The sequence below is a fragment of the Candidatus Enterococcus ikei genome, from assembly GCF_017316105.1.
Classification (GTDB): Bacteria; Bacillota; Bacilli; order Lactobacillales; family Enterococcaceae; genus Enterococcus_L; species Enterococcus_L ikei.
In genome coordinates this window covers 57672-115342 of the sequence record NZ_JAFLWD010000017.1, presented here as the reverse complement: position 1 = coordinate 115342, position 57671 = coordinate 57672, and the positions used below count along the sequence as shown (strand labels likewise).

Below are 57671 nucleotides of genomic sequence, written 5' to 3'. Positions count from 1 at the left end.
ACGAGAGCGGGTGAGGTAAAACTATTTGTAGTTTCACCTCACACTCACTCTTTTTTTATTAATCTAATACTGTTTATCTAAACATTGTTTGCGCCGCTTTAGCCAACACTTTCGGATCACGATTGTAAGGTGTGACAGGAATAATTTCTTTATCGATATCAAATAACGTATACACAGCAATTCTTGCCGCACGGACTGAATACTCTTCTGTAAAGACCATATCTTTTGGAATTTCCACAAATTGACTGACCATTGCAAAGTTTGTGCTGTTTTCAGGAACAACTTGAGGACGATCCGTCATTTTACGTGGTTGGAACTGGGCATCGATATATGGCATATAGGCCGGGATCACATTCACAACATCTTTGATGATTTCATCCCAATCCGCTTGCCAACCCATTTGACAGATCCATTCGTATAAAATTTCTTCACCCGTACAATCACGCATTGGTTTTTTCACGTAATCGCCGACTTTATCTGTGTAAATGCCGTAGCCCCAGAAAATCGTTGTATTAGGATCTTGGTTTTTAAAATGAGGTTGGGCTGCAACAACCGTACTCATCAACCAGCTTGAGTCTTTCAAGGTCATCAACGCACCAGAGCCTGGAATATTGCCAGAAAATTCTTCAATTCGTTTTAATAATTTATCGCCGCGACATGTTACTGTAAAACTTTCCCAGTTCGTTTGCGCTTCATTGCCAAAGAATGGTTCTGGATTACCTAATCCCACTTTTTTCTTAGCAATATTGCGCCATAAACGAGCAGAGCGTGATTCTTCTGTAACAGCTGGTGCTGGTGTATTCCAATCACCTTCCGTAGAACTATCTGTCATGGTTCCATTAGTCATGATCACAACATCTTCTTCATTTAGCTCGATTGTTTCTCCATTACCTAGTTTCAAAGCAGTGACAGTAATTTCAGATCCAGGTTTAAATTCTAAATCAACTACATCTTCATTTAAAGTAAAGTCAACGCCATGTTTTTCTAAGAATGATTTTAATGGTAAAATCACGCTATCGTATTGATTCAATGCTGTACGGGTTACTCCTTCTAGCGTATCGATACGAGAAAACTCTAAAATCATCCGATTCATATAACGGCGTAATTCAAATGCGCTACTCCATTTTTGGAAAGCAAATGTTGTTTGCCACATATACCAAAAATTAGTTTCAAAGAAATGCGGACCAAACCATTCTTCAATCGTTACACTATCTAAGCTTTCTTCAGAAGCCGCTAATAATTTTGTCATAGCCAAGCGATCTTCATTATCAAAGCCCATAGTGTGAGCGTTAAGAATTTCTTGATCTTTCGTAACTAAACGTGCTTGTGAATGCGTTGGATGTAAGTGATCAAAGTTTAAAATTTCTTCTGTCACACTATGATTCGCCCACTCAAGTGATGGAATGCTATCAAATAATTCCCAGAAATTTTCATACGTTTCTTCATTCAGCATCCGACCACCACGAGCTACAAAGCCTTTTTCGTTGGTCCCGATACCGTCATTACTTCCGCCAAGGATTTTCATGCCTTCGATCACATGGATATTTTTCCCGTTAAAATTTGCATCACGAATCAAGTAAGCTGCTGCTGACATTGTCGCAATTCCACCACCGATTAGGTAAACTTGTTTGTCTCCATAATAGCGGCTGTTGATTTCTTCTTCTACCTCAGCAACTTTTTCTACTTTCTTTTCAGCGGATACTTTTTTTGCAAGGAAAGCCGCGCCTAATGCACCTGCTGCCGCTAATCCAATATGTCTTTTTTTCATGAGAATCCCCCCGATTCAATTTATGAACCTAGCGTACAATGATTCTATAAAAATGTCTTGTGATAGCCTTTCCATTCTGTCTTCTTTTTAGACACAATGGGCAATTTGTCACAACAGTTCATTTTCTTGGGCATACAAGCGATAAGAGAAGAATTCAGTATCTTTAGCCAAACGGAATAATTGTGTAGCGATTTCTAGGGGAGATTCCTTATAGCTGTTTAAAATCCAATCAATCAAGACACCGCTACAACCATATGAGAAGAAACGAGCATAAAATATCTTATCTTCTGGAAGCAGCTGATTTTCTTTATCTACTTGATCGAATAAATTAATAAACAATTTATTTGTGATCGTAGAAAAACATGTTCTTAAAATATCAGAATCTGAGCTGACTGTATTATAATAGAAATCGCTTTTTGACTGGATCGCTTTGAGCATTTTTAACGCTTGCTCTTCCCAATTATCGATGCTGACTTCTGGTGAGTCTAAATAAATCAATGCATCGTGGGTATAAATCCAGCGCAAAAGATCTTGTTTGTCGGTAAAGTGATAATAGAAAGTTTGGCGGTTTAACCCTACTTCTTTGGTAATATCTTGGACACTTATTTTACTGAAAAGCTTTCGATCGCATAATTCGATCAATGCAGATGAGATGGCTTTTTTGGTTATTTGGGATTCACTCATAGTTTTTTCCTCGCTTTTTTTAGATAGGTTTATCATACCAAAAAAATAGGAGGAAATATAAGGTTTTGAGAGATTTTTAGGGATTGTTAATGGTTGATGGGAATTAGGAGTAAAAATAATTGATTCGCATGCATTTTTAGATGCACTTACTAACATTCTTAATAATCAAACTATATCCTTTTGTTACTATATTAAAATGTACAGCCAAACACTTTAAACTAAAAAAAGGTATAGCCGAAGCTACACCTTTTTTATTGTAAACAATAACAGATTCATTCAGTTATGTTCTTTTACAATTTACTTTCAGTCACAGGATCTTTGACTAAATTAGCACCCCATAAACCTGCTAGAGAAGTAATGATCAGACCAAGGATCATTGCCACAAATCCCCAGATAGATGCTTTAGCTACTGTGTTTGAGGCATCTTCTGCTGTTTGTCTAGCTTCTTTGATATCTTTATCTAATTCTTTTTTCGCATCTTCAAGACTTGTTTGTGCATTTTCAATTTGTATTTGTGCTTCTTTAGAAGCCGTTTGTAATTCATTGTAGATATTATCTGTTGCTTGTTTTGCTTCATCTTCAGATAGATCAGTGTTTGCTGCAACAGCGTTAGCGATTGCTGGTCGGTCAACTGAATCACCGATTTTTTTCGCTTTTTCTTTTAAAGAGTCGCCTGTATCTTTGAAGATTTTATCTGAGTTATCTGGGTTTTTAAGGATTTCTTTTCCAGCATCTGTGATTTCATCCGTTGCTTCTTTCATTTGATCCTTCAAGTAATCAGGTTGTAACTCTTTCACGTCAGTATCAGATAAGACTTTTTTGACTTGCCCTTGAAGTTCACTTGTATCAACTGATTGGACACCTTCTGTCACTTTGTCGAAACCTTTACTGATGGCATCAGACGTACCAGATGCTACAGTTTCTACCGTACTGCCTGTTGCTGAAGCGATATTACCAAACAACGAACCAATCGCTGAGAATGCGCCGATCGCTGTATAAGAAAGAATTGCTAATAAGACTAAAACACTGGTTGCCCAAGTTAAAAATCCATGAACTAGGCCAACTCTGCGAGCTGCCACCCCTGCAATAAATCCACTACAAAATAATGAAAGAACAAATGTCACCACTGTCCAAATAATAAGTCCTGTTCCCACACCATCTAACGGATTGTCAGATGTTGGTTTAACCATTCCAAAACCAATGGCTGATCCAATCAAACTTAAAGTAAAGAAAATCGCAAAGAAGGAAACCAATCCTGCAATAATCGCCCCCCAAGAGATATTCACCCCTGCTTCATCTTGCGTTGTTAAGTACGATACAAAACCTTTTTTTCTCGTATTCTTTTCCATAATTTCCATCCTTTCGTTAATTTTTTTATTAATTGGTACACTATCAACTATAAAAGCAGAAAATATTTAGTGCAAATGATACGATTTTATTTCTAATTGAATACTCACTTTTTCGAATAAATCAGATCTAATTAAAAAATACCGCTGCTGATTTATTTGACAAAAAAATACTCAATCCACTAATCAGAAAAGCGATTCCGTGTCTTGAGTATTTTTATTTTATTATTCTTGATAGTAAGACTCGTAACCAAAATGTTCATAAGCTAGAGCTGTAGCAATCCGTCCTCTTGGTGTTCGCTTGATAAAGCCTTTTTGGATCAAGTAAGGTTCGTACATATCCTCAACTGTTTCAGTCTCTTCACTGATATTTACAGCTAAGGTACTTAAACCAACGGGACCACCGCCATACAATTCGATCATTGTTTTTAATAACTTTTGATCGACATAATCCAAGCCTTGGTGATCAACTTGTAATAAAGTTAACGCTTGATCCGCGATCCCACGATCGATCGTACCATTTGACTGAACTTGCGCAAAATCCCGCACTCGTTTTAATAAACGGTTAGCAATTCTAGGTGTTCCACGAGAGCGACGGGCAATTTCAAACGCGCCTTCTTCTACGATTTCTGTTTGAAAAATATCTGCAGAGCGCAATACGATTTCTTTTAGATCTTGCGTTTCATAATATTCCATATGAGAAATGATCCCGAAACGATCTCTTAATGGCGCTGATAACATCCCTGCACGGGTCGTAGCGCCAATCAAGGTAAACGGCGGTAAGGGAAAATGAACTGGGTGCGCTGTTGTCCCTTGTCCTACCATGATATCTACGTAAAAATCTTCCATAGCAGAATACAACATTTCTTCTACCACACGAGGTAAACGATGGATCTCATCAATAAATAAAACATCGCCTGGTTCAAGTTCATTTAAAATGGCGACTAAATCTCCAGCTCGTTCGATCGCAGGTCCACTGGTCGTACGGATATTAACATGCATCTCATTGGCAATCACCATGGCCATTGTTGTTTTTCCTAATCCCGGTGGGCCATATAAAAGTGTATGGTCTAACGCTTCTTCCCGATTTCGGGCAGCTTCGATGTAAATCGTAAGCTCTTGTTTGACTTTATCTTGACCGATATATTGTTCGAGAAATTGAGGTCGTAGTGACTTTTCCAGTGATTCTTCGCCTTCGCTTGTTTGAGCGGAAAGTAGTCTTTCATCTTCTGTCATAGCCATTCCTCCTTAGCGTTTCATCATAAATTTCAATGCATTGCGCAAGTATTCGTCTGTTGCTTGTGTACCTAATTCTTCTAATTTTGGCGTGATTCGTTTGATTTCTTTTTCACTGTAGCCTAATGCACTTAGGGCTTCTAATGCTTCTGTTAGTGATTGATTTGTTGATGATGCATTCGGCGCTTTAGCCATAGCTTCAACGGCCGCATCTGATGTTTCCAACTCGCCTAATTTACCTTTTAGATCTAGAATCATTTGTTGTGCCGTTTTCTTACCTACACCAGGGAATTTTGTTAGATACGCCGCATCTTCACTTTCGATCGCATTGATCAACCCACCGTGATCTTCTGAAGCCATGATTGCTAAACCACTTTTAGGCCCGATTCCTGAAACGCTGATTAGTTTTAAGAAAAGTTGTTTTTCATCTAAATCGCCAAATCCGTATAAAGAATGTGCATCTTCACGAATGACTTGATGAACATAAATTTTGATTTGTTGATCCGTTTTTCCAGAATAACGATAGGGATTGCCTACAGAAATCTGAAACCCGATGCCATTTGTTTCTACTACAATATAATAAGGACTGATAAACGTGACTTTACCAATGATATACTCGTACATAATTTCACCTTTCTAAATGAGGTTGGTTCAAAAGCGTTTAGCTCCCAGAAATAAGAAGGAGCTGCTTTTAGACCACCGCTTCCTGCGTTTAACACGCACATACGTTTCTATTTTAGCACAAATCCGAGAAAATCAGTAGCTTGATAAAAAGAAAGCCAATACGAATTATAATTAAATTCGCATTGGCTTATTTTTTTATTCAGAAATGTATGTCCATTTATAGTCATATCGTGCGCCAGCTCCGTGAGCTACTACACCTTTAACTTTTGAACTACGCATATGTGCTTCTGCTTTTTGATAAACTGGAGCAACACCCATATCGTCCATCAATAGTTTTTCAGCATCCACCATATCCGTCCAACGTTTTTCTGGATCAGAAGCATTTTTACTACCTGAATCTTTTACTAGTTGGTCATATTTTTCATTTGAATAGCGACCTCTGTTGTAAGAGCCACCAGTTAGGAATAAATCAGTGAAACTGCTTGGGTCAGCATAATCTGCGCCCCAACCGCCCATGATCACTTCAAAATCTCCATTTTTACCACGGTCTAAACGAACAGTAAACGGTACATTTGTCACTGTCACATCCACACCATCAAGGGTTTCTTTCACTGCGCCTTGGATATATTCTAGTACTTTTTTGGTAGAATCAGTATCATCACCAACTATATCAAGTTTGAATGAATCGATTCCTAATTCTTTTTTCGCTTTTTCCCAGTACTCTTTTGCTTTCTTTGTGTCATGAGTCAATACATTTTTATTTTCATCAGCAAAGTCTTTGTTGCCTTCTGGTGAAAATGACATGCCCGCTGGCACGAGACCAGTAGAAGCAACTGAACCGTCTCCTAAGATTCGGTCAACTAACGCATCGCGATCGATCGAATAAGAAATTGCTTTACGTAGATTGGCATTGTGATACGGTGATTTTTCATCTCTTTGATTGAATTCAAGATATGACGTTCGAGCATCTTTCTCGATTACAAGTTCTGGATCATCAGCCATTTGTTTTGCTAATTCTCCACTCAAGATCACATCGTCTGCTTGTCCATCTTGGAAAAGGTTCAATGATGTCGGTGCTTCTTTGACTACTTTTACTTCGATTTTATCTAGTTGAACGGCATCTTTATCCCAATATTGTTCATTTTTTGTATAAGACCATTCAGTGTCTGTTCCAGGTCCGTCAAAATCAGTTAATGTAAAGGGTCCGTTATAAACTGATGCATCACTCGTTGTTGCATAATCTTTGCCTTTTTCTTCGACTATTTTTTTATTTTGTGGGAAAAATGATGGGAATGCCAGCAAGTAATCAAAGTATGGTGTTTCTTGTTCTAAGGTTACTTCTAGTTCATGATCACCAATTGCTTTGATCCCTAATTCATCCAGTCCTTTTTTCCCAGCAGAAACGTCTGCACCGTTTTTGACTAATTCAAACATGTACGCATACTCTGCTGCTGTTTTAGGATCTGCTGTGCGCTGCCATCCGTAGACATAATCTGAAGCCAATACGGGATCCCCATTTGACCATTTAGCATCTTCTCTAAGTTTAAATGTGTAAGTCAACCCGTCGTCGCTTTTCTTTGCCAGTTCTACTGCGCCGGCTGGTTGAGGTTTGCTCTTATCATCTAAACGATATAGCCCTTCATAGACATTGTTCAATGCTGAAAAGCTGATCGTATTTGTTGCTACTGATAAATCTGCACTTGGCATTTCTTGTTGAACGACTAGTTTAAAAAGCTGTTCCCCACTCGCTTTTTTACTATCCGTACTGCTATCTGTAGAACCAGTCTTGCCACCACCGCAGGCAGCTAATACTAGAGTAGATAGCATCATAACACTGATTAGTTTCGTTATGTTTTTTTTCTTCATTTTATTCTCCTCAATAAATAATTATTTTCTTTTCTAATTTTAATTTTCTGAATATTTTTATAATACTAGAAATCTTAGCAAATAGCAATCTTTTTTATGACATAAAAAAACAACGTTTGTTATTCATTTTTAACAACTAAAAAAAGCCCACCTTAGTAGACTTTTCATACTTTGGCAGACCTTTTAGCTATTTAAATAAGGTTTTATATTCTCCATATCCTTCTTTTTCCAGCTCATTCACCGGAATGAAACGTAATGCTGCTGCATTAATACAATAACGTAACCCACCTTGATCTCGCGGTCCATCTGTAAAAACATGTCCTAAATGAGAATCAGCATCTTTACTGCGTACTTCAACACGACGCATTCCTAAAGAAAAATCTGAATTTTCTTTGACGCCTTGTTTTTCAATTGGTTTAGTAAAAGCCGGCCAGCCACAGCCTGCATCGTATTTGTCTGTTGAACTAAAGAGCGGTTCACCACTAACGATATCTACATAAATACCTTCTTGGTAAAAATCGTCATATTTTCCAGTAAAAGGTCTTTCAGTCGCATTTTCTTGTGTTACAGCATATTCGATATCAGATAGCTTTTCTTTCAACTCTTCTTTTGTTGGTTTTTCCATGATAAATCACACCCTCGCATTTTAGTTAGTCTTATCATAGCATCATTGCGAAAAAAACACTCATTTTCTGTTTAGAAAATGGGTGTTTACGTCTATTATTAGTTCCAAGGAATATCTAAATTAATATTTTCAGCTAAATCGATGCTCTCTTGTCTCTTAGCCTGTCTAACTTGTTTTCTCGTCTCGTAGCCCTCACAAATAAAGCGTTCTTCTTTCGTTTCTGGCTCAATCGTATCTGGCAATTGCACTCCTTTAGGTACGACAAAGGTCATAAAACAAGTTCCAGCTAGATAACGCTCCCCTGTAAATAAGTCTTCACCGATCACTTTGGCGAATATTTCCATTGAGCGTGTGCCCACTCCTGATACATAGGCATCGATACAAACTGAATGATCTGCTTTTAAAGGCGCTAGGAAATCTAAATGATCGACAGAAGCTGTTACGATCGCCGCTCTTGACACGCGAACAGCTGAAATACCTGCTGTTTCATCTAGCCAAGCCATCAATTGACCGCCAAATAAGGTTTTATGAAAATTTAAGTGAGGATACGTGATCATATGTGTTTGAATGGCTCTTGTTTGTGAACATTTCATTCATTATTTCCTTCTTTCATCGTTCAGTTACTACTCAAAAGATGGCAGCATTCGGTACAGTGTCGCAATAGGCAATCCCATAATCGAATAATAATCACCTTGAATACTTTTTACGAGCAAAGCGCCCTGCCCTTGAATGCCGTATGCTCCAGCTTTATCTTCGTACTCTTTTGTATCTAAGTAGCGATTGATTTCTTCATTTGTTAAATCGTAAAATTCTACTGTAGCCGGAACTGTAGCCGAAGATTCTTGATCATCTTTCATTAAGACTACACTAGTATAGACTTTATGTGTTCTACCGCTCAGTTTTTGCAACATCCGAAAAGCATCATCTCTGGAAGTGGGTTTTCCTAAAATTTCATTATCGATTGTTACGATCGTATCAGAACCGATCACTAAATCATTTGGATATTGTTTTGCAATATGTGCTGCTTTTTGTGCGGCCATCGTCAAGACATAGTCCATCGGGGTAAAATACCCTTTGACTTCTTCATTGATATCAGCTGGCACAACTTTGAAGTCAGCAATGATTCTACTCAACAACTCACGTCTGCGAGGGGATTGAGAGGCTAGGATAACTGCCATTAGGATAAAACCTTCTTCCCTTAAATTTTTTAATGCGGATCTTGGATTCGTTTAAACATTTTTTCCATATCTGCATTTGTAAAATGGATCAAAACAGGTCGACCGTGCGGGCAATTAAAGGGATTCTCACAGGTCTCAAGATCTTTCAATAATACGCGAGCTTGTTGTTCATTTAAATAGTGATTGGCTTTGATCGAACGTTTGCAACTCATCATGATCGCTGTAGCTTCACGGAATTTTTTCACGCTGACAGAACCTGTCGTCAAAAGCATATCGATCATTTCACGAATGATCGTCTCTTCTTCACCTGCTGGATACCAAGTTGGGTGCGCTCGAACAATGAAACTATTTTGACCAAAGTCTTCTAAATGAATGCCAACTTCGGCTAAGGTTTCTTTTTGTTCTTTGATTTTTAGCGCATCACTATTTGGATAATCAATCACGATCGGTACTAATAACTCTTGTAGATCATTGGTTACTTCACCGATTTTTTCTCTAAAATATTCATATTTGATTCGTTCTTGTGCCGCATGTTGATCGATGATATACAATCCGTCTTTACTTTGAGCAAATAGATAAGTACCATGCATCTGACCAAAATACTCTAATTCTGGAAAACGTTCTTTGGGACGTTCGTCAGATAACTTATTCAAGACCTTATTTAGGTCATTTTTAGCTCCAGTCGCTGAAAAATCAAATTCTGGATGATGGCTTAATTCTTCTTCATAGACCTGTTCATCAACTGTCGTCTCTGCTTTAGGCTGAAGAATTTCTTCTGATTCTGCGGGCGCGACTGTTTGATGATTATCAGACGCTTGTTGCTCTTTTGTTTCAGTAGGTGAACTAAATGCATAAGCCATCAACGCTTCTTTTTCAAGTTCCTCTTGAGTCAGTGACTTCGTTTCTTTTGCCTCGTTGTTAACAGGAGCTTGCGTTTGAAAGCTTGTTGTTGTTTCTTTTACAAAGAAATTTCCGCTAGTAGGATCATATCCTAAACTGCTAGGTTTTCGGATTGGTTGAGCCGTTTCTTGTGGTTCTGTTAATGGTATTTCCATTTGTTCGACTTTTGGTTGAAGTTCAACTTTCTTTTTAAACTGAAGATTGTCGGCGGCATTAGGGATCAATTGCTCATGACTCAAGACTTCCCGAATCGCTTCGCTTATCAACACCATCAATTCTTTTTCTTTACTCAAACGAACTTCTTGTTTCGTTGGATGAACATTGACATCAACTAATAATGGGTCCATCTCGATTTCTAATACAGCAAGTGGAAAACGACCGACCATCAGCTTAGAGCCGTAGCCATCAACAACTGCTTTATTCAACGCAAAATTTTTAATGTAGCGCCCATTGATGATCGTAGATAAATAATTTCGGCTGGCTCTTGTCACTTCTGGTAATGAAACATAACCTGATAATTTAAAGTCCAAATCCTCGGCTTCTATCTTCAGCATTTTTTTGGCCGTCCCAATACCATAAATACCAGCAATCGTTTGTTTCAAATCGCCATTTCCAGCAGTGTTCATCATTTTGTTGCCGTCATGAACCAAGCGAAAAGCAATATTGGGATGACTTAACGCCAAACGATTGACGATATCACCGACATTGGCTAATTCCGTTTGAATTGTTTTGACATATTTTAGTCGAGCGGGTGTATTAAAAAACAGATTGGAAACAGTGATTTTGGTTCCTTTTCTTAACGCTGCTGGACGATGTTCTTCAATCGTTCCGCCTTTCATTTGAACCAGACTGCCTTCACCTTCATCAGAAACAGCAGTTTCAACAACTATTTCTGAAACAGATGCAATACTGGGCAAGGCTTCTCCACGAAACCCTAAACTGCGTATCCGAAACAAATCATCTCTTGTATGAATTTTACTTGTTGCGTGACGTTTAAAGGCATTGAGAATATCCTCTTTGGCGATTCCTTCACCATTATCAATCACTTGGATCGTTTTTAAACCAGCTTCTTCAATAAAAATATCGATTTGCGTGCTGCCTGCATCGATCGCATTTTCCACAAGTTCTTTAACAACTGATGCAGGACGTTCTACTACTTCACCAGCAGCGATCTGATTGGCAAGTTGTTCTGATAATTCTTGTATTTTTCCCATCTAGATGATCCTTTCCTTGCTCAGCTTTTTTTATTTAAATTCTTTTTTGCAATTCATGCAATTTATTTAAGGCATCCATTGGCGTCATTTCCATTAAGTTGATTTTTTTCAAGGTATCGATCACACCTAATTCATCGGTGGATACTTCTTTGAATAACGATAATTGTTCTGTATCTTCTTTGATTTCATCTTTGTATTCAACTGTTTTAAGCGGTTGTTCTTCTGATTCTAATGCGGAAAGAATTGTTGCTGCCCGTTCTAATAATGCACTTGGCAATCCAGCAATTTTAGCAACATGGATACCGTAACTTTTATCTGCTGGTCCATCCATCATTTTGTGTAAGAAGACCACTTCACCATTTTTTTCTACAGCACCGACGTGGATATTTTTCAATCCAGTCAAGGTTTCATCTAAAACGGTCAATTCATGGTAATGGGTTGAGAACAATGTTTTCGCTTTGACTTCTCGATGGATATATTCAATGATCGCTTGTGCCAATGCCATTCCATCATAGGTTGCTGTTCCTCGACCAAGTTCATCGAATAAAATCAAGCTGTTTGGTGTTGCATGACGCAAGGCTTGATTGGCTTCCATCATTTCCACCATAAAGGTACTTTGACCCGCGATCAAGTCATCTGATGCACCGATTCTTGTGAAAATCTGGTCAAAAATTGGCAATTCAGCAGATTCAGCTGGAACAAAACAGCCAATTTGAGCCATTACCACAGTTAGTGCTAATTGACGCATGTACGTACTTTTACCCGACATATTTGGTCCTGTGATCAATAGAATAATATCTTCTTTACTCATATGCACACTGTTTGGGATATATTCTTGATGGCCTAAAACCTTTTCCACAACTGGGTGACGGCCTTCAACAATATGCAATTCTTTGCTGTTGCTTTTCAGCGTTGGACGAACGTATTGATATCTTTCACTGACTGTAGCAAAAGCTTGTAAGACATCGACTGCGCTGATTGTTTTCGCTAATTTTTGTAGACGCTCGATGTTTGCTTTAACCTGTTCTCGAACTTCTAGGAATAATTGATATTCTAAATCTACAGACTTTTCTTCTGCTTCTAAAATCAAGGTTTCCATTTCTTTTAGTTCTGGGGTGATAAAACGTTCCGCATTTGCTAGCGTTTGTTTTCGTTCATATTTGCCTTCTGCTAAGTTTGCTAGGTTAGATTTCGTTACTTCAATATAATAACCAAAGACACGATTAAAACCAACTTTCAGCGTTTTGATTCCTGTTTCTTGGCGTTCTTTGGCTTCTAGTTCAGCTAACCATTGCTTGCCATGTCGCATCGCATCGCGGTATTCATCTAATTTTTCGTTGTAATTGTCTTTGATGATATTTCCTTCTGTGATTGCAAGCGGTGCTTCTTCGTTGATGGCCGTATTGATTAGTTCAACAATATCTTCCGCTGGATTTAAATCTAATAATAAGTCATTCCACTCACCTTGATTGATACCAACAATCAATTCACGAACCAATGGTACTTGTTCTAATGAAGTCTTCAGTTGGATCAAGTCACGTCCATTCACATTTCCAAAGGCCACACGACCAGCTAAGCGCTCTAAATCATAGACTTTCGTCAAGGTAGATTGTAAATCCATACGTTCAAAGTACGCATTTAATAAAGATTGGACCATTTCTTGTCTCGTTTGGATTTGTTTTTCCTGAATCAATGGACGATCTAGCCATTGTTTTAGCAAACGACCGCCCATTGCGGTTTTTGTTTCATCTAGCAACCATAATAAGGTGCCTTTTTTCAGTCCAGTTCGAATCGATTGTGTCAGTTCTAAGTTGAATTTAGAATAGTGATCCATTTTTAAGAAATGATCTGGTTGATATTCCACAGCTTTTTGAATATGAGATAAGCCGCGCTTTTGTGTCACACTTAAATAAGTTAAAAGCTTGCCTGTTACTTCAACTTCTAGCGGATGCGTGAGTTCACTTGTTAAAAAGCTAAATTCGGCATTTTCTTCTGCTTGGTTTTGTTCAGAAAAAATAATATTTAAGCGATCTTTCAACGTTTGCTGCAACGTTTCTGATAATTGGCTACCTAATACGATTTCTTTCGTCTGTAAAGCAGATGCTTCATTGATTACACCATCTTCATCACTTAAGACAGCTGTTTTCAGTTCTCCTGTACTCAAATCCACATAAGCTAAACCGAATAGCCCATTTTCTTCAACAATAGCTGTTAAATAATTATTATCTTTCGCATCTAGGCCTTTACTAGTCATAACGGTTCCTGGTGTGATCAGCTGAACAACTTCTCGCTTAACCATACCTTTGGTTGTTTTAGGGTCTTCTACTTGTTCACAAATCGCTACTTTATAGCCTTTTTCAATCAATGTATCGATATAGCCTTGAGCCGCATGGTGCGGAATACCACACATCGGAATTGGATCATCTGCGTTGCGGTTACGGCTCGTCAAGGTTAATTCCAATATCTGTGATGCATTGATCGCATCTTCATAAAACATTTCATAAAAATCACCTAGTCGGTAAAATAAAAATGCGTCTTGGTATTGATCTTTGATTGCTAAGTATTGTTCCATCATTGGTGTGTGTTTTGTTTTTTGAGGCATTGTTACCCTTCCTTCTCTAATTCTTCATTGATTCTATATTGGATCATATCTGTGACATGCTGCAATAGGTCGTTAGCTTCCATCAGCTGTTCCCTGTAAGCTACAACTAAAGGATGTTCATCAAATTCTTTCGTTAATTCGTCTGCACGTTTGATTGCCGCTTTTTCTGCTTCTGGTTTATCGTAATGAGCAAATTGAACGGCATCTTTTTGCGCTGCTTTGATTTGTTCTACCAGCTCATTCAGTTTCTCGTTATTTTGGACTTTCTCTTCTAGCTTTTTGTATCGCTGAATCAACTCATCCTCACCGAGCAAAGTTAATAGCTTCGTTAATTCTTCATTGATTCTTTTATCTGTAATGGATGGCTCCATGATTTCACACCTTTATTCTGGGTAAGATTTTGTAGTAAGACAAGTCTACTTATTTTAACATAATTCCAGCAGAATCAACAGTTTGTGGAAAATAAAACAGTCGATCTATTTTTTATTTATCTCTGAAATGCACTCTCAAAAGCAACCAGCCAAACGAAATAACGACAAGTGTACAATCAACTAAAAAAAGAACCGAGCAACCTTTTATTTAGGCTACTCTGTTCTTACTTTTCTATAACTATCTACAGGTATTTATTTTTTCTTTAGTTCTTCTACTTGTTCTTCCAAATCTTTGATTTTTTTCTGTCTTTTTTTATATAAAACATATAAAAGTATCAATGCTAGAAGAACTAAAAATACAATTATATAAATCCAGAAGTTCTTTTTATCTTGACGAATATAGGCTTGGTTATTCATTTTTTTAGCTTCTTCAGCTTTGATTTCAAACTCTTCTTCAAAATCCCAGGTTCTCCCTTTTGATTCTGCATGCACAGCTACTAAATATTTACCTGGTTTGAATTCTGTTTCTTGCAAACTAACTGGGTAGTTAAAAACTGAATTGGGTGCCATTTGTAGGTCACTTTTTTGCGTTTCGTATAAAATTTTGTTTGTATTTTTCTTCTTGATTTTTGCTGTTAGATTCAAGCGATTAAGATAAGCTGCTTTTGGGTTAGTTAAATGAGCAAAGACCACATTTCTATTATTGACTTGTCCTAAGCTCACTTTTGACAATTCTAAATCTGATGTCACTTCATTTTCGCCATGTAAAACTAGGGCGATCACATATCCAAATTGATTTTTAATCGCCACACCCGCTTTCGATTTGTCGGGTTTATCTTCGTTTTCACTAGTAAAAATGATACCGCCAGATAAAACTCCAGCAAAATCTTTTTTAGGCATTGTTATTTCATATTCAACATTTTTTGATTCATGAGGAGCTAACGTGATTTTTGGTGTTTTCGTTTCGACAAGCTGGCTTAAATCATATGGCAAATCAACTGACTGATATTGATCACTATTATTATACTCAACAACGCCATTTGTATTTGTTGTAGCGGTCTTGACTTGTGTATTGATGGTACGTTGTTGGTCGGACTGATTGGTTACCTTAACCGCTAGAGTATGCGTTTCTTCTGGGTTAAGACGTAAATCAAAGTATGTTTTCGTTGTATCAACTTGTTTCGTTGAAGGAATTGCTTTTACTTCATATTCTGCATCTTGCGCCCAGACATTCAGTGTTCCTACCATACACCCAATTACAAAACCTATCAACGGCAACAAAACTTTAAGCGTTCGTTTCATCATGTAAATCCCTCCATTTTTTATTCTATGTATATTTATGGAGCGATCAAAAACTATATTTAGTTCTATGCCGCTCCATACCCTTATTTATACTAGTTATTTGCTGGTTGGTCCAACAATGTCCATGTTAATGTTGTTTCATATTGTTTGGCTACTTTAACTGTTTCACCAGGTACTTCTAAAATAGCGGCATCTTTGCCAAAGCTTTCAATCGTCACACCGTTACCAAGACCTGCACCAGCTTCTAAAACTGTTGTTCCTGATCCGTCTGTATTTAACACAACTTCTGTTTTAGCAGTGGCTGAACCTGTTGATTTTTCTGAAATAGTTGGTGTTTTTAATGTGATTTGAGCATTTTCCAACTCTTTTTCTCCAGCTTTCAGTTGACCTTTTTCTGCGACTTGAACTGTCCAGCCTGCTTCTGTTCCGCGGATATCTTGAACAGTTGTCGTAGTTTCTGCTTTGTTTTTATAAACTTCATCTTTAGCTGAAATTGGGTTAGATCCGAAATCAAAATCGGCAACATTCAATAATGTCAATGCGCCGTCTTCAGGTGTAGTAAAACCAATATCACTCTTAGAATTTTTATTTTCAGCTTCTTCTGCATGTACAACTACACTTCCGCTAAAGCTCATTAATAATGCTGCTAATACTAATAAAATTTTGTTTGTTTTCATTTAAATTCTCTCCTCATTATTTAAAATTCTATATGCTATCATTCCTGTTATAAATAACAGAATAGATATTCCACTTATCAGTAACTCTTTGTTTCTTTGATCGTCACCCGTTTTGGGTAAGTTCCCGGCTGTATGCTGATCTTTTTTGTCTACTTCATAAAAACCAATTGTTGCTTTACTATTTTCTGCAGCATAGCTTTCTCTCATACCAGATAGATAGAAAAAGTAACATGCTAATACTAGTAAATAAAGCCATTTTCTTTTTTTATTTTTCACATTTGAACACCTTCAATCATTGGACACAACATCGTATAATTCCCAGCTAATCTCACCCGAGTACTGATCAGCCAAGGCTTCTCCTGACTTAACCCCTACCTTCAAACCATTTTCAGATGATTCCCAATGTTGCGTGACATTATACTCATCATGAGTGGTCGTCACCGCGGTCTGAATAATCGCCGATGAATCTGTACGTAATGGAATTGTTTGACCATCCTCGACATAAAATAACGAATCTGACAATATACGATTAGTTTTAGTACCCGTTAGTGGTTTAATCAATGTCGCCCGTAATTGCCAATTAGAACCTAGTGTTCTAGTGTCTTTCACTACAATGTCATTATCTTTTGACTCAATCTTATACTCTTCGTCTTTTTTAGATAATGCATGTGTGCCAAAATTAATTTGCGTTGGTACAGCTGAAAAAGTCAGGTGTCCATGGTAATTATAAACGACTGTTTGTTCTTCGTTTGAGAAAATCCCAGTTTCATTTTCTGGTACTTCAGTCAGTGTATAGCCAGAAATTTCTTTGGCTTTTGCTTGATAAGGCATGCTTATTTTCCCATTCAGAACTTCTGTTGGCGCAATTTCTTGTCCATCTTCATTTAAGTATTTCACAATGATCGCTTGGCCTTGAACAAAGTCAACTTGAAGTTGCGCTTCATTACTAGGCTTAGCTTCTTCATTTACAGTTACAACAGCTGTATTCGGGATTATGATCTGATTGACTTCTGGGTCCGCTAAGTCTTCTTGACTCACATTTAGACTACCGATCAATTCAATTGTATATGTTTTCCCATAAAAGGATTCATCTGCTAAGCTTTCTGGAGTTGCCTCAATCATTAATTCATTTTCTTCATTTTTATTGATTGTAAAATGATTGACTGCATTTGCTCCAGATTCATCCTTGATTGTTATATCTGCTGTAGAAACCTCTAACGAATCAGCTAACGTATCACTAATCTTCAACGTTTGGATCGGAAACCGGCTGGAATATGCTGGTACTTTTTGAGAAATACTGTATAGTCGCCTTTTTTCAAGCCCATTGTAGTTAAAATGTTCTCCAACTTCAACTGGTGCCTCAAGTGCTTCACCATCAACAATCTCTCCAAGTCCAGGGAAATCATCATAATCAAACATCGCTGTACTTTCTTCGGTACTAATCGGCATATTTGTATGGATATCATAACCCGATATCACACTTCCTAACACTCGACCTTGAGTGTCATCTAACACTACTGAAGCTCGCGGCGCCAAAACTGTTCCGATAAATAAGGATGCATTACTTCTAAATTGAATTTCTTGATCTTCATCATTAAAATTATGAACCAGATGTGTTGCTATTTTATATGTTTTATCCTTTAATTCTTCAGAAATCGTATGGCTGTCTGATTTTATTAAAGGTACAGCTTTATCTGCATATTTCCCTTCAAAGAATACCCCATCGTTTCCCTCAAAGTCATATTCTTCATCACCTGGCAAACTAGGATATGCTGTTGCGTGAAAAAATGTACTTCCACTAAAATTAAAACTTGGAAAATGCTTGTAATTGATGATCACATATGGTGGCAACATAGTATCTGGATCATAATTGGTATAATTGATTGAAATATCTTGAGCATTTTTGAAATGATCGATTCGTCCATCTACATCGATGATTGCCACGGCTTGATCAGTCACTCCTTTTTTCAACGCAATATTGATTTGAATCGAAGATTGTCCGCCCCAATCATTTGGGTTCACAACTTTATTCTCTGTATTTACTTCTGCAGATTGAACAGCTGAATTACAGATAATTGCTTGATCTGTATCAATCAACTCTGCATAATAATCACTCACAGATTGAATATTACTTGTCACTTGCGAAAAATTTGAAACACCATTATCTACAAAGGTCGGAAATGATTCGAGCGAATCCTTGTAGATTCTTTTTGTAAAATTTTCCCGCAAATCTGGATAATATTGTAGAGCCTTGTTCATTTCTTCTTCTGTTGGCAAATTTTCTATATAATAATGTAGATTTTCACCATTAATATATTTAAAACTTGTCTCATTTGCATACCAACGGATGATATCACTACCAGTAATTGACTCAGAAACAACAGCTGGATCGATTTGTCCCAATTCCCACTGAAATAATGAATTTTGATAATTTTGAAATCCACCTTTCGACAATCCAGACGAGCCATTCGATGTGATGTTTTTCGCAAGAAATTGACCAACAAGCTGTTTATCTTGAAGCTGATCGGTATTAAAGTATAGTGTTCCCCCAGCTGTTAAATTCGTTTTTGTAGAAACGCCAAGCGGATAGCCGACTGGTGGAGTTACAGCCTCAGCAAAAACCTTATCCGTTGAGCCGAAAGGATGTAAAAGTCCAAAAGACAAAACGACTAAACTAAAAATATACTTTTTCATCAAGTCTCCCCCTCTACCTGCTTATCATGCATATAAATACAATCGTTTCTTCATCTCCATGAAATAATACAATTTTTTTCAGAAAAAAATTGTATAATTCTGAAACAATCTGTTCCAAAATTAAAAAAACAACAGTTCTTTATCCCAAAAACCTTGTCATAACAAGCAAAAAAAGACCAAAACAAAACAACTAAATGTTTCGTCCTAGTCTTTAAAAATATATAAAAACGTTATGATTATGTTATATTTTCAATATATTCTGTACATCCAAGCACTTTAAGTACTAATTTTCACTCGCCTAAAAAAATTGTTTTATAAAAAATTTGATTGATCGTGTCGATCATTTTTTCCCATTGCTCCGGATTCAACTGCTCATCAAAATAAAAGTATTCTGTTTGCGGGTTTATCACCTCATATGAATCTGATATAACTAAATCCGCAGTCATTACATCATTGGTAAAAACGATTCGGTCTTTATTATAAACATCCAAAATAATTTTTTTGATCCCATCCGCTAAAATCAAATTATTATTAAAAATGACACAAATTGACACACTACCTGCTTTTTTACTTAAATAAATTCCAGAATAGATCGTTAATGAAAAAATCGACATTACACCTTCCAAATATTCTTTACTGATTTTAGAATAAAATTCCTGTTGCTCAATAATCTTATTAATTTTTTCAAAAGTCTCCACACTTGCTTCATCATAGTCGATTATTGAATGAAAAGAGAGTCCATTTTTATAGTAGCCAGAGATATCCATATTGATGTGCTTGATATAAATCAGTAAAATAATTAGATAGAAATAAAAATTTATATAGCTTTCCTCTGTATACTCTAACTCAAATTCCTTTTGAACTTCTGCCATCAGCTTAGTAGTATACTCTGCTATTTCTAGTGACGACTGCTGATAATCTTGAACAATTTTCCTTTTTGTTTCTAAAGAATCCAAATTGTAAATCAATCCTCTAGTTGCGTATAACAGTAACGCCCGTTCATTATGATATAACTCATCTGTCAGTCGATGTTTCAGTAGCGGCAATAATTCCGCATCTTTGTTATCAAAATAGGCGACATCTGCTAAAAACTCTTCTGAAACTTTTATATAGTTTTTCTGCCAAAGAACTCTTTTTAAGGTGATCAATTGCATAAAGCGCAACTTTGCTCGTTGAGACTCCGACAAAGAAGTCGCATGATCAAAATAGTCTTCAATTTCTTTTAGTTCCAGCCATTCTTCCGGGTAATTCGTATTAAAAAATGGAATATATTCTGTTGACTTAAAGACAGACCAATAAGCATAAAAGGTAAATAAACGAATCCCTAGCTCATCCCCATTTAAACTGCTAGAATGCTGATCAAATGTGATTTTACCACCAAAGGGAGCTAACATTTTTTTCAACAATCGTAACTGTTTATAGACTGACGAACTGCTCATATGTAAGTCTTGTGCCATCGCTTCAATTGATGTATAACGTTTTTTCAGTAGCGCATCTAATATAAAAAAACTACCACTCTGCTCAACATAAAATAAATGAATATAATCGATCAAATAACCAATACTATATGCCTCAGCAGCTTTGACTTGATAAGTGCCTGTCTGGCTGTCCTGATTTAAATGGGCTTTCTCCTCAAATGCCAGCTCAACATCTTGAGCTAAATCATTGATGTACCTACTTAATGTGCTTTTTGTAAGTTCATGCTTTTGCATCAAATCATTAAAACTCATTCCATATTTTGCAAAAGCAATCGATTTAAATAGCTCAAACTTCATTCGTTCTTTTTTACCCATAAAAGAATTTTGCATAGAGGCCTCCTTGCAATTTGTTATTCTTTCTACTACCTTCAAATTCCCCCCTATTATAAAACACTTTAGTGATCTCTTCTTCATAAATGCTCATTCCACTTTTCCCACTAAAAATAAAAAAGGAAACAAAAGCAACTCCTCTTGTGTCTTGGAGTTTGACGCTGCTGTTTCTCTTTTATTTTATCTAGGTAAACATCTAATTATAAAGTGTTTTTGTCTATATAAATGGGTTTATTCTTCAAATGGACGATCTTCACTAATTTGAATCGCTTCGATTTTTTTTGCTTGTCCAGTCTGATCATCGATATCGATTACACAAGCCGATAATAAATTGCGTCCTTCTTCAACTACTTCAAAACGTCTAGGCAACGCAGTCAAAAACTTCTCAATAACTGGTCCACGCTTCATCCCTAAAATACCATCATAAGGTCCTGTCATACCAACGTCGCTTAAATAAGCTGTCCCTTGAGGTAAGATTCGCGCATCATTTGTCTGCACATGAGTATGTGTACCTACAACTGCACTGACTTTCCCATCTAAAAACCAACCCATTGCTTGTTTTTCACTGGTTGTTTCACCATGAAAATCGACAAAGATCAATGGTGTCCGCTTACGTGCTTCGGCAATCAATTCTTCTACTTTACGAAATGGATCATCAATATCAGCCATAAAAACACGCGCCTGCATATTGATCACTGCCAGTTCAAGCTGATTGACTTTCACAAACACCATACCTTGCCCAGGCGTTCCTTCGGGAAAATTTGCTGGTCGAATCATTTTTTTTGCATCATCAATAAAATCAAAAATATCTTTATTATCCCACGTATGATTGCCCAAAGTCACAACATCTACACCGTCTTGGAGGAATTTTTTATAAATTTTCCCTGTGATTCCTCGACCAGCTGCAGCATTTTCTCCATTGACGATCGTTACTTGGGGACGATACTTTTTCTTTAATTTGGGGACATAAGTGCTGATCGTATCACGACCTAACGACCCAACAACATCTCCTATAAATAATATACGCAAACATTTTCCTCTTCTCTTTTGATTTCTATTGTTATTATAGAGGTTTTTTGGTGGGAAAGAAAGGGTTGAAAATAGATTGAGGCTTCACTTGTACTCAGCGTATGAAAAAACTAGAGTGTTTAAACATGTTTTACATAATAACTGGAGAATAATTTATTGAATACACAGTTCTATTACACATTTGATATCTGTACTAATTGGCTCTACTAAAATACAGTCCCCCGCTTTTTTGATTTAAAGATACGCAAAAAAATATTTAAACCCTAAGATTAAAGAAACGAAACTCAATTTAAAAAGAATAAAGTGCCTTATTCAAAAATAACTACCATTAATCAAACTAATTTACCGTTTGATACGGAGAAACTGATGTCGCTTTCGTGATAGATTTCTCGTTGTGAAAATAAACCAATCACAAACCCTGTTAAATAAATTTTTCCCCTTTTCTTATCCCATTAGATAATCTTTTCCTGTACAAAAAAGCTCCTCCAGCAACATTACTGGAGGAGCTTTTCACTATTTTAATCTTCAATATACGCCCATTTAAAGTCATATTTCGCACCAGTTGAATGGTACACAACATCTTTGACTTTGTCAGAACGAAGATGTGCTTCAGCTTTTTGATACAACGGAATAACGCCCATATCATCCATGATTATTTTTTCAGCATCTAGCATATCTTTCCAACGAGCTTCTGGATTGTTTGCATTTGTTGTTGCAGCACTTTCTACTAATTTATCATATTCAGGATTTGAATAATGTCCTCTATTATATGAATTGCCTGTTGTAAATAAATCTAAGAAACTACTTGGATCAGCATAGTCTGCTCCCCATGCACTAACAGCGATTTGGAAATCACCTTTGTTAGAACGATCCAAACGAACAGAAAATGGTACTGGACTAACAGTTACTTTTAATCCATCTAAGGTTTCAGATAATGAACCTTGAAGATATTCAGCCATTTTCTTCGCATTGTCGGTATCATCAATCAATAAATCGACTGATAATGTAGAAACGCCTAATTCGTCTTTCGCTTTTTTCCATGATTCTTTCGCTTTATCAACATCATAAGCAACTTCGTTCCCTGATTTTTTAGCAAAATCTTCATCTGTTTTCGGATCAGCAGCTAAACCTTCTGGAACTAAACCAGTCGGAACAGCTGAACCATTTGCTAGAATTTGTTCAACTAAAGCTTTGCGATCGATCGCATAAGATATTGCTTTACGTAAGTTTGCATTGCGATAAGGTGAATTTTCTTCTCTTTGATTTGGTTCAAGATAGAAAGTTGATGCACCTTTTAAGACAATGTAGTTTGGTTCATTTTTCATTTGTTGTGCTAATTCACCAGATAACGGTACTTCATCTGCTTGTCCATCTTGGAATAGATTCAATGAAGTTGGTGCTTCTTTTACAACATCGATGGCAACTTTATCTAATTTTACTGTATCTTTGTCCCAGTATTTGTCATTTTTTGTATAAGACCAACTTGTATCTGTTCCTGGTCCATCAAAATCAGTTAAAGTAAATGGTCCATTGTAAACTGCCTTATCACTTGCTGTTGTATAATCTTTTCCATATTTTTCAGCAATATCTTGTCTTTGCGGTAAAAATGACGGAAAGGCTAGTAAGTAATCAAAGTATGGTGTTGCTTTTTCTAACGTGATTTCTAATTCATAATCACTAATGGCTTTGATGCCAAGTTCTTCTTTTTTCATTTCGCCTTTAGAAATCTTTTCAGCATTTTTTACAGAGTTAAACATGTATGCATACTCTGATCCAGTCGCTGGATTCACTGTTCTCTGCCAGCCATACACAAAATCAGCCGCTGTTACTGGTTTGTCATCTGTCCATTTTGCATCTTCTCTTAATTTGATCTTGTACGTTAAGCCATCTTCACTGACTGTAGCCATTTCTGCTGCTCCAGCAGGTTGAGGTTTGCTATCTTTGTCTAGACGATAAATTCCTTCGTATACATTGTTTAATGCAACAAAACTTACTTCATCAGTCGCAAGTGAAGGATCTGCGCTTGGCATTTCTTGTCTTTCAATGAATCTGAATACTTTTTCTTCACTGCCAGTTCCACTATCAGCATTTTTAGAATTTCCGCCACATGCTACTAGGGCAATACTTGATACAGTAATCAATCCTAGTAAGGCAATTTTCTTTAATTTCATCTAAAAAACCCCCATTTTAATAAAATCTATAATGAATATAACAAAGTTATGAGTTGGTCGAAATTAAAATACTACGAACAGTTTAGTAAAAATATTCTGAATTTTTTCTAATTTTGAATAAAAAAAGAAGCAAGCCTTTAACGGGCTCACTTCTTTCAAAGTTATTTGTGTTTATTTCGCATAATCTACTGCGCGTGTTTCCCGAATAACTGTCACTTTGATGTGACCTGGGTAATCTAAGTCGTCTTCGATTTTCTTGCGAATATCTCTAACTAAACGAACAGCTTCTAAATCTGTGATTTCATCTGGCTTGACCATCACACGAACTTCGCGTCCAGCTTGTACAGCGAAACTAGATTCAACTCCTTCGAATCCATTAGAAATATTTTCTAAGTTTTCTAAGCGACGAATGTAATTTTCCATTGACTCGCTCCGAGCACCTGGTCTAGCAGCTGATAAAGCATCTGCTGCGGCAACCAATACTGAGATAACAGAAGTTGCTTCTACATCACCATGATGGGATGCAATGGCATTAATAACTGTTGAATTTTCTTTGTATTTAGCAGCTAGTTCAGCACCGATCTCAACGTGTGAGCCTTCGATTTCATGATCTAGTGCTTTACCAATATCATGTAATAAACCGGCACGTTTTGCTAATTGAATATCTTCGCCAATTTCTGCGGCTAAGACACCAGTTAATTTAGCTACCTCGATTGAGTGGTTTAGTACGTTTTGACCATAACTTGTACGGAAACGTAAACGACCTAGAATCTTGATCAAATCTGGATGTAATGTGTGAGCGCCCACTTCAAATGCAGCTTGCTCGCCGTATTCACGGATACGTTCATCCATTTCTTTGCGAGATTTTTCAACCATTTCTTCAATACGTGCTGGATGGATTCGACCATCTTGAATTAATTTTTCAAGTGTCATTCGAGCAATTTCTCTACGAATTGGATCAAATCCTGAAAGTACCACGGCTTCTGGCGTATCATCAATAATCAAGTCGATTCCTGTTAAGGTTTCTAATGTACGAATGTTACGTCCTTCGCGACCAATGATTCTTCCTTTCATTTCATCGTTTGGTAAGCTAACAACAGAAACCGTTGTTTCAGAAACTGAATCAGCGGCACAGCGTTGAATCGCTAGAGAAAGTAAGTTTTTAGCTTTCCGATCAGATTCTTCTTTGGCACGTTGTTCAGATTCTTTGACCATTACTGTCAACTCATGACTTAATTCTTCTTCTGTTGATTTCATGATGATATCTTTTGCTTCGTCTTTAGATAGTGAAGCAATACGTTCTATTTCTTGATGTTGCTTTTCAACTAGTTCTTCTACATCTTTTTCTCGCTCATCAATTAATTGCTGTCTAGCACCAAGTTTCTCTTCTTTTTCTTCCAGTGAGTTTTCACGTTTTTCAAGAGAATCATCTTTACGATCTAACGTTTGTTCTCTTTGTAATAAACGATTTTCTTGAGATTTAAGTTCTACTTTGCTTTCTTTCAACTCACTTTCAATTTCTGACCGATACTTCTGGTTTTCTTCCATAGCTTTTAATAAAGCTTCTTTTTTCAGAGTCTCTGCTTCTTTATTGGCACTTTCAATTATGCCTTCTGCAGAGGACTTTGCACCATCTATAGCCTTTTCATGACGTGATTTTGCAACGACTAACCCTAAACCAAGACCGACAATTACACCGATGATAGCGAGGAGAATTTCTAAACCCATTGTTTCCACCTCCGTACTATCTTCAAATTTTCAATATTCATGTAGTTTTCTGATAAACTATAATCAATTATCAATATGTCTACTTGCATACAGGTAAAAGTTATATACTAATATTTGTATACAACTTTATTCTAATGTTTGTACACCAGTGTGTCAACTTAAAAAAGCCCTTTCCCGATGAAAGAGCTCTGGTGGTTCCACTATACAAAAAAACAAACCAATAAAAAGCTTTTGAAAGCCCTTATTGGTTTGTCTCTTAATCTGTATTATTCTTCATCAAGAGGAAGTTCTTCTTGTGCTTGTTCTTCTTCAACAACAGTCGTTGTTCCATCACCGATACCAAATGCATCACGGACACGTTTCGAAACTTCTTCGACCATTTCAGGATGTTGCATCATGTAAACTTTGACATTTTCACGACCTTGACCGATTCGTTCTTCTTTGTAGCTGTACCATGCGCCACTCTTATCAACAATATCTTTTTCGACTGCCATATCAAGTAATTCGCCTTCTTGAGAAATCCCTTGACCATACATGATATCAACTTCCGCTACTTTAAATGGCGGTGCTACTTTATTTTTAACAACTTTGATTTTTGTGCGGTTACCGATAATGTCTGTTCCTTGCTTCAATTGTTCAGCACGTCTTACTTCTAAACGAACCGTTGCGTAGAATTTCAACGCACGTCCACCAGGTGTTGTCTCAGGATTACCGAACATAACACCGACTTTTTCACGAATTTGGTTGATAAAGATCGCAATTGTCTTTGTCTTATTGATTGAACCTGAAAGCTTACGTAAAGCTTGTGACATCAAACGTGCTTGCAAACCAACGTGACTTGCTCCCATTTCTCCATCGATCTCTGCACGAGGTACTAGGGCCGCTACAGAGTCAATAACAACGATATCAATAGCACCACTGGAAACTAATGCATCAGCGATTTCTAATCCTTGCTCACCAGTATCTGGTTGTGAAAGCAGTAATTCATCGATATTTACACCTAAGGCTTGTGCATATTGAGGATCTAAAGCATGCTCAGCATCGATAAATGCAGCTGTTCCGCCTTGTTGTTGTACAGATGCGATTGCATGTAATGCAACAGTTGTTTTACCTGAGCTTTCAGGTCCATAAACTTCAATGATCCGTCCACGAGGATAGCCACCAACGCCTAAGGCAACATCCAATGCTAGTGAGCCACTAGGAATAGTTGAGATTTGTTGATCGATCTTTTCCCCTAATTTCATTACTGAACCTTTACCAAAGTTCTTTTCGATTTTTTTTAGTGCGGCATCTAAGGCCACTTTACGATCATCTGCCAATCGATAATCCTCCTTATATATAAACGATTTAAATTCCTTTTCAATAAATATATCATAACTGGTTTATTTAAAAAATGCAAGAGAAAAACGAACAAACATTCGCCTTTTTATTTTTTCTTAGTAACTGCTCTACGAATCAAATCTAACCCTTTCATCACAGCACTTTGACGAATATAGCGTCGATCACGATTAAAATGTTGAAGCGTTGCAAAAGCGGGTTGTCCTTTTTCAGCAATACCAATCCAAACGGTTCCTGCTGGCTGCCCTTCTAACTCATCAGGACCTGCTACACCTGTAAAAGATACTGCAAAGTCTGCGTCCGCTAATTTTCTTGCTTGTTCGGCCATCGCAATCGCACAGGCTTCGCTAACAACGCCTTCTTTTTCAAGTAATTTATGGTCGATACCTAAAAACTGTTCTTTTGTTTCAGCAGAATAAGTTATAAAACCACCTTTAAATACTTCTGAAACACCAGCGATATCTCCTAATGTGCTTTGAAAAAGTCCAGCGGTCAAACTTTCTGCTGCAGAGATTGTTTTTCCATGCGCTTTCAATGCCTCAACTGTTACTTTTACTAAGCTGTTATCATCCCCATATCCATAAAAATATTCTCCAACTTTTGTCATGACCTGTGCTTCCAAACTATCTAGCAACGCCTGACCTTTTGCGGCGTCTGAAATTTTAGCGGTTAACCGCAATGTTACTTCATTTGGTTTAGCATATGGTGCAATCGTCGGATTCGTTTGGGTATCAATCAATTCTTTTAGTTCTGTCACTAATTGTGATTCGCCAATACCATAAAATCTTAACACTCTAGACATCAGCTGCTCTGCTTGTGGAAACAGTTCTTCTAATAAAGGACGGGCATTTTGTAGAAACATTGGTTTTAATTCATTTGGTGGTCCGGGCAACAATAGATAGGTCGTCTCATCGGCAGTAATCAAGGTACCTACAGCGAGACCCGTTGGATTTTGAACAGCAATACCGCCTTCGATCATCAAAGTCTGTTTCAAATTATTCTCGGTCATTTTATTTTTTGAAAAAGTAAAAAATTCATGAAGACGTGCAAGTGCCTGTTCATCTTGAATTAAAGAACGATGGATATGAGCAGCTACCGTATCTTTAGTTAGATCATCATCTGTCGGCCCTAAGCCGCCGCACAAAACGATTAGATCACTACGCTTTTCGGCTTCAGCTAATAATTGTTCCAAACGTCCCGGATTGTCTCCCACAACGGTATGATAATACACCTCGATTCCTAAATCTGCTAATTCTTCTGATAGAAATGTCGCATTTGTATTGACGACTTGTCCTAATAACAACTCTGTACCAACTGCAATGATCTCTGCTTTCATTTTTCTCCTCTTCTCTAATAAGATACGTAAATGATTCTTATTTCATTTTATCACAGGAAATTTTTTTCTTGCTATCAAACGGCTTTGTCTACTTTATAATTTAAAACAGTGATATTAGTATCATTTATATAATAATATGATACAATTTGTATATTGAGGTAAAAGGAGGAAAAGCATAAAAATGACCGCAATTATTGGATTATTAAGTTTTTTAGGAATAGGAGTTGGAGGTTTTCTTTCATTAAAGGCTATTTTCAAAAAACAACCGAAAAAGAAGGCTTTAATTTTTACCGGAGCTAGTTTTGTCGTAATGATCGGTGCACTTGCCTTAACACCCACATCACCACGTATTGACATTGCAGACAAATCAATAGAAACAAACGATCATGGAACCGCAATAATCGAAGGAAAAACGAATGATCAAAGTAACATCACCCTAGATGGGGAAAAAATTGAAACAAAAAACGGCGAATTTTCTTACAAAGTTACGTTAAAAGATGATCAGCCACAAAAATTGACTTTCGTCGCTTCAATCGGTGATAACGACAAAGCTGAAACGATCGAAGTCAAACCATCAAAAGCATTCGTTGCTTTTTTAAATGAAGAAAAACAAGATCAAGAAACACTGAAAAAAGCCGAAACTGCCCTAGTTTTAGCTGAAAACAAACCTACGCAAAAAAATTATGACGAAGCCGCAACTCGTATTACTTCATTAACAAAGGAAAAAGACGACTTCACCAAACGTTTAGCAATCATAAAAGAGAATGTACCGATTTATGAAGCTGTTGAACTGGCGGAAACAAAACAAACAAAAGAACAAGTCGATTCAGCAACCGCTTTAGTAGCCAAAGCAACGCTAAATAAAGACTCTTTACTAAAACGTTTAACGACTGTCCAACAAAAAATCACTGAAAAAGAAAAAGCAGAAAAACAAATCGCAGCCGCTCGTGAAGCGGTTGAAAAAGCGGAACAAGAACCTACAGATGATCATTACAATCAAGCAATTGCTAAAATCAAGGAACTTCCAAACGGCAACACAGAATTAACTAATCGCGCAAATAGTGTAAAACAAACCCTCACTACTCAAAAAGAAGAAGCTAAAAAAGTAGCCGCAGCTCAAAAGAAAGCAGAACAAGAGGCACAAAAAGCGGCCGCTGAACAACAAGCACAAGCGGCAGCGGCAGCTCAAACACCCGAAACTCCTGCACCAGATACACAAGGTACTGGGCAAATGGTCCTAGTTACAGCAACTGGGTCAAAATATCATAATCATAAGTGCGGCAATGGAACGTATACTCCAGCAACACTAGAAGAGGCACAAGCACGAGGTCTAACACCTTGTTCAAAATGCTTTTAGAACTGATTAGAGATAAAAAAATAGGCCTTCCTACAAGTGGAAGTGCCTATTTTTTTTACAATCAATGCATATATATATACGCTGAAATCAAATACAAAATCCAAATATGCAGTGGATAGAAGAAATAAAAGAAGTTCTTCATCCCTTTTCCTTTTTCACCATTAAATAATAAAATCGGAATCACTGCAAAAATCATCATCCATTGTGTCGACCCTTGGAAAAAGAACAGAACTGAGACTAAAGCAATCAGCACACATTGTAGCCAACGTTGGTTTTTAGCTAAATACATCAATGGAATCAATAATACCAAGATGCTATTTTCAGCAAACAATAATGCTGGGATAAAATTCGCTCCCCAGACTGCCACCATGATCGTACTTGGATTTGACATAAGTGAAATCAAAATCGCAGAAGAGATGATTGGAAATAGAATAATCACAATACCTAATAAAAGTTGGCTGAATTTTTTACTTGAACGCCCTTCTGAAATTTTATCGATCCCATACATCATCAATGTTCCCACTAATAGATCACGAAAAATATTATTCATCAACTGAACTTCTTCATACCCTACAATTTTCTGTAAAAAGAAACTTCCTAGCGCCATAAGCACCATACCTAAATACAAACGCATCATATATTTCTCTTTACTTCTTGTATGACTAAAACCAACCACACTAACAAAGAAGAAAAGTGTTGCAACTGGTCTTCCAAACCAATCTAACCAATCAGGCGCCCCCATTGGAACAAACATTTGATGAATATGATCAATGAACATCAAAACGATCCCGATTATTTTTAAATCGAATGTCGTTAATCCTCTAAACTTACTTGTTGTTAAACTCTCCATTATGACACGCTCCTCATTTAATTAACCTAAAATAGTATAAAATAAAGGAACCTTTTTTGCCTTAGAATCATCTTTCAATCATCTATCAATTTTGTCATGTAAATTATTTAAACAAAATACATGAGTTTATATATGCTAACCAGCCTTGATCTTACCATCATACTAAATAGCTAAACATTTTTTAACAAAAGTTTATATCAAAATAAATAAATATTTTATCTATTATTGATAAATTTATTTAAACACATTGTGATAAAATGAACATGTGTTTAATAATAAAGGAGCGATTATATGAGAAAAAGAAAAAAGAAAAAGTTGTTGGTAGCTTTATTAATTGTTGGTGGATTTAGCGTGTTTTATTCAACACACGGAGAAGCACGTCAAACTACCGAAGAAAAATGGGATCAATATAATTCTGTACAAATTAATCCAATATTCTCAACTACCAGCTTCGATAGCGATGAAGGAAACATAGAACCAACCGAAGGAAACAATTTAATTCTAAAAACAGATTTTTTGAAAATCAAACATATTCACGGAGAAGCAGAGACTGGGGTAGCTAGCTTCCAAGGGTTTAGTGCTTTTAAAAATCTAGAGGATATATATGTTGAAGGTGGCGGGGTTTCTGATTTTAGACCAATAAGAAATTTAACGAACATTAAACGATTTTACATGTCTGGAACAAATAATAATACACTTATTGACTTTGAAAAATTGAATAAAATAGAGGAATTTTCGTATGAAAATTCTAGTGACAACGGAGAAAGTATAGCCTTAACCGATATTTCTGCCTTGTCCAATAAAAACAATTTAAAGAGAATCAAGATTAGCGCCGATGGCAACTTACCAAAAATCACATTGAGCAAGAAAAACAACCACTATGAACTACTAAAACCAATTGTTTTATCTGATCAATTTAAGCAGGATGTAAAATATTCTCAAGTTTATTTTGAATATCCTGAAAATTCTGATGATGATTCAGTTGAAACTGATGACTTCACTTCCGATGTTTCTAAAGATGGATTGATCAGTTGGCAAAATATTCCTACTTCTGCAAGCCATCTAACATTTACTGCTAGTGCCGATGAGGATTTAAACTATTATTACGGATCCATCAATATTCCTATACGCTGGGTAGATTAATCAAACTTATAAAAATTGCCGTATTTGCATTTAAGTCTATATGACCTGAGTACAAATACGGCAACTTTTTTTAATGAAAAATAACTTTTACTTCTATATTATTGATGCACACTAAAACGTTGGTTCGGATGAACATTTTTTTCAATTTCATCCACCATTGCAATCGCATAATCTGCATACGAGATATAGCTTTTGCCTTCTTTATCTGTTTCTAACTCTTCTCCAGCTGCAACATATTTACCTGTCGCTGGACCTTCAGCATCAAATTCTGCCGCTGGGCTGATATATGTCCAGTTAATATCTTTAGCACCTTCTAATAACGCTAAGCCTTTACCCATCGCAGTAGCTAACGGTTGAAATGCTTCAGGAAAGTCTGGTGTTTCACTCAAGCGTACAGTGTGTTCTGGATTTACAAATAAACTTCCAGCTCCACCGACAACCAACAAACGTGTTTTTTGATTTGTCAAAATATCGATCAAATGTTGTGTTGAACCAGTAAACTCACTAACATCGCCCCAAAAACCTAGTGCACTGACCAAAACATCAAAATCTTTCACATCATCTGTCGTTAAGCTGTATACATCTTTTTCAATCACAGGTGTGCCGTCTGTGATTTTCGCTGCATCACGAACGATTGCTGTAACCTCTAAACCTCTTTTTTTTGCTTCTTTCAAGATTGCTGAACCTGCTTTACCATTTGCTCCTAAAATTGCTACTTTCATATTTATCTTCCTTTCTATTAATGAAACTTTTTTTGTTACATTTAAATCTAAAAAGAGAAGAGACATGTTCACGTCTCTTGCAGCTTGATTTGATGAATCACATCAGATAAAGCAAGCTCTTTTAATTCTGCTTCCATACTTTGCTGAACTTTTGAATATTGTTCTTCTAAAGCGTTTTGGATATTTGCTCCTACCAGACAATTTGGATTAGGATTTTGATGGATATTGAATACTTCGTGATCTAATTCAACGGCTTCGTATACATCAAACAGAGAAATCTCTTCTGGTTTTTTCAACAAATATGTCTGGGTCGCTCCTCTACTTGTGTGAATGAGCCCAGCTTTTTTTAGCTTACTCATCAATCGTCTAACGACAACGGGATTGGTATTTACACTTGATGCGATCAATTCAGAATTCACACGATCGGGCGGCCCGATCTCAATTAAACTGAGGATATGGATCGCAACACTTAATTTCGTCGACATGGCCATGTCTATCACTCCAACTCTTAGTAACATTCTAAGTTACATTTAAATCTTACTGCGTTTACTTAAAAATGTCAATAGATAAACTTATGTTAAAAGATTTATTTTTACTTTCATGATAAAATCAAAAATAAGCAGTACCTCAACACAAAAAATCGACACTAAAAATACATTCTGTTTCTAAAGGAGCCTAACATGGAAATCAAACTATCTGTCCTTATCTCAGAAGCAAAAACAACGATTGAATTTAACGAGCACCAAGGAATCATCAACATACTTGATCGTAGTAAAGATATCACATTGGATCAGCCCGTAGTCTATATTTTAATTAAAGACAACACTATTATTTCGATAGGAAAAGCCACAGCAGGCACTTTCCAAAATGAATTAGATTTTAATAAAGTAATCACAATTGTTCCATCCTGGGATATCGAACTGAACTATCTAGTCCAACAGTTCATCACAGAAGCCGTTGAAAACAATATCACCCTTGCTCATATACCTGAGTTAGAAACAAAAATTCCAACAAGTCAGAAAAAAACAGTCACAACCTACAAAGACGAAGTCCTTTTAGTGCTTGAAAAGTTCGGCTATCGCCTAAAACAGCACGAAGAAGCTAAAAAAACCAAAGCCAAACCTGCCAAAGCACGACATAAATGGACCAAAGAAGTCAGCCAAATCGAATTCTTCATTGATACAAGAGACAGCAAAGCCACTGCTCTTTGGCATAAACGAAATGAAATGCTTTTAAAAGCTGGGGCAACAATGATGGCCGAACCACCCCTCAATAAAGATGGCTCTCTGGGCTTTTCTGCAAAAATGGGGCAAAGAATCAGAGAAGATCATAAGGATAAAGTAAAAAATTTTGTCACAACTGAAGATATCATTTTAAAAAGCGTCAATGAGGTCGGATTATTTTTATACTTTGGAGGAACAAATAGCTGGTTGGAATTAATCGATGCTAACGGGAAGACACTGAATGAGTGGACAGTCGTTGATTAAGAAAAGAAAACTAGCCTTACAAATAGAATAATAAAAAAGCGTAGTATTCATCCATTTCGGAGAATACCACGCTTTTATCTTTATCTAGCCGTTGAAGCGTATTTCATTATTATTACTAAAATTCAACATCATAATAATAATTTACTACTAAACCTTTACCAGTTTTTTCAACGATAAAATCACTATGATCGATTTTTTCAAGTTGACCTTCGCCGCCTACACTTGAAAAGTCAAAAATATAGTCATTTACTTTGAACTCACTTCCAATTTCCATATCGTGAACAGACTCTTGATAAACTACATACTCTTTTATATTAGTATCATAAATCCAATGTTTAACCGTTACCGGTACAACAAATCTAGTTGGTGTTTCAGAAAAAATCACTTCATGTTTACCATTCGTTTTTAATTGACTCACTTCATTTTTGTTCAAGCACAGTTTACTTTCTTGACGCGAACCGATGATTTTAAGTTCTTTAGGCGTTCCTTTAGAAAGATCTCCTAGTAAACCACCTTGCGCATCTAAAAAGACGTTATCAGGTTCTGAAACCCACGTATAATTTTTCATATCTTTCATATTACGGGCAACACTTGTAAAGTCTGTTACAAATACAGGTACATCATCTGTAATTTCAAATGTTGGTTTTTTATACTCTTCACGAACTACAGCACCTGAGTAAGCACGTAACATTTGTTTATCTGCATGAAGCGCTGAATATGGACTGTTGATATCTGTAGAGATACCAGTAATTGAGCTACCTGTGTCTTCGGCTTGAATATGCGCAATGATTGAACGAGCTCCAGCAACTTTCCCTTTGCCTATAACAGTGGCACCTTTCCATGCATAAATATCGCGATAAGCGTAGATCCCTATCCCTTCACTACTCGTACCTTTTAAAACAGCGTCACGATACGGTTTAATATCATTTTCACTATAAATTCCGTAATTTGCACCAAAACCTTCTACCGTACCGCCATCCATTTGAATCTCATTATGAACGAACAAACCTGTCCCAGCAGCTGTTGCTGTTACATGTCCTTTACCATATTTTGACATCTTGAATGCACGTAAATGCATGCCAACAGAAATACCTGTATCTTCAGTAGTAGTTACGTTCAACTCGCCATTCCCTCTAAATTCAAGGGTACTTTTCACATTAATTGCGCCCATATTTACTGGTTTCGTGTTATTTAAGTTGATTGTGATTGTTCGTGAGCTATATAAAGTTGCCGTCTCGTCTAACAAATATTCACCTTTTTTAGTCGTTAAAACATTCGTTCCGTCTGCTTTTGTTGTAATAGTTGCATCGTAGCCTTTCAAGTCAGTATCCGTCGTCAAAACGGACGTAGCAAAAGCTTTTTGTCCTCCTGTAAATACCAATAAAAATGCGATCATCACAAAAAATAGATACCCAATAGTTTTTTTAGTCATGTTCATTAACTTTAATCTCCTTTTTTATTCTTTAATTCATTTAGTCTTTTTTAGTTTCAAGACAGCACTCAATATAACACGGATTTTCTCAGTTTTTTCTCAATTTTTTTTGAATAGAAGAAGATAAATGATAATGCAAATATATCATAAAAAAAGATAAATATTACATCGTTATATAAATCAAAATAAACGAAATTTACCATATAAGAAAAGCCAAAGAAAAAATATATTTGTCGATCACAAAGAAAAATATCTCCCCTTAAAATGAATTCTTTCTCTAAAAGATACTATTAAATTTTTTTTCAAATGCAAGCTAGCAATACATAGTTCGATTGAACAATTGATCAATCAAACTTGTAAACCATTCCATTTTTTGAACTGGCTCTGCCACTTACATCACCATGTTTTTTATCTAAAATTTTTTTGTTTAAAAAAAGATAATTTTTTTTGGGGCTAACTATCTGAACAGCTTCCTTGCTAAACATTTAAGTATTCCAAAAATAGCTTCTTCCCCCTTTGTAAAGATCTTTATCAACTGCGAATTTATCTCATTAAAATAAAAATCCAGACACTCTCTATTAACTGTCTAAAACCCTACAGCTATCCTTTGTTAGTAAAAATGATCCTTGTTACAATGACGTTGTAACAGATCAACAATCAGGAGGGATATTTATGAAGTACGTAAGTGGAAACTATGAAGCATTTGCAAGAAGCAGAAAGCCAGAAGGCGTTGATGAAAAAAATGCCTATATCGTTGGCGCAGGCTTAGCCGGTTTAGCAGCAGCAGTCTTTTTGATCCGTGACGGACACATGAAAGGTGAACATATCCATATTTTTGAAGAATTATCCTTATCAGGCGGCTCTTTGGATGGAAAATTCATTCCCCATGATGGTTTTGTTACGCGCGGTGGTCGAGAAATGGAGAATCATTTTGAATGTTTATGGGACCTTTTTCGTTCCGTTCCTTCATTAGAAGTAGAAGATGCTTCTGTATTAGATGAATTTTACTGGCTAGACCATGACGACCCTAACTCTTCAAATTGTCGTATCATTTATAATCGCGGCGAGCGTGCAGCTGATGACGGTGAATTTACGTTATCTAAAAAAGCCCAAAAAGAATTAGTCGATTTATTTATGACATCAGAAGATAAACTAATCGGCAAACGAATCGAAGATGTCTTTACTGATGAATTCTTTGAATCCAATTTTTGGTTATACTGGTGTACGATGTTCGCTTTTGAAAAATGGCACTCTGCTATCGAAATGAGACGCTACGTGATGCGTTTTATCCATCATATCAAAGGTTTACCAGATTTCACCGCATTGAAATTTACACGCTACAATCAATTTGAATCTTTAGTCAAACCCTTGTTGAGCTTTTTAAAAGACAATGGCGTAGACTTCCAATATGAAACAAAAATCAATGATATCAAAGTCGATATCACAGAAAATAGTAAAGTTGCCAAAAGCATCTTACTAACAAGAGCTGGAAAAACCGAAGAAATTCATTTAACTGAAAATGATTTAGTTTTTGTCACAAATGGATCGATCACTGAAAGTTCGACAGAAGGAGATCACCATACTCCTGCACCGATTACACATGATTTAGGCGGTAGCTGGAATCTTTGGAAGAACTTAGCAAAACAATCACCAGAATTTGGTAATCCTGATGTTTTTTGTGAGAATTTACCAGAAGAAAGTTGGTTCGTTTCCGCTACTGTAACGTGGGAAAACTTTGATATCGAGCCTTATATTTCTAGATTAACTCATCGTAAAATAAGAACTGGAAAAATCGTGACTGGTGGAATTATCACTATTAAAGACTCCAACTGGTTGATGAGTTTTGCGATGCACCGCCAACCTCATTTTAAAGAACAAAATGAACAACAATCAATCACTTGGGTTTATGGTTTGTTATCCAATACTCCAGGTAATTACATTAAAAAACCAATCGAACAATGTTCAGGTTCAGAGATTGCTCAAGAATTGATGTATCACTTAGGCGTTCCTGAAGAAGACATCGCTAAATTTGCTCAAAATTCTTGTGTAGCGATTCCAGTTTATATGCCGTTTATCACTTCTTATTTCATGTTACGCGAACCTGGTGATCGTCCGTTAGTAATTCCTAATGGTTCGAAGAACTTAGCGTTTATTGGGAACTTTGCTGAAACGGAGCGAGATACAGTGTTCACTACTGAATACTCTGTTAGAACTGCAATGGAAGCTGTGTATCAATTACTGGATGTTGAACGTGGTGTTCCTGAAGTCTTTGCTTCTGCTTACGATTTGCGGACATTGGCGAATTCTGTTTACTATTTGTCAGATAAGAAAAAACTGACTGAGATGGAATTGCCTTTCGTTGAACGTAAGATTGTTGAGAAGTTTGTGGATAAAACGAAAGACACGTATATTGGCGATATTTTGAAAGATGCTGATTTGATTTAAATTAATCACAAACTGGCTACATGTCTCTTTTACAAATAAAGGGACATGTAGCCAGTTTTTATAATCAAAAATTGCCTTTGACTTCTAAAAATCATATTCCGCTTCTTTTTTCTGAATCATTGTTTGGTATGTATCCAACAATAAGAAAAAGTCATCCACAAATCGATCTAAGCGAAATTCAATATCAGGATTTTTGATTTCTTGGCGAATAATATCTTGATCCGTAATAAACACATAATTCGGCACTAAATTAGCTTTCATATAACTTAAAACCGGACGAATTTGTTGTTCAGGAATCAAAAAATGTTTTTCTGATCCAGCTGTGACGATCATACCTGCCACCTTATTTCGAAAAGCATTGACTGGCAACATATCAAACAAATTTTTCAACGTTCCAGGCATCGATGCTTGGAAAATGGGTGTTCCAATAATCAAGCCATCTGCTTCCATGATTTTTTTCAACGCCACCCCAACTTCACCTTCATGTTGAAGATATTCACGACCATCAGCGAATGGAAATTGTATCTCAGAAAAATCAATCACATCTACTTCTGCATCTCCTCGTACTTCTTTTATTTTATTGATTGTATAATTAACAGCTACTCTTGACTTACTACCAAAAGCTGAGCCGATGATTGCTACGATTTTCATAATGGTTCACCCTATTCTTTCGTATATTTTTTAACTTCTGGCATCACTTTCGTCGCAATCAATTCAATGTTTTTCTTCACAAGATCAAGCGGCACTCCACCAAAATCGATTTGCGCCATAAAACGTTGATGTCCATATAATTCATATTGATAAAGCATCTTCTCGATAATTTCATTAACGCCACCAACCATCAATGTATCTCTACTATCAGCTGATTGAGCAAAATGTTGTTTCGGATAAGTTCCACCACGAATCGCTGACCAACCAGCATTTAAAAATGGATACATTTCTTTACGTGCTTGACTGCCCGTTTCTGCAACATAAAACAAACTCGTCGTAGCAAGTGGGAATTCTTTCTCATCATAACCTGCTTCTGTTAAAGATAACCGATATGCATCCACAGCCCGTTTGAAAATAGGAGCCGGTCCTGCTAATGTTGTCAGCATCATTGGAATTCCATCTAATCCAGCCTTGATAGCACTCTCAGCTGGTCCGCCTACTGCTCGCCAGATAGGTAAATGACCACGAACTGGTTGCGGTAGGATTTCTGCGTTTTGTAGCGGCGCACGGAATGCGCCTTCCCAATTCATTCGTTCATTTGGTGCGGCTTCATTCAATAGTTTTAACAAGTGCATTTTTTCTTCGAATAATTCTTCATAATCTTTTAAATCAAACCCCAGCAGTTCATAAACACCGACACGAGAACCTCGACCTGCAACAATTTCAGCACGACCATTTGAAATCAAATCCAAGGTGGCGTACTCTTCATAAACTCGAACTGGATCATTGGTACTTAGAACTGTGACTGAGCTGGAAATTTTGATCTCTTTTGTTTGTGCTGCAATTGCAGATAGAATCACTTGGTTAGCTTGCCCGATAAAATGACTTTGATGACTTTCACCCACACCAAAAACATCAATTCCCGCTTCATCCGCAAATTTTGCTGCTTCGATAATGTCATTGATTCGTTGTTGCTCGCTGATTATGTTTCCTGTCATCGGATTTTTAACGTGATCTCCTAAAGAATATAACCCTATTTCCATCCCTTTTGATGAATCGATACCGAATTTTTCATTCATTTTTTTGTTCATTTTCCTGCACTTCCTTTTCTTTCTCTAAATATAGGATTAGTTCATCAATTTTTTACTAATTTTAGCTAGTTGAAGGACTTCCTGTTTCGTTAAATTGTCAAAAACAGACGCCTGTTGTTTACTTTGTTTAAGGAAGCAAGTATCTAACTGCTCTTGACCAATATCCGTCAACGAGATGTATTTTTCCTTCCATTCTTGTTGACGAGTAATCCAGCCATCTGCTTCAAATTGCTTGATCATCTGCGAAACACCTCCTTTGGAAAGAAGTAATTTCTCCCCAAGTTCCTTTTGTGTGATCGGCTGATTTTCCTGAATCCGATGAAGCATATCAAATTTTGAAACGTTTAAGTCATATTGTTTTAGAAATTCATTGGACTGAATATTACTCTTTTGAACAAACTGCAAAATAGACATCCAACAACTTAATTTTACTTTTTCTGAGAGTGATAACTTTTCCATTGATTGATCCTCCTTCTTAAGTTTAGAACTAAACTGATAAAGCTAGTATAATATACTTACTAAAAATAAGCAAACTATAAATCCTACATCTGCTAGTCAAATCTTCTCTTTGATTCTTTCTACTATTATTAGTATAATGATTATGTTTTTCAGATTGTAACCGAAAGTAATAGAGTGGAGATTATAGAATGACAACAAATTTTTGGGCAGAATTACCAAAGCCTTTTTTTATTTTAGCACCGATGGAAGATGTAACAGATGTGGTTTTTCGCCATGTCGTACAAAAAGCTGGTGCACCTGATGTTTTTTTCACAGAATTTACGAACTCAGATAGTTATTGTCATCCTGACGGGATCGAGAGTGTGCGGGGACGTTTAGTTTTTACTGAAGATGAACAGCCGATGGTCGCGCATATTTGGGGAGACAAACCAGAATTTTTCAGAGAAATGAGTATCGGCCTAGCTGAAATGGGCTTTAAAGGGATTGATTTGAATATGGGATGTCCCGTGCCTAATGTCGCAGGTCGTGGCAAAGGGAGCGGTTTGATTTTACGACCAGAAGTAGCTGCTGAATTGATCGAAGCTGCAAAAGCTGGTGGTTTACCCGTTAGTGTTAAAACACGGATTGGGTATGCAGAAATTGCGGAAATGGAAGACTGGATCACCCATTTATTGAAGCAAGATATTGCCAATTTATCTGTTCATTTACGGACGCGAAATGAAATGAGTAAAGTAGATGCTCATTGGGATCTAATTCCTCAAATCATGGACATTCGTAACCGTATTGCTCCGCAAACATTGATCACCATTAATGGCGATATTCCAGATCGTCAGGTTGGTTTGCAGCTTGCAGAAAAATATGGTGTAGATGGGATTATGATAGGACGAGGCATTTTTAAAAACCCTTATGCATTTGAAAAGGAACCGAAAAAGCACACGCCTCAAGAATTACTTGGATTATTAGAGATGCAACTTGATTTACAGGATGAGTATGCAAAAATGGTTCCACGCTCAATTGTTGGATTGCATCGCTTTTTTAAAATTTATGTTAAGGGATTTCCTGGTGCTAGCGACTTGCGGGTGAAATTGATGGGGACGAAATCTACAGATGAAGTTCGAACGATTTTAGGAGAGTTTTATACAGAAAAATCAACCGATTCTCCTGTTGATAACTTAGAAAACTAGCCTTTGTCACAATCTATAGCTAGAAAAATCGAGAAGGCGGAGACAAAAGCTCTTCGCTCCGGTCACATAACAGCTACCTTCTCACTACCATTTATCCAGATTACACGTGAGTGGGATAGGAATCGAAGAGTTCCATCCCACTCACCTTTTATTTTTAATATGTTTTAACTTCTAACAATAAGCAGAACAAGGGATCTAAGACTGACTCATTTCTTGATCTTTCGCAATAGTTGCATCTATGCCTTTAATTACCGTTGAAATAAACGCATTATTTTCTAATTCTACTAAACCAGCTACTGTTGTCCCTCCAGGTGAACAAACACGATCAATCAATGTCCATGGGTTTTCTTGACTTTCGATAATCATTTTAGCACTTCCTAAAACTGCTTGAGCAGCAATTTCTAACGCTCGATCTTTAGCCATTCCATTTTTTACTCCTGCTCTAGCAATAGAATCGATAAATAGATACGCATACGCTGGAGAACTTCCTGCCAATGCTGTAAAGTTTGAAAAATATTGCTCACTCAATTCCCAAGCTTGTCCCACAGCATTAAACATTTCAATAATCAACGCTACATCTGTTTGATCGGCATACTCATTACCACAAACTGCTGCTGCTCCTTCTCCCACAAGTGCATTGACATTAGGCATTACGCGAACAATACGAATTGCTTGATCCGTGTCAAACACTTCATATAGTACAGACAATGGTGTTCCAGCAGCAATAGATACAATCAATGGATCATTCTTTAAAATCACTTCTTTTGACGCTGCCAATACATCTTTGATCACGTTCGGTTTTACAGCTAAAACAAGTGTATCCACGGTTTCAACTAATGTTTTAGGATCAATAACTGCTTGTGTGCCATTTTTTTTAGCGAATTCTGCTACTTTATCTGTCAAAATATCGTAAAGATAAATATCTTCTGCTTTTACAAATCCTTTTTTGATTATTCCTTCTACGATTGCACACGCCATATTGCCTGCACCTAAAAATCCAATTTTCATTTCCGCTATCTCCTCTTCTTCCTTAACTTTCTAATGGTTTAGCTACCACTTTCTTTTGTTTCATGGGTTTGTTCATTAAAATAATGGATATACAAACTAAAAATAACCCAATAGCCAATGACATTGTAAACGATTCTCCTAATATAACCGCAAGCAAACTTCCTGATAAAGGCATGATAAACTTGTACACAGATAATTCACTCAAGTTAGCATATTGAGCACACCAATACCATAAGCTAAACGGTATAGCAGAGGCCGCTGCTAAAATAATTAACAAGACAACGCCTAGGACAGTCCAATGAATTGCTTCTATACGTCCTCCCATAGCATATCCAATCATAAATAAGAACATCGAACCAATGATCAAATTCCATCCAGTCAAAACAAACGAGTTCAAGGATGAGCCAATCTTTTTGGCTAACATTGTTGCTAAAGCAGCTAATAATCCGTATATTAGCATAAATCCTTCACCGGTCAGTGAAAAAGAGAACATCTCTTGAATACTTGTACCACTTGTTAATTGAGAAATAATTAATCCCGCAAAACCAATTAATAAAGCAATCCCTTTTGTGGATGTCAATTTATCGTTTTTATAAACAAAATGAGCAAGTATTACAGCAAAAAAGATTGTTGATTGTGCCAAGATAGTTGAATTGATTGTCGAAGTAATATTTACATTGGCAATATTAAAGAAAAAATAAGCAGCAGTTGTTGAAACCAATCCCATAATAGCTACTTCAGACCATTGTTTTTTATTGACTTTCAGTATATTTTGACCAATAATTGCAGCGAAAAGCAATGTCATTAAACCAGCAATAAAGAAACGAATACTAATTGTTGCCAGGACTTGACCGAGATACTCTTCTCCAAACGCTTCTTTACTAATACCCATTTCTGTATTCATGATCTTGATCAACTTAAACGGTGTTCCCCAAATAACATTTGTTAAAATTGCGGCAACTGTTATGACTGTTGCACTTGGTGCTATTTTTTTTGACAAATTATCCATGTTTTCCTCCATTTGTACATAAGTGTTTTTTACTAACATTAGAAACACGGCCGTTTGCATTGTTATCTTTTTCACAATGTGATAAAATACAATACTACTTGCAAGTTACCACCCATTATAATCACTTTAGAAAAAAATGAAAATAGGTAAACCAAAGAACAAAGTAGCTTATTCAAAGATTAGGAGAATGGAAATGTATCGCTTCACACACCAACAACATGAACATTTTTATCGTTATTTGGAAACCTTGGACTGCTATATTACATCTGAAACAGGTATGATTGAGGAACTCCAAGCTTTTGAACATGATGATAAACGACAAATCGCATCATTGGTCTGTCAGAACACAAAAGGAACACTAAAATTTTCTGCTCCCTACCTTAGGATTCTCTATATTTTGGAAGGAGAAGTAAAGCTGCTTTTAGATGGCAAAGAATTATATCATTGTGCGGGAACACTCATACTTTCGAATCAATACACTACTATTGATTACGAGGAGCTTTCTTTAGAGACGAAAATCGTAAGCTTTTATTTTAAATCGGACTATTTTTCTGATTCGCTACTTAATCAACTTTCTGAAGAAACATCGTTATATCGTTTCTTCGTTGAATCTTTAAAAAAGCAAGATGAAAAAATTGGTCGCTATTACGTTTTTGCATTTGATACTATAGATGATATTCATTTCTATTGCCTTTTACTCCTAAAACAAATTGTCAAAATGCGCTATTTTAATAATAAAGTAACAAAATCAGCCTTTTTATTATTAATTGTTGAAATCAGCCAGCTAGCAGACAAAGCATTATGCATAAAAGATTCCTTCATATCAAGTGAATTACTAATTTTTGAAGTTTTAGGTTATATGGAAAATCATCTACAAACAGTGACATTGGAAAATGTAGCGAAAAAGTTTCATTTTCATCCAAATTATTTGTCTAGTTTAATCAAACAAAATACACAGCAAACCTTTACCGAATGCTTGATTGCCTTACGTTTAAATTACGCTAAACAATATTTAACTCAAACCGATTTAACGATTCAAGAAATTATTGAAAATCTTGGATATAGCGACAAAGCATTTTTCTTTAAAGTCTTCAAAAAAGAAACGGGCTATACGCCTGGTGCTTACCGTCGTGCAAAAAAATTCTAAGCTTGAATAGCCAAACATCTCAAACTAAAAAAAGTGATTGGGCCAGAACTCTTCGAGTTACAGCACAATCACATGAAATCCGTATGAATCTTAGAAATAGAAGTCACTACTACAAACACTAGGCTCCTTGGTCATTTAAAATACTTTTTAAACACACTACTTCTTCCAGAAATGATCTGTTAAAACCTAAGTATTATTCCTTTTCCATGTTACCAAAATTTACTCAAAGTAAACAAAAAAGTCACTTCATTACCTTCGGATACACATCTGATCTTTCCAGAATGCTTTTCAATTATCTTTTTCACAAGCGCTAATCCTAGACCGCTTCCTTTTACCTGTCTATCCAACTCTTCGACTCTATAAAATGGCTCAAAGATTTTTTTCTTATCTTCTTGTTTTATCCCTATCCCATAATTTTTAACGCTAAACTGGATAAATGTATCCATATCTTTCACATCTATTTCTACAACTGAATTACTTGATCCATATTTTATAGCATTATCAATTAAATTTTTAAAAACAAGCGCCATTAATACTCTATTTCCATTAAAAACGTAGCTATGATTACTTATATTCCTTATAACCATCTGTTTTTCTTGCGCCTTATCGGATAATTCACTACTCACTTCCATGATTAAGGCATTTGAGTCAATGTTTTCCTCTATCTCTATCTCATTTTCATTAGATATCAACAGCAATTGTGTCAAAATCCCTTCCAGTTTACTACAACTAAAAAGTATCGTCTCAATTATTTTTTGATCTTCTTTACTATAATTTGTATGTTGCATTTGAAGCAGCTGAGCATACGTAGTAATAACGGTCAAAGGCGTTCTCAATTCATGAGCAGCATTATCTAGAAATAATTTTTGGCGTACGAAAGAATCCTTGAGCCGGATATTCATTTCATTAAAACTAGTAGCTAGTTTTTGGATCTCTACAGGTTGGGAATCTTCTACTAACAACTCTTTTCCTAAAATCGAACTATCTAGTTTATTCATCGCTTTTTGCAAATTTACTAACGATTTTAAACTTCTTTCTACTAGAAGATACGTAGCTACTATTCCTACCACACCTAGTATAATTAAAAAGATAATCGTCCGCATATAAAACTTTCTTTGTGCCACTGCAACTTGCTTGTTAAGCCCTTCAGGTTTAAGTACGATACGTGCACTATCTTCTGCGTTTGATAAATCAGAGTGACTAGTTGCGGAGCCCGCACCTAATTGTTCTACTGAAAACAATACAACTGCACTATTTAAGGAAAAATAAACCATCAATGCCAACATGCTCATCAATACTATACTTACCAATAATGTAATTCGCTTTTGTAAACTCATGCTGTCTCCTTTGTTATTTATTCGATAACTTATAACCCACTCCATGAATCGTTTGAATCAGCTTCGCTGTCTCATTATCTTTCTCAGCTATTTTTTTTCTTAACGAGTAGATGTGATACTTAAAAGTAGTAGAGAATAAATCGACATCTCGATTCCAAACATGTTCAATTATTTTTTCTGCAGAAAATACTTCTTCTGGACTTTTCATGAGATATTCCAGAATGCCAAACTCTTTTCTAGTTAAGTTGATTGGCATCTTATTAACTTCAGCGGTTCTTTTTAAAGTATCTAAACTCAAAGATTCATACACGAGTTCACTTTTCTCTAATGAGATTTTTTGTCTTAGCAAGTTTCGAATTCTGGCTTCTAGTTCTGAAAAATCAAAAGGCTTTGTTAAATAATCATTTGCCCCCATATCCAGACCTTTAATCTTGTCATCAACAAAACTTTTTGCTGACAGTATCAACACTCGTAACTCTAAATTATATTTCCGAATATTTTCTAGTACCTCCCAACCATTTAGGTAAGGTAAAGATAAATCTAAGATAACCAAATCGTAGTCTGTTTCTTCTAACATATCTAACGCTTCGTATCCGTCTTTAGCATGGTCTACAGCGTATCCCTTTCGCGTTAGTCCTAAACATATTCCTATACCCAAATCGGGGTCATCTTCTACAACTAATAAACGCATATCATTTCTCCTAACTATGTATTAAAAAAATGGAAACGAACTCTACGATTTATCCGTAATGTTCTAAAGAAGCGGCAGGATAAAAGCAACTCCTTGAAAAACCAAGTGAACTTCACAAAAATTCGAACGATCCTTTTAGTAAATGCTCCTTCATTTCTCTAAGATAAGTAGTTTCATCCCACCTCTTATTTAACGCGAATTCTTTTTTACTTTATTCCATGTTTACGAGCGTTCGTTCTTTTAATAGCAAAGCTACGTCAGCTTGTTTGGCTATTCCCAAATCATGCGTCACCATGATAACACATTTTTTTTCAACAAGAGCAATCTCTTTCAGCATGTCAATAATCCCTTGAGAAGTTTTTTGATCCAAATTCCCGGTTGGTTCATCGGCGAAAATAATTGGAGACTCTGCAGCCAATGCTCTTGCTACAGCAACTCGCTGTTGTTGTCCACCGCTTAATCTTAACACATTTTTATAAATCATCGTTTCATCTAATCCTACATCATTTAAACTTTTTTCAATATATTTTTTCAAGTCTTTCTCTTTATATTTTTTTATATTCAAAGCAGCTTTTACATTCTGATAAGCAGTCATATATGGAATAAGATTATATGCTTGAAAAATAATTGACGTGCACTCCTTACGGTATTTTGTAATTCCCATACGATATATATCTGTCTCTCCATAAGAGATCGATCCTTCAATAGGACTCGTCAAGCCTGAAGCAATAGATAATAAGGTTGTCTTTCCTGCTCCTGATGGTCCCATAATCGTATATAACTTTCCTGCTTCAAATGTATAGTTAAGGTCTTCTAAAATAGTGTAATTTTGTGTATTTTCTTTATATGAATACGTAATGTCTTTTAGCGTTAATGTCAATATTGCTTCCTCCTTGTACTTTTGAACTGAGCTAACGTTGATATCAAATCGACTATTCTTTCTGTGCAAATAAATCTCTAGGATCCGTTCTAGCAATGATGATACTTGGTATGAGAGTCGTTATTAAAACGAGCAATAATCCCAAACCAGAAGATCGAACTACTATATCCTGATCTAGCTTCAATTCGATTTTATCTACTGGAACAACCTCTGTTTCATCTTCTTCTATAGCACCATTTTCATCATCAGATGTTTTTACATTTTCAGTAGAATCGATCTGTTTCGCTAAAATAGAATTAGAAATCGATTCTCCAGTAACATTAATAATCGTAAATGCTAATCCAAATGCAACCACTGCAATCAAGAACATTTCAGTCATTAATTGGAAAGATATTTTTGCTTTTTCTTCCCCTAAAGAAAGTAATATCCCAATCTCACTTTTTCTTTCACGAACAGATAATAAAATCAACAACGTCAGAATGATGCCGCCAGCTAATAAAATAACTTTTATCATAATAGAACTAAACGCAGACATCTTCTCGATTGGTCCTATCATTTGTTCGTATTGTTCAGTATGTGCATCTAGCTTAAAATATTTTTCATTTTCAGATAACAGTTTCTCAGCTTTTTTAGTAAAACTCTCTACCTGTAGTGGATCTTTTAAATTAAATGAAACTTCATCAATTCCTGCTTGATCACTTATTTTTGAAAAAGAATCAAACGCTAAAAAAAGTTGATTTTCAGGCTGGCTAAGAACAAAAGCTTGATCATAACCCGTTGCAATTTTTTCGGTTTTATAAATGCCTACTATTTTAAATGTGCGTTCTTGTCCTTTATTTTCTAGTGATGAGCCTTTAAGTTTAAAGATACTTCCCACCTTTAAATGATTATTTTTAGCAAAGGTCTCCTCAACAACTGCAGCATCCTTGGGTGATTTTTCCGTGATCCCTTCACCTTCTATGAGCTTTGCATCATGATTTTTAAAATCTTTTGTTCCTTTGCTATTGTTTGTCCCTACCAAAGCAAATTTTGGTTCTTTGCTTTTATCTGCTTGACCTAAACCCAACATTCCTCCAAAATCTTGCTCTTTTTGCGGTTCTACATAGTTCAATCCACTTTCTAAGGCAGTCGCTTCACCTTCTATTTGGACATTCTTAACTTCTGGTAATTGTTTGATTTTATCAACGGTCTCTGGTGATATGCGAGAAAATGTTTGAATCCCTTGTACTAGCGCCTTACTCATTTTTTTATTGTCACGTTTCAATTTCACTTCCGTTCCAATTCGTTTTCTCGCATCGATTTTCCCTTTCTCAGCAGATTTTTGAATAGCAAATCCTGATAGAATCAACGAAAACACGATCAAGAATAGACCAAGAAATAGTATCGTTCTTCCTTTCCTTTGCCAAATGCTAATTAATGCTCTTGAAAAAAAACTCATAAATATTCCTCCTAGGTTTAAAAGCTACACAGGCCTCATAAACTCCCATTAAAAATTAGAAATGTGACCCTTTTCGTCACAAGCAAATTCCATTCCTTTTAGAAAGTTTAGCCTGAGCAGTTAGAAAATAAAAATGCGTACAACACGCAATAACACAAGGATACTATATTGGTGGTTAGATTTTTGTTAGATTTTATGTAAAAGAATAACAGTTGGGATTCGTTAAGATAGTCTAAACTAAAAAAGGTGTCTCACCCATTAAATTGTGAGACGCTTTGAAGGAAAGACTCCTATGGAACGAAAAATAAAAATTCGTTTGAAACAACTAGTTGATGATAGAGGAATATCTTTAAGAGAACTTGCTCGTTTATCAGATATCGAGCCTTCAATTGTTAATAAGTTGGCTAATAATAAAAGAGAGAAAATTTATTTACCTCATATTGAGAGGATAGCGGATGCTTTGGATATTGATGATATCTCTGAAATAATTTGGTTGAAATGAATAAGAAAAGCAGTATAAATACCAATACAGGTACTTACACTGCTTTTTCTCAATCATTCTAAAACTCAATTTATCTATTAGCGGCTTGAATCTGTATAATAACCAAGATATAAGTTAACATATTCGCTTCCATTTTTAGGAAATACATGATAAAACGGTGTTGCGACATTTAAATTATTTTCTTCTAAAGTTGCTAATAATTCCGCATAAGCTTGTTCTGTCTTAATATCAAAATCTCCAACAATTATTGTTTTTACTAATTTATTGATTTCAAAATATGAAGAAAATTGATACCCCTTGATCTCAAAGGTATCTTCAATAATTGGAAAAAACATTTCTATATCTATCATTTCATCTGTTGGAACATTATTAATACTATAAAAATATGGTCCTTTCAAGCTATAACCTTCAGCAGTAATACCTGAGACAAAATCCTGATAATGCTTTTCCATTTCAGAATAATAAAATTTGGTCCGCTTACTTACAACATTTTGAAAGCCGATTTTTTCTACTGTAAAAACTTTTGGTAACAACCTCATAGTTTGTCTACCTCACAATATAGATCAATAACAACATCGCCATCTAGATCAAGCAGAACATGATAAATTGTTAATAAAATACCTTCATCCTCTTCAATCTTTTCCTTGAGTTTATCGTAAGGTATGGCTTCTTCTTGGTCATAATGACGATAAAAATAATTTGTAGTAAAATCTAAATGCTCTTTATAAAAGAACTGTGACTTATTTTCACCAATAATATTTATTTTATTACCAACAGCCGAAAAAATGGTTATCTCGTTTCCTTTATCAAACGGATTATATTCAAAGATAACAGGTACATCTGAATAATATCCATTTTGGATTAATAATTCTTTGAACTGTTTACCCATTTTGGCAACCTGATCAAATATATCCTCATCAGAATCAATTATTGCATTGAATCCAATAACATTATTTAAGCTAAGTTGTTTTGTCTTTAGCTTCATTTTTCATTCCTCCGTTTTTTATTCTTTACTTTTTTTATCATCCACTGTATAAAAATTACCACAAATCCAACTAAAATTATACTTACAATAACTCCGAATATATTCTTTGTTGTTCTAGATAGATTATATTTCTCATCTATTTGCACCATAAACATTATTATAAAAAAAACCTATTAAAACATATGTTGATTTTTTTTTAAGTATTGAAAGCAACCTTTTTTTGAAGGACAAGGACTTCTGTTCTCTATTTTCTTCCCAGTAATCCTTATCCACAATTTTCAAATGAATTAGGTATCCAATCTCTACAAGCAGTCTTGGAAAAACTAGTACAAAAATCAAGCCAAGTATGAGTCCTAAAACAAATAAAGAATTCGTAAAGATTATTCCAACCACGCTAACTACTCCAAAAATAATCCAAATCGAATTAGAGCTAAATACTTTTGAAAAAGCAACATAATTAGCAACAGCTCTTTGTTCAGAAAAACCTTTACTTATTTCCTTTTTGATCCAAAAAATAGTATAACAAGTAGTGAATAGGACAACTACTCCAATTATAATCAAATACATAGTTGAATAGGTTGCATTAAAATCAGCAATGTTTGATTTATAGCCAGTCGATTTTCCATTACTAATCATAAACGAAAGTGCTACCAAAATAACTAATTCAGCGAATAAAGTGAAAAATAGTAATATAGAAGTCACTATCTGATGCTTGTATATACTTTTTTGAGGAACTAGAAAAAGTGATAAGTTCAGTAAAATAGCATAAACTACATAAAATTTCAACGTTCCATATAATAGCGTACTTATTATGTTGTGATACCAGGAATGAATTTCCACTCCTGGTATTAATCCTATAATTGATAGAACGAGTAAACATATTGATTGGATACGCAACATTCCCACTGAACCTCTGGTATTCGCTAAAGAAATAAAGTACTTTTTATTTAATGATTCTGGACTGTTTTTATTTTCTATCGCGCTTATCCCTCACCTTTTTTATAATCCACATTATGAAAGCTACCACAAAAAAGAGTAGGATCGCCATGAGAACATATGAAAATGTAATCTGCAGGCCTTTAGGCACCTTATATCTGTCTTCTATTTCTACCATAGCAACAATCAGTAGAACACTTACAATCACATATGTGGATGTCTTTTTTAAACGCTTTTTTAGAGTCTCTTTCCATGGTTTTTCAGGCTCATCAATATAATTGACCCAATATTCTTTGTCTTTATTTAATAGAACTGCAGAGTAAGCAAGCTCTATTGTTAATCTAGAAAAAACAGCGCCTAAAAATATACCAAAGACCAAGCCAAAGACTCTCGCTAAATTCCCTGTTAAAAAGGCTCCTATCATTGAAAAACCAAATATTATCCATAGTGATTTTGACTCGTAAACCTTAGACCGTGCAAAATAGTTAGCATTTGTACGTTTCTCTGAAAACCCAATTTTTAATTGTTTTTTTAACCAATAAAAATTATAAAAGAGAGCACCTAAATATGTTAGTCCGAATAGTAACAGAACAATAATTGATAATTTAGATTCATATCTAAATTCATTTCCATTAGTCCCCTGCGTCATAGTGTATCCTAGGAACATTAGCACAATTGTAAGCATGACCGAAAAAATTGTAAGCCATATAGCTGCAAAGTCCTGATGTAGAATCAAAATTTTTTTTGTTACTCTAAAACTAACCATGCAAAGCGTTAATATCATGAAAATGACTATGCTTAAAATTATAATATTCATTATACTTTTCATTGGACTTATTCGATAACTCCATACAGCTATATTCCAAGTTATAATCAAACAAAGAAGAGCAATGACTAAGCCCGCCCAAGATATGTATAACGAGCTAATACTTCCCCTAGTAGCTACAAATGATTTGAAATATTCTTTATTCATTTCCTTTGGAGACTTATTTTTATTATTTACCGTCATACAATTAACCTCCAAACCCCCAATTAAGACCACTAAACATATCTCCGAGCCCTTTGGTAACTTTTTTAACCCCATCCTTAACATGGTCTACAGTACTCTTTGGTGGATCACCATATTTCCAGTTATTTAGCCGTTCGTTAATAAACACACCTGTCGCTGCACCGACTACAGTACCAAGTGGAGGCAAGAAAAATGAACCAATAGCTGCGCCTGCTGCAGTAGCACCTGCACCCGATCCAAAATCAATTGCAGTATCTGTCGCAAAATTAACCGTTTCACCAATACTAAGTCCATCAGATAAATCTATATTGTCTGAAAAATTATTTCCTACGGTTACAACTGTTCCCAGAATTCCTAGACCTTTTCCAAACTTACCAACTTTAGATGCATCTCCCCATCCTTTAAAATCATTGGCAGGATTAAATGCCTCCTTGAATCCATTCCAACCAGCTGCTTTTAGTTCAGCATAATTAATTCCACCATCGGGAAGTCTAGAATAATGAAACTCTGACAAATCTATTCCTGACTTATTTTTGAGGTCTTTCCCCCATTTGTAAGTAAACCCACCATTTTGTGTTGGCTTGAAAAGGAATCTATCCCCCATTTCAGACGCCCTAGTGCATCTTGTGAGATCGCTACTCCATTTAAAAATGTCCGTCCATTTCTAAAGCTTATACCAGCTTCTGCAAGCTCATGTCCATCTTTTAAATAATCTAAGAAATCTGGCCCAAATTTTTTAAGATTCTCGATTAGCCAGTTTTCTGCCTCTTTTGGTGTCATATTTTTTGGCATATTTGCTACAGCATAGGATGGCGAGTTTTTCATTGCTGATGCATCTTTTTTACTTGTAAACCAACTTTTATCCGTTCCTTTTGGCAATGAATAAGAACCGTCACTATTAACGGTCGTTCCACTCAGCACAAGCACACCTTGCATCGCAATACTTAACTCATTTAAGCTATTGCTAAAAAGTCCATTCGTCTGACTAGAAAAATCATGTAACTTCTTAATTTTTTTCTGTACCTTATCAATATCATCCTGCATGCTATTTGCCATGCGGTTCAATCGATTTTGCGCATGCTTTAACATATCTTTCAATCCTGGCACTGGATTCCCTGCCGCTAAATTTCCAGCTGCATTTGCTGAAGCAGTTAAAGAAGCTTTAGATGCTTTCAAAAGTTGCATCTGCATGTTCAACTTATCTTCATCTAGAAAACCTTCACTTGAGATTGCTGCATTCGCTCCTGTATATTTTACTAAATCATTTTGTATACCGTCCATTGATGTGGTAACACGACGTATCGTTGGAAGAGTCTCTGCTTGAATAGACTAATCCCATGTTAGTTCATTCCTTTCTTTCTGGATTTCTGAGCGTTCTTCGTTTAGCTGTTTAAAATAAATCAAACAAAGATGCTAAATTATGTGTTCTTAGCATCTTTGTTTTTGATACATATTTTTAAAATCCATAACTTTCATCATTTGAATTGTTATTATCTACAATTCCTCTTTTAATATTCCCAGTATTCTTAGTTACCCATTTTTCATACAAAGTAACAAAACGTTGCTCGTCTTCATCTTTAAAACCTTCAAAAACAACTTCATCAATATCCTCTTTATTAAAATAAAAAACTTGGTCTGGATCTAAACCTGCTGGATATAACGCACCTGTATAGTCAAAAAATACTTTTTCACTATCTTGTTCAACTAACGGTCCTCTATTTAAAATCATAATTTTTTGATTTCCTTCTGCTAAATAAACAATACTTCCTATCGGTAATGTTGGTAACATAATTACTTTTCCTCGCTTTTTATAATTTGATATTTCTCCCTATTTTCTATGGGATTGAAACTGATAAATGATGAAAATAGCAATGAGTATAGTGGGATAACGCCTAAAAACAAAAGTTGTACATAATTTGAAGATTGCGGTCGGCCTATACCAAGTGCCACAAAAAATGGAACAACAAAAAATACTGAAATAATCCACCTTATTGAATTAGGCAGTCGATCCACCCAACCAAGATACCATTTTCTATCTTTTTTTTCTTTTTTTACCTGCTTTAGTATGAATGATTCAGCTTCATTCAAAGGTAATGTTGATTGCTTAGTAAAAATTAAAAACAACACTCCTATAAGATAACCCATTATAATTAAAAATAGAACTAACTTCCAATGCTGAAAAATTTGAGGATTATATGTTAAATCCATGAAATTAATAAATTGGGGGAATAACATACCATTTAATAAAACCAATATAAATATAATGGATACCCAAGCAATTTTTGTTTGTATATTATATTGAATTCGATGAAAAAAACTTTTTTTTATTTTAATATCCTCTTTGATATCTGTAACATCATATATTTTCCATTGACTTATTGTTTCTTTAAATAAACCTGGAAAATAATTTTTTATATTTCTTGGGTTAGAGTAATCAATTACATAATATTTTTCATGAACTTTAATCAAATAATATCTAATATCAATTCTTTGAGCCGTTTCAATAAGAAATTTGTCATAAGTTTGTGCTACCATCCAAATGCTCCTTTAAGTGAGCCCAGTGGATTTCCCATTGCCCTTCCTAGTTTCCCCACACCTTCTTTAATCTTGTTTCCAGCACTATTCAATGCATCTCCCGTACCATCAACTAAATTTTTAAACGGTTTAAAATTATTATAAGCCGCTTTTACACCAACTGATACAACGGCTCCAGCCACTACAGCAGCACCTATACCCACTAGTGCTGGTCCGCCCACTACTGCTCCAACTACTGCTCCGGCAGCTACTCCAACTCCGGTAGCTACTGCACTATATGTTATTGCTCGTCCAACATTATGATGCTCATTATTAAATTCTCTAAATTCTTCATAAGCACCCAAAGCTATCAAACCTCTACCGCCCCATTTTGCAACATTACCTATTGCTTTACTGGCTGGATTTGATACACTTTTTAACTTCGATGTTACCCATTTCCTTGGTCCGAATTCATCTTTTACAAAAGTACCTAGCGTAGATCTAGGCTGCAATTTAGCAGCCAAAGATCTACCAATATTTTTACCTTCTTTAATTACTTTTCCCTTAACTGCATCCAGAGCGCCACCAAGACTTTCTTTAGAAATTTCTTTGACATTAAACGTACTATCTAAAAAATCCTTTCCAGCATCTTTTCCAGTATAGTTTTTTGAAAACCAACTTTTATCCGTTCCTTTTGGCAATGAATAAGAACCGTCACTATTAACAACTGTTCCACTCAATACAAGCACACCTTGCATCGCAATACTTAACTCATTTAAGCTATTGCTAAAAAGTCCATTCGTCTGACTCGAAAAATCGTGTAACTTCTTAATTTTTTTCTGTACCTTATCAATATCATCTTGCATACTATTTGCCATACGATTCAACCGATTTTGCGCATGCTTTAACATATCTTTCAATCCTGGCACTGGATTTCCTGCCGCTAGATTTCCAACTGCATTTGCTGAAGCAGTTAAAGAAGCTTTAGATGCTTTCAAAAGTTGCATCTGCATGTTCAACTTATCTTCATCTAGAAAACCTTCACTTGAAATCGCTGCATTCGCTCCTGTATATTTTACTAAATCATTTTGTATACCGTCCATTGATGTGGTAACACGACTTATCGTTGGAAGGATTAGTTCTGAAAATAATCCTTTTCCTGCATTATATGCCGCACCTGACAAGGTACGTCCATCCACGGCTGCGGTTAAGCGCTGACTTCCTGATCGTAAGTCACTCACGGTGCTTTTCGCCGTCGATAAATTACTAGACATAGCACTCATCAATTTTGAAGAGTCTCCGCTTGAATAGACTAATCCCATGTTAATTCATTCCTTTCTTTCTGGATTTTTGATATCAGTAGTTCTATAGTTTAAATAAAGAAGCTAAAACATATGGCGTTAGCTTCTTTATTTAAGAGAATATAGTTATTTAGGCTTATATTTTTTAGAATCCAATTGACTCATTTGGATTGCCTATTTCTTTATCTTGTGCATCTAATCCATCTTTCCATTCTGCATAAACTTCCATAAATCTTTCTTCTTCTTCATCTGAATACCCTTCAAATACCACTTTATCTATATTTTCATGATTAAAGAAAATTGTCGTTTCTGGATTCAGTCCCGTTGGATACAATACTGACATATAATCTGCAAAAGTATCTTTTCCTGTAGTCTGGTCTGTATAAATTGCTCCACGACCTACAATCAACAGTTTTTGAAGTCCCTCTTCAAGTAAAACAACACTTCCTAAGGGTAATAATTTTTTTGTTTCAGTCATTTGTTTTCTCCTCTTTCTCTGTTCCTTTGATATGTTTGTTAAAATATTTCTCTCCATACCATTCTAATTGGGTCTTCCCTTCCCATTTTCTGTATTCTTCTGGATACTTATTTTTATAATATCCATACAATAAATATGGCAGAAATAAATACGCTTCTGCGAAGATAAAAGCAATATCAACTATAAGCCACATCGCAATAACCCCTACTAGACCTACAATATCTGTACGTACACCTGTTGTATTGGGAAAAATGAATTTCCATAGAATTACTATAATGACTACGATCCATCCATACTTGAATAAAAAATTAATTATCTTTTGAATAAAATCATCAATTTTGTCTAGTTTTAACTTCTCACCAAATAAATTATTTTCTAGAGACCTAGCCTTACTTCTAAAAATAATATAACCAGTCAGAGCTAAGAAACAAAAAATCGCTACGGCTCCAAAAAAAGTTAATGTCGTTAAAAAGAAAGTTAAAAAAAACAAATTTGCCTCCAGTATTAGCCAAATCATATAATTATTGATGGTAAGCATTCTCCGATATATACTTATTCTATAATAATTATTCCTCTTCAGTAACAACCAAATTACTAACCAAATAATAAGTAGTCCTATGGGTACCCACAGAGGTAAAAAATTAATATCGGGTTGAGGTAAAGTACTTTCACCCAGTTTACCATCTATTCCTATCTGAACAATCATAGAAATAAAAAAATTAAAGCTAAACATAATTATCGCAATTATTGTGATACCAATTTTATTCTTGCCATTATAAATACCTCGATTACTAGTATCTTTTTCCATAAAAGATATTAGGGAATCATCTGAGAGATTAAGGCTCTCTTCAAAACTTGCATTCATTAATTTAAATTTACTCACCTTTACCACCCAAACTTAATCTCTGGAAAAAAATAAATATTTTGTCTCTAACTATTTACTTTCTCCTCTTTCGCGGTTCCTTTAATATGTTTATTGAAGTATTTCTCTCCATACCATTCTAATTGGGTCTTTCCTTCCCAATCTCTGTATTCTTCTGGGTATTTATATCTATAGTATCCATACAATAAATATGGAATAAATAAATATGCTTCTAGAACAATAAATCCAATATCAA

General features: G+C 35.7%; 54 protein-coding genes (1 of these 54 only partly in view). 7 read left to right on the top strand and 47 right to left on the bottom strand.

Annotation, left to right across the window (positions count from 1 at the left end; translation table 11 throughout):
• Positions 1-73 precede the first annotated feature (73 nt).
• The 22 genes from JZO69_RS08255 to JZO69_RS08150 form a co-directional block, all read right to left on the bottom strand.
• The gene (locus JZO69_RS08255; RefSeq protein WP_207112408.1) at positions 74-1768 is read right to left on the bottom strand and encodes an oleate hydratase; all 1695 of its coding nucleotides are present in this window, start codon (positions 1766-1768) and stop codon (positions 74-76) included.
• A gap of 108 nt (positions 1769-1876) precedes the next feature.
• Positions 1877-2452, bottom strand: a complete 576-nt coding sequence (locus JZO69_RS08250; RefSeq protein WP_207112407.1) for a TetR/AcrR family transcriptional regulator — start codon at positions 2450-2452, stop codon at positions 1877-1879.
• Between the two features lie 290 nt (positions 2453-2742).
• Entirely contained in the window at positions 2743-3801 is a 1059-nt protein-coding gene (locus JZO69_RS08245) for a hypothetical protein (RefSeq protein WP_207112406.1), read from the bottom strand.
• Positions 3802-4023: 222 nt separating this feature from the next.
• Entirely contained in the window at positions 4024-5034 is a 1011-nt protein-coding gene (gene ruvB / locus JZO69_RS08240) for a Holliday junction branch migration DNA helicase RuvB (RefSeq protein WP_207112405.1), read from the bottom strand.
• Positions 5035-5046: 12 nt separating this feature from the next.
• Entirely contained in the window at positions 5047-5658 is a 612-nt protein-coding gene (gene ruvA, locus JZO69_RS08235) for a Holliday junction branch migration protein RuvA (RefSeq protein WP_207112404.1), read from the bottom strand.
• Between the two features lie 195 nt (positions 5659-5853).
• Entirely contained in the window at positions 5854-7524 is a 1671-nt protein-coding gene (locus tag JZO69_RS08230) for a peptide ABC transporter substrate-binding protein (protein WP_207112403.1), read from the bottom strand.
• Between the two features lie 187 nt (positions 7525-7711).
• Positions 7712-8149: a peptide-methionine (R)-S-oxide reductase MsrB gene (gene msrB, locus JZO69_RS08225; RefSeq protein WP_207112402.1), complete on the bottom strand. Its 438-nt coding sequence runs from the start codon at positions 8147-8149 to the stop codon at positions 7712-7714.
• A 98-nt stretch (positions 8150-8247) separates the two neighbouring features.
• Complete coding sequence (locus JZO69_RS08220; RefSeq protein ID WP_207112401.1) at positions 8248-8742, bottom strand: acyl-CoA thioesterase; 495 nt, start codon at positions 8740-8742, stop codon at positions 8248-8250.
• A 30-nt stretch (positions 8743-8772) separates the two neighbouring features.
• Positions 8773-9327, bottom strand: coding sequence for a Maf family protein (locus JZO69_RS08215; RefSeq protein ID WP_207112400.1), 555 nt, complete (start codon positions 9325-9327; stop codon positions 8773-8775).
• Positions 9328-9356: 29 nt separating this feature from the next.
• Positions 9357-11441: a DNA mismatch repair endonuclease MutL gene (mutL, locus tag JZO69_RS08210; protein WP_207112399.1), complete on the bottom strand. Its 2085-nt coding sequence runs from the start codon at positions 11439-11441 to the stop codon at positions 9357-9359.
• A 34-nt stretch (positions 11442-11475) separates the two neighbouring features.
• Positions 11476-14043, bottom strand: coding sequence for a DNA mismatch repair protein MutS (gene mutS / locus JZO69_RS08205; protein WP_207112398.1), 2568 nt, complete (start codon positions 14041-14043; stop codon positions 11476-11478).
• A 2-nt stretch (positions 14044-14045) separates the two neighbouring features.
• Positions 14046-14414: a YlbF/YmcA family competence regulator gene (locus JZO69_RS08200; RefSeq protein WP_207112397.1), complete on the bottom strand. Its 369-nt coding sequence runs from the start codon at positions 14412-14414 to the stop codon at positions 14046-14048.
• A 252-nt stretch (positions 14415-14666) separates the two neighbouring features.
• Positions 14667-15719 (bottom strand): WxLIP family cell surface protein, encoded by a 1053-nt coding sequence (locus JZO69_RS08195; protein WP_207112396.1) that lies wholly within the window; start codon positions 15717-15719, stop codon positions 14667-14669.
• 89 nt (positions 15720-15808) lie between these two features.
• Positions 15809-16393, bottom strand: a complete 585-nt coding sequence (locus JZO69_RS08190; protein ID WP_207112395.1) for a WxL domain-containing protein — start codon at positions 16391-16393, stop codon at positions 15809-15811.
• Positions 16394-16669, bottom strand: a complete 276-nt coding sequence (locus JZO69_RS08185) for an LPXTG cell wall anchor domain-containing protein (RefSeq protein ID WP_207112394.1) — start codon at positions 16667-16669, stop codon at positions 16394-16396.
• Positions 16670-16681: 12 nt separating this feature from the next.
• Positions 16682-19087, bottom strand: coding sequence for a MucBP domain-containing protein (locus JZO69_RS08180; protein ID WP_207112393.1), 2406 nt, complete (start codon positions 19085-19087; stop codon positions 16682-16684).
• A gap of 290 nt (positions 19088-19377) precedes the next feature.
• Positions 19378-20895, bottom strand: a complete 1518-nt coding sequence (locus JZO69_RS08175) for a helix-turn-helix domain-containing protein (RefSeq protein ID WP_207112392.1) — start codon at positions 20893-20895, stop codon at positions 19378-19380.
• Positions 20896-21126: 231 nt separating this feature from the next.
• The gene (locus tag JZO69_RS08170) at positions 21127-21924 is read right to left on the bottom strand and encodes a TIGR00282 family metallophosphoesterase (RefSeq protein ID WP_207112391.1); all 798 of its coding nucleotides are present in this window, start codon (positions 21922-21924) and stop codon (positions 21127-21129) included.
• Positions 21925-22442: 518 nt separating this feature from the next.
• Positions 22443-24095, bottom strand: coding sequence for a peptide ABC transporter substrate-binding protein (locus JZO69_RS08165; protein WP_207112390.1), 1653 nt, complete (start codon positions 24093-24095; stop codon positions 22443-22445).
• 171 nt (positions 24096-24266) lie between these two features.
• Positions 24267-25823 carry a ribonuclease Y gene (gene rny, locus JZO69_RS08160; RefSeq protein ID WP_071876150.1) on the bottom strand — a complete coding sequence of 519 codons (1557 nt, stop codon included), beginning with the start codon at positions 25821-25823 and terminating at the stop codon, positions 24267-24269.
• A 266-nt stretch (positions 25824-26089) separates the two neighbouring features.
• Entirely contained in the window at positions 26090-27142 is a 1053-nt protein-coding gene (gene recA, locus JZO69_RS08155; protein WP_207112389.1) for a recombinase RecA, read from the bottom strand.
• A gap of 107 nt (positions 27143-27249) precedes the next feature.
• Positions 27250-28497, bottom strand: coding sequence for a competence/damage-inducible protein A (locus tag JZO69_RS08150; protein WP_207112388.1), 1248 nt, complete (start codon positions 28495-28497; stop codon positions 27250-27252).
• 181 nt (positions 28498-28678) lie between these two features.
• Here JZO69_RS08150 and JZO69_RS08145 point away from each other — a divergent pair, with 181 nt between their 5' ends.
• The gene (locus JZO69_RS08145) at positions 28679-29854 is read left to right on the top strand and encodes a hypothetical protein (protein WP_207112387.1); all 1176 of its coding nucleotides are present in this window, start codon (positions 28679-28681) and stop codon (positions 29852-29854) included.
• Between the two features lie 61 nt (positions 29855-29915).
• On the opposite strand, the gene JZO69_RS08140 is transcribed toward JZO69_RS08145, so the two are convergent.
• Positions 29916-30704 carry a TraX family protein gene (locus JZO69_RS08140; protein WP_207112386.1) on the bottom strand — a complete coding sequence of 263 codons (789 nt, stop codon included), beginning with the start codon at positions 30702-30704 and terminating at the stop codon, positions 29916-29918.
• 291 nt (positions 30705-30995) lie between these two features.
• On the opposite strand from JZO69_RS08140, the gene JZO69_RS08135 reads away from it, so the two are divergent.
• A complete protein-coding gene (locus JZO69_RS08135; RefSeq protein ID WP_207112385.1) occupies positions 30996-31847 on the top strand; it encodes a hypothetical protein in 852 nt (283 codons plus the stop codon).
• A gap of 98 nt (positions 31848-31945) precedes the next feature.
• On the opposite strand, the gene JZO69_RS08130 is transcribed toward JZO69_RS08135, so the two are convergent.
• Complete coding sequence (locus JZO69_RS08130) at positions 31946-32569, bottom strand: NAD(P)-dependent oxidoreductase (protein ID WP_207112384.1); 624 nt, start codon at positions 32567-32569, stop codon at positions 31946-31948.
• Positions 32570-32637: 68 nt separating this feature from the next.
• On the bottom strand, positions 32638-33060 hold the full coding sequence (locus JZO69_RS08125) for an Rrf2 family transcriptional regulator (RefSeq protein ID WP_207112383.1): 423 nt from the start codon (positions 33058-33060) through the stop codon (positions 32638-32640).
• A gap of 189 nt (positions 33061-33249) precedes the next feature.
• Between JZO69_RS08125 and JZO69_RS08120 the strand changes: the two genes are divergently transcribed.
• A complete protein-coding gene (locus JZO69_RS08120) occupies positions 33250-34056 on the top strand; it encodes a hypothetical protein (RefSeq protein WP_207112382.1) in 807 nt (268 codons plus the stop codon).
• A gap of 115 nt (positions 34057-34171) precedes the next feature.
• Here JZO69_RS08120 and JZO69_RS08115 read toward each other — a convergent pair whose 3' ends face one another.
• On the bottom strand, positions 34172-35494 hold the full coding sequence (locus JZO69_RS08115; RefSeq protein WP_207112381.1) for a hypothetical protein: 1323 nt from the start codon (positions 35492-35494) through the stop codon (positions 34172-34174).
• 666 nt (positions 35495-36160) lie between these two features.
• Here JZO69_RS08115 and JZO69_RS08110 point away from each other — a divergent pair.
• A complete protein-coding gene (locus JZO69_RS08110; protein ID WP_207112380.1) occupies positions 36161-37933 on the top strand; it encodes an oleate hydratase in 1773 nt (590 codons plus the stop codon).
• Positions 37934-38017: 84 nt separating this feature from the next.
• On the opposite strand, the gene JZO69_RS08105 is transcribed toward JZO69_RS08110, so the two are convergent.
• The 3 genes from JZO69_RS08105 to JZO69_RS08095 are packed head-to-tail and all read right to left on the bottom strand — an operon-like array spanning position 38018 to position 40134.
• Positions 38018-38584, bottom strand: coding sequence for an NADPH-dependent FMN reductase (locus JZO69_RS08105; RefSeq protein ID WP_207112379.1), 567 nt, complete (start codon positions 38582-38584; stop codon positions 38018-38020).
• 11 nt (positions 38585-38595) lie between these two features.
• Positions 38596-39675, bottom strand: a complete 1080-nt coding sequence (locus JZO69_RS08100; RefSeq protein ID WP_207112378.1) for an LLM class flavin-dependent oxidoreductase — start codon at positions 39673-39675, stop codon at positions 38596-38598.
• A 36-nt stretch (positions 39676-39711) separates the two neighbouring features.
• A complete protein-coding gene (locus tag JZO69_RS08095) occupies positions 39712-40134 on the bottom strand; it encodes a MarR family winged helix-turn-helix transcriptional regulator (protein WP_207112377.1) in 423 nt (140 codons plus the stop codon).
• Positions 40135-40322: 188 nt separating this feature from the next.
• Here JZO69_RS08095 and JZO69_RS08090 point away from each other — a divergent pair, with 188 nt between their 5' ends.
• Positions 40323-41318, top strand: coding sequence for a tRNA dihydrouridine synthase (locus JZO69_RS08090; RefSeq protein WP_207112376.1), 996 nt, complete (start codon positions 40323-40325; stop codon positions 41316-41318).
• Between the two features lie 195 nt (positions 41319-41513).
• Here the strand turns inward: JZO69_RS08090 and proC are convergent, their stop codons facing one another.
• Together proC and JZO69_RS08080 are read right to left on the bottom strand one after the other, a co-directional pair.
• Positions 41514-42326 (bottom strand): pyrroline-5-carboxylate reductase, encoded by an 813-nt coding sequence (gene proC / locus JZO69_RS08085; RefSeq protein WP_207112375.1) that lies wholly within the window; start codon positions 42324-42326, stop codon positions 41514-41516.
• Positions 42327-42348: 22 nt separating this feature from the next.
• Complete coding sequence (locus tag JZO69_RS08080; protein ID WP_207112374.1) at positions 42349-43335, bottom strand: DMT family transporter; 987 nt, start codon at positions 43333-43335, stop codon at positions 42349-42351.
• Positions 43336-43528: 193 nt separating this feature from the next.
• Here JZO69_RS08080 and JZO69_RS08075 point away from each other — a divergent pair, with 193 nt between their 5' ends.
• Positions 43529-44482 (top strand): helix-turn-helix transcriptional regulator, encoded by a 954-nt coding sequence (locus JZO69_RS08075; protein WP_207112373.1) that lies wholly within the window; start codon positions 43529-43531, stop codon positions 44480-44482.
• Between the two features lie 209 nt (positions 44483-44691).
• On the opposite strand, the gene JZO69_RS08070 is transcribed toward JZO69_RS08075, so the two are convergent.
• The 4 genes from JZO69_RS08070 to JZO69_RS08055 form a co-directional block, all read right to left on the bottom strand.
• Positions 44692-45819, bottom strand: coding sequence for a sensor histidine kinase (locus tag JZO69_RS08070; RefSeq protein WP_207112372.1), 1128 nt, complete (start codon positions 45817-45819; stop codon positions 44692-44694).
• A gap of 13 nt (positions 45820-45832) precedes the next feature.
• The gene (locus tag JZO69_RS08065) at positions 45833-46510 is read right to left on the bottom strand and encodes a response regulator transcription factor (protein ID WP_207112371.1); all 678 of its coding nucleotides are present in this window, start codon (positions 46508-46510) and stop codon (positions 45833-45835) included.
• Positions 46511-46721: 211 nt separating this feature from the next.
• On the bottom strand, positions 46722-47390 hold the full coding sequence (locus tag JZO69_RS08060; protein ID WP_207112370.1) for an ATP-binding cassette domain-containing protein: 669 nt from the start codon (positions 47388-47390) through the stop codon (positions 46722-46724).
• A 52-nt stretch (positions 47391-47442) separates the two neighbouring features.
• Positions 47443-48828, bottom strand: a complete 1386-nt coding sequence (locus JZO69_RS08055) for an ABC transporter permease (RefSeq protein ID WP_207112369.1) — start codon at positions 48826-48828, stop codon at positions 47443-47445.
• Positions 48829-49120: 292 nt separating this feature from the next.
• On the opposite strand from JZO69_RS08055, the gene JZO69_RS08050 reads away from it, so the two are divergent.
• Positions 49121-49330, top strand: coding sequence for a helix-turn-helix domain-containing protein (locus JZO69_RS08050; protein ID WP_207112368.1), 210 nt, complete (start codon positions 49121-49123; stop codon positions 49328-49330).
• Between the two features lie 77 nt (positions 49331-49407).
• Here JZO69_RS08050 and JZO69_RS08045 read toward each other — a convergent pair whose 3' ends face one another.
• From JZO69_RS08045 to JZO69_RS07990, 12 genes are all read right to left on the bottom strand, one after another.
• On the bottom strand, positions 49408-49869 hold the full coding sequence (locus JZO69_RS08045) for a DUF5085 family protein (protein ID WP_207112367.1): 462 nt from the start codon (positions 49867-49869) through the stop codon (positions 49408-49410).
• Positions 49866-50315, bottom strand: coding sequence for a hypothetical protein (locus JZO69_RS08040; RefSeq protein WP_207112366.1), 450 nt, complete (start codon positions 50313-50315; stop codon positions 49866-49868). The genes JZO69_RS08045 and JZO69_RS08040 overlap by 4 nt, the downstream gene beginning before the upstream one ends.
• Before the next feature lie 132 nt (positions 50316-50447).
• Complete coding sequence (locus JZO69_RS08035) at positions 50448-51215, bottom strand: hypothetical protein (protein WP_207112365.1); 768 nt, start codon at positions 51213-51215, stop codon at positions 50448-50450.
• A 67-nt stretch (positions 51216-51282) separates the two neighbouring features.
• Complete coding sequence (locus JZO69_RS08030; RefSeq protein WP_207112364.1) at positions 51283-52260, bottom strand: hypothetical protein; 978 nt, start codon at positions 52258-52260, stop codon at positions 51283-51285.
• Between the two features lie 4 nt (positions 52261-52264).
• Positions 52265-52774 (bottom strand): hypothetical protein, encoded by a 510-nt coding sequence (locus tag JZO69_RS08025; RefSeq protein WP_207112363.1) that lies wholly within the window; start codon positions 52772-52774, stop codon positions 52265-52267.
• 2 nt (positions 52775-52776) lie between these two features.
• Complete coding sequence (locus JZO69_RS08020) at positions 52777-53541, bottom strand: hypothetical protein (RefSeq protein ID WP_207112362.1); 765 nt, start codon at positions 53539-53541, stop codon at positions 52777-52779.
• A gap of 175 nt (positions 53542-53716) precedes the next feature.
• Positions 53717-54049, bottom strand: a complete 333-nt coding sequence (locus tag JZO69_RS08015; protein ID WP_207112361.1) for a DUF4176 domain-containing protein — start codon at positions 54047-54049, stop codon at positions 53717-53719.
• A 2-nt stretch (positions 54050-54051) separates the two neighbouring features.
• Complete coding sequence (locus tag JZO69_RS08010; RefSeq protein ID WP_207112360.1) at positions 54052-54795, bottom strand: hypothetical protein; 744 nt, start codon at positions 54793-54795, stop codon at positions 54052-54054.
• On the bottom strand, positions 54789-56096 hold the full coding sequence (locus JZO69_RS08005) for a T7SS effector LXG polymorphic toxin (protein ID WP_207112359.1): 1308 nt from the start codon (positions 56094-56096) through the stop codon (positions 54789-54791). The genes JZO69_RS08010 and JZO69_RS08005 overlap by 7 nt, the downstream gene beginning before the upstream one ends.
• Positions 56097-56220: 124 nt before the next feature.
• Positions 56221-56553, bottom strand: coding sequence for a DUF4176 domain-containing protein (locus tag JZO69_RS08000; protein WP_207112358.1), 333 nt, complete (start codon positions 56551-56553; stop codon positions 56221-56223).
• On the bottom strand, positions 56546-57436 hold the full coding sequence (locus JZO69_RS07995; RefSeq protein WP_207112357.1) for a hypothetical protein: 891 nt from the start codon (positions 57434-57436) through the stop codon (positions 56546-56548). Before JZO69_RS07995 ends, JZO69_RS08000 begins: the two co-directional genes overlap by 8 nt.
• A gap of 47 nt (positions 57437-57483) precedes the next feature.
• On the bottom strand, positions 57484-57671 hold the end of the coding sequence (locus JZO69_RS07990; RefSeq protein WP_347401581.1) for a DUF4176 domain-containing protein. The gene runs 694 nt beyond the window's last position; 188 of the gene's 882 nt are visible here — the last part of the coding sequence; its start codon lies beyond the right edge, outside the window; its stop codon occupies positions 57484-57486.

What these genes read in the sequence shown, in the direction of transcription:
- JZO69_RS08195 (WP_207112396.1), bottom strand. Translation starts at nt 15,719, where the DNA reads ATGATGAAACGAACGCTTAAAGTTTTGTTGCCGTTGATAGGTTTTGTA.
- JZO69_RS08095 (WP_207112377.1), bottom strand. Translation starts at nt 40,134, where the DNA reads ATGGAAAAGTTATCACTCTCAGAAAAAGTAAAATTAAGTTGTTGGATG.
- JZO69_RS08115 (WP_207112381.1), bottom strand. Translation starts at nt 35,494, where the DNA reads ATGAACATGACTAAAAAAACTATTGGGTATCTATTTTTTGTGATGATC.
- JZO69_RS08050 (WP_207112368.1), top strand. Translation starts at nt 49,121, where the DNA reads ATGGAACGAAAAATAAAAATTCGTTTGAAACAACTAGTTGATGATAGA.
- JZO69_RS08220 (WP_207112401.1), bottom strand. Translation starts at nt 8,742, where the DNA reads ATGAAATGTTCACAAACAAGAGCCATTCAAACACATATGATCACGTAT.
- JZO69_RS08120 (WP_207112382.1), top strand. Translation starts at nt 33,250, where the DNA reads ATGGAAATCAAACTATCTGTCCTTATCTCAGAAGCAAAAACAACGATT.
- JZO69_RS08005 (WP_207112359.1), bottom strand. Translation starts at nt 56,096, where the DNA reads ATGGGATTAGTCTATTCAAGCGGAGACTCTTCAAAATTGATGAGTGCT.
- JZO69_RS08250 (WP_207112407.1), bottom strand. Translation starts at nt 2,452, where the DNA reads ATGAGTGAATCCCAAATAACCAAAAAAGCCATCTCATCTGCATTGATC.
- JZO69_RS08010 (WP_207112360.1), bottom strand. Translation starts at nt 54,795, where the DNA reads ATGGTAGCACAAACTTATGACAAATTTCTTATTGAAACGGCTCAAAGA.
- JZO69_RS08145 (WP_207112387.1), top strand. Translation starts at nt 28,679, where the DNA reads ATGACCGCAATTATTGGATTATTAAGTTTTTTAGGAATAGGAGTTGGA.
- JZO69_RS08230 (WP_207112403.1), bottom strand. Translation starts at nt 7,524, where the DNA reads ATGAAGAAAAAAAACATAACGAAACTAATCAGTGTTATGATGCTATCT.
- JZO69_RS08175 (WP_207112392.1), bottom strand. Translation starts at nt 20,895, where the DNA reads ATGCAAAATTCTTTTATGGGTAAAAAAGAACGAATGAAGTTTGAGCTA.
- JZO69_RS08215 (WP_207112400.1), bottom strand. Translation starts at nt 9,327, where the DNA reads ATGGCAGTTATCCTAGCCTCTCAATCCCCTCGCAGACGTGAGTTGTTG.
- JZO69_RS08055 (WP_207112369.1), bottom strand. Translation starts at nt 48,828, where the DNA reads ATGAGTTTTTTTTCAAGAGCATTAATTAGCATTTGGCAAAGGAAAGGA.
- JZO69_RS08125 (WP_207112383.1), bottom strand. Translation starts at nt 33,060, where the DNA reads ATGGCCATGTCGACGAAATTAAGTGTTGCGATCCATATCCTCAGTTTA.
- JZO69_RS08200 (WP_207112397.1), bottom strand. Translation starts at nt 14,414, where the DNA reads ATGGAGCCATCCATTACAGATAAAAGAATCAATGAAGAATTAACGAAG.
- JZO69_RS08015 (WP_207112361.1), bottom strand. Translation starts at nt 54,049, where the DNA reads ATGTTACCAACATTACCGATAGGAAGTATTGTTTATTTAGCAGAAGGA.
- JZO69_RS08130 (WP_207112384.1), bottom strand. Translation starts at nt 32,569, where the DNA reads ATGAAAGTAGCAATTTTAGGAGCAAATGGTAAAGCAGGTTCAGCAATC.
- JZO69_RS08245 (WP_207112406.1), bottom strand. Translation starts at nt 3,801, where the DNA reads ATGGAAAAGAATACGAGAAAAAAAGGTTTTGTATCGTACTTAACAACG.
- JZO69_RS08000 (WP_207112358.1), bottom strand. Translation starts at nt 56,553, where the DNA reads ATGACTGAAACAAAAAAATTATTACCCTTAGGAAGTGTTGTTTTACTT.
- mutS (WP_207112398.1), bottom strand. Translation starts at nt 14,043, where the DNA reads ATGCCTCAAAAAACAAAACACACACCAATGATGGAACAATACTTAGCA.
- JZO69_RS08150 (WP_207112388.1), bottom strand. Translation starts at nt 28,497, where the DNA reads ATGAAAGCAGAGATCATTGCAGTTGGTACAGAGTTGTTATTAGGACAA.
- ruvB (WP_207112405.1), bottom strand. Translation starts at nt 5,034, where the DNA reads ATGACAGAAGATGAAAGACTACTTTCCGCTCAAACAAGCGAAGGCGAA.
- msrB (WP_207112402.1), bottom strand. Translation starts at nt 8,149, where the DNA reads ATGGAAAAACCAACAAAAGAAGAGTTGAAAGAAAAGCTATCTGATATC.
- JZO69_RS08040 (WP_207112366.1), bottom strand. Translation starts at nt 50,315, where the DNA reads ATGAAGCTAAAGACAAAACAACTTAGCTTAAATAATGTTATTGGATTC.
- JZO69_RS08045 (WP_207112367.1), bottom strand. Translation starts at nt 49,869, where the DNA reads ATGAGGTTGTTACCAAAAGTTTTTACAGTAGAAAAAATCGGCTTTCAA.
- mutL (WP_207112399.1), bottom strand. Translation starts at nt 11,441, where the DNA reads ATGGGAAAAATACAAGAATTATCAGAACAACTTGCCAATCAGATCGCT.
- JZO69_RS08135 (WP_207112385.1), top strand. Translation starts at nt 30,996, where the DNA reads ATGAGAAAAAGAAAAAAGAAAAAGTTGTTGGTAGCTTTATTAATTGTT.
- JZO69_RS08165 (WP_207112390.1), bottom strand. Translation starts at nt 24,095, where the DNA reads ATGAAATTAAAGAAAATTGCCTTACTAGGATTGATTACTGTATCAAGT.
- JZO69_RS08100 (WP_207112378.1), bottom strand. Translation starts at nt 39,675, where the DNA reads ATGAACAAAAAAATGAATGAAAAATTCGGTATCGATTCATCAAAAGGG.
- JZO69_RS08075 (WP_207112373.1), top strand. Translation starts at nt 43,529, where the DNA reads ATGTATCGCTTCACACACCAACAACATGAACATTTTTATCGTTATTTG.
- proC (WP_207112375.1), bottom strand. Translation starts at nt 42,326, where the DNA reads ATGAAAATTGGATTTTTAGGTGCAGGCAATATGGCGTGTGCAATCGTA.
- ruvA (WP_207112404.1), bottom strand. Translation starts at nt 5,658, where the DNA reads ATGTACGAGTATATCATTGGTAAAGTCACGTTTATCAGTCCTTATTAT.
- rny (WP_071876150.1), bottom strand. Translation starts at nt 25,823, where the DNA reads ATGGGTTTAGAAATTCTCCTCGCTATCATCGGTGTAATTGTCGGTCTT.
- JZO69_RS08065 (WP_207112371.1), bottom strand. Translation starts at nt 46,510, where the DNA reads ATGCGTTTATTAGTTGTAGAAGATGACCCCGATTTGGGTATAGGAATA.
- JZO69_RS08110 (WP_207112380.1), top strand. Translation starts at nt 36,161, where the DNA reads ATGAAGTACGTAAGTGGAAACTATGAAGCATTTGCAAGAAGCAGAAAG.
- JZO69_RS08035 (WP_207112365.1), bottom strand. Translation starts at nt 51,215, where the DNA reads ATGTTGCGTATCCAATCAATATGTTTACTCGTTCTATCAATTATAGGA.
- JZO69_RS08105 (WP_207112379.1), bottom strand. Translation starts at nt 38,584, where the DNA reads ATGAAAATCGTAGCAATCATCGGCTCAGCTTTTGGTAGTAAGTCAAGA.
- JZO69_RS08070 (WP_207112372.1), bottom strand. Translation starts at nt 45,819, where the DNA reads ATGAGTTTACAAAAGCGAATTACATTATTGGTAAGTATAGTATTGATG.
- JZO69_RS08090 (WP_207112376.1), top strand. Translation starts at nt 40,323, where the DNA reads ATGACAACAAATTTTTGGGCAGAATTACCAAAGCCTTTTTTTATTTTA.
- JZO69_RS08030 (WP_207112364.1), bottom strand. Translation starts at nt 52,260, where the DNA reads ATGACGGTAAATAATAAAAATAAGTCTCCAAAGGAAATGAATAAAGAA.
- JZO69_RS08140 (WP_207112386.1), bottom strand. Translation starts at nt 30,704, where the DNA reads ATGGAGAGTTTAACAACAAGTAAGTTTAGAGGATTAACGACATTCGAT.
- JZO69_RS08020 (WP_207112362.1), bottom strand. Translation starts at nt 53,541, where the DNA reads ATGGACGGTATACAAAATGATTTAGTAAAATATACAGGAGCGAATGCA.
- JZO69_RS08255 (WP_207112408.1), bottom strand. Translation starts at nt 1,768, where the DNA reads ATGAAAAAAAGACATATTGGATTAGCGGCAGCAGGTGCATTAGGCGCG.
- JZO69_RS08080 (WP_207112374.1), bottom strand. Translation starts at nt 43,335, where the DNA reads ATGGATAATTTGTCAAAAAAAATAGCACCAAGTGCAACAGTCATAACA.
- JZO69_RS08190 (WP_207112395.1), bottom strand. Translation starts at nt 16,393, where the DNA reads ATGAAAACAAACAAAATTTTATTAGTATTAGCAGCATTATTAATGAGC.
- JZO69_RS08180 (WP_207112393.1), bottom strand. Translation starts at nt 19,087, where the DNA reads ATGAAAAAGTATATTTTTAGTTTAGTCGTTTTGTCTTTTGGACTTTTA.